The organism is Lysinibacillus sp. NPDC097214 (assembly GCF_050277945.1).
Taxonomy (GTDB): domain Bacteria; phylum Bacillota; class Bacilli; order Bacillales_A; family Planococcaceae; genus Lysinibacillus; species Lysinibacillus xylanilyticus_B.
Genome location: NZ_JBNNSS010000004.1, coordinates 199,708 through 257,378, shown reverse-complemented (window position 1 = coordinate 257,378; position 57,671 = coordinate 199,708). Strand labels below are relative to the sequence as shown.

The following is a 57,671-nucleotide window of genomic DNA, read 5'->3' as shown; positions in this document are numbered from 1 at the left end:
TCTACAACTCTTACTATTCGGTTCATAGCCTCTTTACTTGACTCTCCACCTTGAAATTTTAACTCCAAATCATTGAATGTTGCTTTTAGTTTTTCAAGCCAGTCAGGTAAATCCGTAGTACTTAGTGTACGTTCTGATAAACGTTCATCAATCTCTATTTTTATGTTTGTTTCCTCACTAATTGGTTCTACTGACTGAATTGCACGTAAAAAAGGACTCGATATAATTCGGTCAATTTTAGTATTTGAGAAAAATCCTGATAAATATTTTGCTTGTATCAATCCTTTTTCCGTAAGTTGTGACTCCGGAAGTTGCCCCTGTGCTTCACAATGTCTTACAATATATAACCTTTTTCTCAAACAAATCCCCCCATTTATGTATAACTACTTTACTTCTATTAAAAATTTAAAGCATTGATGACAACTGAATTTGAATCAACGCCTCCGCATGTTTAATACTTTCCTTTAAATATATTGGCGAATTGGGGTGGCTTAATATTTCTTCAGTAGTTAACCATAATACCGCTTCGACCTCATCGGTGCTTTTAGAAAATGCTTCCCCAGATTCATATTCACAAAGAAAAAAATATCCACTACATTTTCACCTTTAACTGTTAGAAATGATGTACTATGTAAATAATTTATCCTGTCTTTTACGTTCACACCGACTTCTTCTAATATTTCTCGCTTCACTGTTCTCTCTAATATGTCTGATGAATTCCCTTCTCTATCTACCTTACCTCCAACAAGTGAAAGCAGACCACTAGCATGTTCCTCTTTTTTGCTTCTTTCAATAATAAGCCACTTATCATTTTTCCTTATAGCACCTTCAACATTTACGATAAACATTTTAAAGTCCCCCTCCAAATAATAATACTTCCACAAGGCTATTGATGTTTCCTTCTTGTTCCGTTAAACTGCTTCGTAAGTTGAATAGCAACAAACTTTTCGAAAACAGTCAAATAAAAAAGAATCTATTTGAATAAAAGATTGATTCTAAATAGATTCCTTTTCAGTTATTTTCTTTTTATGTTTAATCATTTTTTCATTTGTTGTGGATCCATATCGCGCCCTTTAAATGGAATAACTATTCTACTTCTAAAGCGAAGGCATAGAAGGCGTCGCCGTGAGATACATTCGCTTCCTTTTCGTCCATCCACCATACGCCATAAGAGTAATAATAAACGCCACGTTGTGTAGGTGCAGTAAAACGATTGTCTTTAACAGCGACCTCATTTTCCTTGTTACCACTCATTTGTGCAACATGAAATTCATTAGGTTTTGGTTCATAGTCCATTACAAGCGTTATTTTTTCACCTGATTTAACTTTTATAGGCTTTTTGCCTTCTAAAAGTTCAACTGGTCCAACTTTATCAACGCATCCATTTTTCCAACAATAAGTACCGAGTGTAGTTTCAAATTTTTTATTTTCAATGTCTATAAAGACTTTAGGAGGCTTTTCTCCCGATAATTCATTTGTTATAGAGTCTTTAGGAGGCTTTTCTCTCGGCAATTCATTAGTATTTGAACATCCTGTTATGCAAAGTCCTAAAAGAGCTACTACATATAAAAAATATTTCTTCATGCAAATCCCTCCTTTCTATTCGACGAACTCGCTTAAACTAAGTTACAAAATAGTTTTCATATTATACCAAAACACTTCTTAATATTTCGTGTAAGCTTAAAGGTTCAATTTTTTCCCTAACTTCAACGCTACTATGTATGGTGGTGCAACACTTGGTGGAGTCTTTGGGTGGTGTTCCTTTTATTCGTAGAGATGTTTATGAAAATAAAAACGGCTGAAGTTCTTGTGTAACAAGAGTCTCAGCCGTTTGTTTTTCCAGGATGGATGTTTGTGTTTTGATCTTTATTTTAATAACTAGTTTGACCATTTACCCGCTTCAAGCCCTTATTTAGATTGGAGTTACATTCTAATCAAGAAAACTAATTCTCACAGCCTATGAAAAGTTCACTCATGAGAAATACTTAATTAATTGTACCTGTTGGGTATAATGTGGTTCCTCCAATTGAAACTTTTATTTCTTTTGATAATGGAACGTTGTATTCATCAATAATTGTTCTCCACCAATCCCATGCAAGACCTGTACATTCTCTTGCATAAATTCTTATATTTTTTGAATTAGCCGGAAGAGGTATTACTGTAGAGAAATGAGCCGTTTTGTCTTTCCAGTTTCCACCCCAAGTTTTATGGGATAGCACTTCTTTTCCGTTTTCATCATATGAAAATTCATCCCAGGCTACTTCAAATTGAGCAACATATGCACCATAATGATCAAGGGTTATGCTGCCTTTAGAGTATTCCGTAGATGTCGTCTCGATATAATCTGTATTGTTATGAACAGCTGCAATTGAATTGTCCTTTAAGAATACACTTGTATATGAAATTGGGTATGCTGGATTTTTAAGACTAAATTCTGCATTATCTTTTATTATTTTTCTAATATCATTAAAATCTTTTGAGACAACCTGGTTATGCTGTTGTGAATCTCCGCCTAATACTACAGCAGTAAACGAACTTTCTTCAAAAATATCTTTATACTGTCCACTAGTTTCTACATTCGTATTGACATTATTCAGTAAAGCTTTAAATGCAGCTTGTACATCCTTGCTCTTAGAGTTTGTTTCTAATTTTACATAAATTGTTCTGCCGTAAGCTACATTTGACACCATAACGGGAGGAGCCTCATTACTTACCCCTTTACGCGTTAACTCTTCAAAAGAAACACTATTATCAAAAAGGTCTGATGGATTGTTAGGTAGTTCTGCACTTACGGTATAAAATATTTGTTTATATGCCGCAACCATCACTTTTTTCTCTCCATTTGCAATCGCATTAAAATCAATTCCTAGTGAATTATCAAGAACTTTGGCGTTCACATTTAGCGTACTTGCTATTTGAGATTTGCTATATACCATAGCTTCTGAATATTGTAGTCTTGCTGGTAAAGTATGAGTTGTTGAATATTTTTCACTCCAAGTAGATACTAGCTCATCTACTGCACCAGATACATTACCATATGTAGGATTTTCCACGGTCGTTGTATTTTCTCTTTTCATACCAGGTAAATCTATGCTTATATTTAGCGGTTTTCTTTTAGCCACCAATAAACTAGGTTGATTGTCTACAAAAGCTTGATTTGCAAGTTGTAAAGCTCCTGGATAGGTACGATTCGCCATAGAATCGATAATTGAAATATCCACTGGTGAGGTTGTAAGTGATTTTTTGTTACGTTCAACTACTATAAATTTATCATTTGAATTTATACCTTCTCTTGGAACGAAACGATCAATCTTGTCTCCTTTCACTGCTAAAACTTCATTGCTATTGTAGTTCAAGTTTGCTATACCAGTATCAATGTCATTAGATTTGCTTTTTTCACTAGTTAAATGGGTATCAAGTGTTTCAGCAAAGGAAATAATCGGATAATTTATAATGCATAAAATAACAGATAAGCTTACTAGAAATTTTATTACTTTAAAATGATTTCGATTTCCCAAAAAATCCACTCCTTTTTAGGGATATTATACCACGAAAGTATTTATTGAAATACAGTAGTATGGTATTGTGTTTGGCTTCTCGCGAATAGCGAATATGGCATATTTGTATTGTTAATACTATAGTCATAATCGTGCTGTGTATCATCTAATTAAAGAGTATGGCAGCTAATCCTTCTTTTTAGAGACACTGATTAAATAATAAAAAAAAGAGCATGCACTGATTAAAGCATGCTCATTAATGTATGAAGCGTTTTATTTATACGTATAATTTTCAAAAGAAAAAGCCCTCTACAACTCACCATTTTGTAAAGGGCTTCAAACCGAAAGACATTTCGTTTCATTTAATATTTAGTACTATTCCACTTTAACTTGCCCCATCATACCATTCTCTTCATGCTCAAGAATATGACAGTGGAACATGTAAATGCCTTTGTTATTAAATTTCACAGCTAACCGTACTGTTTCTCCAGCATCTATTGCGACAGTATCTTTCCAACCATATTCGTTTGTCGGTGGTTCTTTCCCATCGATGGAGAGAATTTTAAATTGAGTACCATGTATATGGAATGGATGTGTCATGCCACCCATCATATCTGGTTTGTTATAAATTTCCCATATCTCAGTCTCTCCTTGTTTTTGCGTAAAGTCGATTCGATTCATATCAAATTGTTTATTATTAATAGTGACCATCTTCCCCATTCCGAAAAGTTCCAGCTTTTTAGAAACAGGCAATTTTCTTTCTTCATCGGTTACTACATAATTATTTAAGTTTTTTGGAGAATTACTAGATGTTGCTGATTTTTTATCGACGATATTAAATGACAGTAATTTAGTATCTTCTTCATTCATTAAAGCTATATCCGTTGACTCATTGTATATTGAAAAATCAACAATAATTTCTGCACGTTCGCCTGGCGTTAATGATAGTTCCGTCATCGAAATGGGTTTATTAACAAAACCACCATCAGTAGCTATTTGTTGAAATGAATCTCCTGTACTTAATTTAAATGTATAGTTACGGGCATTTGACCCGTTTAATAAACGTAAACGGACCTTTTCTTTGCCAACTGTTAGTTTAGGGTTAACTGTGCCATTTATTAATAATGTATCACCTATAGTACCATCCTCATTCATTGCAGCTTTAAAATTTAATTGTTTATTATCGTCAAATTTTCTATCTTGGAATACTAAAGGGAAATCATTCACACCATATTCACTCGGTAAGCCTAGTTTTTTAGAATGTTCATCTTCCACGTATATTAATCCTGCTAAACCTTTATATACTTGTTCCGCAGTCGCACCTACGGGATGGGGATGGAACCATAGGGTCGATGCACCTTGGTTTACAGTAAACTCCACATTCTTCGTATCTCCAGGCTGTAAAAGATGATGTGGTCCTCCATCTCCCTCTCCTGGTATATCTACACCATGCCAATGAAATGTCGTTGGTTCTGATAGTTGATTGTTTGTTTTAAATGTTACTTTTTGGCCTTCATTCACTTTAATGACAGGACCTAAATACGAGCCATTATAGCCATATGTTTCGGTGTTAATGCCTTTGAAAATTTCACTTGTTCCTTGTTGTGCAGTAATAGTAAAAATGCCATCTTTAGCTTCTAGTAAAGGTGGAAGAGCCAGTTCATTTTCTCCAGTCGAATGATTTAATGCTAATGGATTCGTATGGCTTTCATGTCCATTCATTGCTTCCATATCTTTTCCCGACATATTGGAATGATCCATCCCCTCCATATTCGACATTTCTTCTTTTGCCATCTTAGAATGGTCCATCGTTTCATCAGATTTTGAACTACTAGCACTACATCCTCCAATGATCACACTACTCACTAGTAGAGAAGTAATCAAAAATTTAGGCTTCATGATGCTTCCTCCTTGCATTTCAATACAAACTAACTGTAGCAAATAAATATGAAGAAATTATGGAGTTATAAGATCATACTTAAAAAACATCATGATACCCCTTTGGACAATAAAAAAAGATATCCATGTCAAAATTGACTAATGGACATCTAAATAACATTATTTTATAGATACTTTGCGCTTCTTTACCCCCATTTATATCCGATTCCCCAAACGGTATTAATAAAATTATCACTTGGAAAACCAGCATTCACTAATTTTTCTCTTAAATTTCGAATATGAGAGTCTATTGTTCGTGTATCGATATCAGTATCATATTCCCATGCAGAACGTAATAATTCTTCTCTAGTATACGTTTTAGATGGTCGGGAAATTAAAGTTTTTATTATATTAAATTCTTTTAATGTCAGCTGAACAGTTAAATCTTGATAGTGTAAGGAGTATGTTTCTTTATCCAACGTAAAATCATTGTAACTTATAATTTTATTCTCGTCAGGATAAGTTCGACGTAGTATCGCATTTACTCTTGCAACCAACTCTCGTTCGTCAAAAGGCTTCGAAATATAATCATCCGCTCCTGTATTTAGACCCTTGGCTAAATCTACTTTATCGGATCGTGCCGTTAGCATAATAATTGGAACATTTGAGAATTCGCGGATGGCTTCACAAACTTCCCAACCATTCATTTCGGGCATCATAACATCTAAGATGATAAGAGCTATGTCTTCTTTCTTTACGAGCTCAATTGCGTTAATGCCACTTGTTTCCTTTATGCAATTAAAACCATATGGCAATAGAAATAATTCTACTAAATCCAACATTCTTAGTTCATCATCAACTAATAAAATTGTTTTCATTTATATTCCTATCCCCTTCTATATTGTGATTGTAAATGTACTGCCTTCTCCAAAATTGCTTTCCACTTTAATTGTACCGCCATGGGCCTCGACTAGTTCTTTAACTACAGCAAGTCCTATTCCTGAACCCCCAAAAGTTCGCGAACGTGATTTTTCCACTCTGTATAATTTTTCGAAAATCAATTCCAGTTCGTCTGAAGGAATACCGATCCCTTCATCAATTACGTTTATTACTGTTCTTTCTTCTTGTTTTATTGCTTCTATTATTACTCTCGTGTTTTTATCTGAATACTTCATAGCATTATCTAATAAATTTAGCATGATTTGCTCCAGTCGTATAGAATCTGCGTATATTTTAAAATCCTCATCACAAACAAGAATTAACTTTATGTTATTCATGTCAAAAGAAGGAGCAACTCGTTTACAAATAGTATCTAAAAATGGATGTGCAGAAAAATATTCCTTTGACACGCTAAAAGAGTTTTGATCCATTTTTGCTAATTCTAATAAGTTTTTTACAAGTTCTTTCATTCGATTTGACTCTTCTGTAATAATTTCAAGATAGTGATTTCGATCATTTTCGTTCAAATTTTCTCTCATGGCTACTTTTGAATACCCAATTAAATATGTTAAGGGTGTGCTTAATTCGTGCGCTATTGATGCCAGAAATTCATTTCTTTCTTTTTGTAACCTTTCTAAATCATCGGCTAACTTCTGAATCGATCTTGCTAACTCACCGAGTTCGTCTTTTCCTACATCAGCTAGGCTTACATTAAAGTCGCCATGACTTAATTTTTCAGTAGCCGCTTTCATACGGATTAAAGGTCTCGTTAAGACTTTCGATAATAATGCATATATTGCAAGAAGTACGACAATGCTAGTAATACCAGATATGAAAAAGTGCTTATTCAAATTATGAACCATTTCTTTGATAGCACTTGTACTTTGAAACATGACCACATAACCAGATTGATCTATATTTATTTTATAAGGGTGCGCGCTGACTATATATGGAGAGTTTCGCCAATCTGCTACTAGTATTTGATCCTTTTTTTTACTTAGATTTTTTACTAAAGGCATGTATTCTTCTACTATTGTGTGATTTAAAGTGGAACGACCTATAATACGCCCATTTATATCTGTGATCATGACTTCTCGATCTTTATTCTTTTCCATTAACACGATATGCTTAATAGTCATATCTGAATAATTCTCCAGTAATACATCTCTATGATTTTCTCCATTTGCTAATAAACTGGCTAGTTCCTCTTCAACTTTCGACTTAATAATATTTCGATGTAGGTAAAACATAAGAAATAATTCCATGATTAGCACGACAACAAAAAAACTAGCTGCTAATTTAGTAGAGATTTTATTCACCTTATTGCATGCTCCTCCTTACCTCAACGTTTTATATCGTCTAAAATCCTGTAAATCCTCCTAAAATCGGTGTTAAAAACGCGATCACTTTTGTCATCATATCCAAATATAACATGATTCCCATAATAACCATGAACACACCCCCTACTTTCATAAAGAGAGCACTTCGTTTTTGAAACATTTTCATTTTCCCAATAAATAGAGACATAACTAAAAATGGAATAGAGAAGCCAAGTACATAAAATAGCATATATAAAATTCCTCTACTAGGATCGGATATGCCTAATGCAATAACTCCAGCTAGAATTGGACCAGTACACGGAGTCCATCCAGCAGCAAAGCCCACACCGATAAGAATAGAACCAAAATATCCTTTAGGTCTTTTCGTAAACTGTATTCTCTTATCTGAAAGTAAAAAATCGAACTTAAAAACACCTAAAATGATCAAACCAAATATCACGATAATAATAGCACCAATTTGTCTCAGCAAATCTTTATGCATAATAAAAAGAGAGCCGATAAAAGATGTAGACAGACCTAAAGCCAAAAATATAATAGAAAAACCAAATAGAAATAAAAGTGTATGTATCAATGCTTTACGATGAAATACTCCTTTGTCATCCTTTAGTTCATTAAAGGACATCCCCGTAACATACGAGAGAAATGCTGGGTAAAGTGGTAATGAACAAGGGGAAACAAACGATAATAACCCTGCTGCAAAGGAAAGAAACAAATTCAATTCTCCTACCAAAGCCATTCACCAATCCTTCCTTATCTAATTAAACACATCAATTATTTAGTATAAATAAAAAATATGAAAAATTTATGGAGAATGTCCAATTGTGTTTATGAAAATACAATTGGGATGAAAGATGCTATTTCGCCCTTTGTGAACTAGCTCGTAAAGAAAGTCTTCGTTTATAAGTATAAAAATCTAGCTAATAAACGAGGCGTTAAACTGGAATGGACAAACAGTGCCATAAAGCACTAAATAGGATTAGATGTGGGAAAACAATGCATCACGTAAAGTTTTTATATTGGATGAAACCACTAAATAAACCCTTTAAACCCTCTATAACCATTTATTTAAAATTTTTTTAGTAAAATTACCCATGATTATTGCAGAAGTTTTACACAGTTAAAATTAAGGTTTCAATTTTGCTGATTAACGGTAATCGGTAATATGATTGAAAAATAACTCATGGCTGTTTCATGCTATTCTTACTTTATTAAAAACTGAAAGCTTTTTGAAAGGAGTAAGTTTACATGAAGAAAAAATGGTTACTTCCCATTTTTGCATCGTTTATGTTTTTCACAGGCATGGGTGTTCATGATGCGAAAGCGGCAACAATAGCAGATATAACAAATACAGCAAAAGAATATATAGGTGTTCCTTATCAATATGGAGGGACAGACATTAAGACAGGTATAGATTGTTCAGCATATACACAAATTGTTTTTTCTAAGTTGGGGATTTCACTACAACGTACATCTACTGCTCAATATCAGCAAGGTACTTCGATTGCGAAAGCTCAGTTAAAAACTGGTGATCTTGTATTTTTTAATACTTCGGGAAGCGGTGTTTCCCATGTTGGCATTTACATAGGTGACAGCAATTTTATTTCAGCTACTACAAGTTCTGGGGTAAAAATCGATAAACTCAATGATCCATATTACTGGGGATCTCGTTACGTAGGGGCAAAACGCATAGCAAATTTCACTGAAGGGGAAGTAAAAGATGCTGAAATCGACTTTAGCGTTTATGCATCGCGTGGAGAGGTAGCTCTTAAACTGGCTAAGCAATTAAATTTAGATACTAGTAACACCAATTCAAGTTTTCCAGATGTAACACCATCGTCTAAATATGCGGGTGCTGCAGAAGCACTTAAAAAAATCGGCGTTTTTACTGGTGATGAAAATGGGAAATTTAATCCAGGTTCTCCTATGACACGTGGTCAATTATCAAAAGTTTTAGTGGAAGCATTCCATTTAAAACAACAAGGAACAGTAGAACAATTTGTTGATGTTCCAAGTACGCATTGGGCTTACAATTATGTATCCATTCTAGCTTCCAATAAAATTACGGTTGGTAAAGGTGACAATACTTTCGGGGTGAACGACAATGTCACACTAGTACAATTAGATGCCTTTATCCAACGAGTAGCTCAATAATTTCAAGAAAAGGTGTTTCATCTATGGATGAGATGCCTTTTTTCGTTCTTTTGCTTCTAGGCAATATTATTTCACACCCCTCCCTTCTTCCAATCACTATACGTATAAAAAAAGCCAGTACTAATTTGTACTGACTTAAAAACTATTCCATTTGGTATCAAAAATAATTCTATTGCTAAATGTGATATGTAGTTTAAATCCCCGCTTCATGATAATGAAAATATCAAATACTTTGCAAAACACCGTAGTTCTAATCCAATCGACTTTAGGCGCAACCTTCTGGTATTAAACGAATAACTGCCTCCCACAACTTTTTCGAGCTTCCCCCTTTTATAAAATCTCTGGATATTTAATTCTTGTCCAATGGAAGGTTTCAATATGGATAAAGTAACAGAAGTTCTTGAACATGAATTATTAGATAGTGGAAAATTTGGTGTATCAGTTATGGCAGCGTTCGGATACCGATCTAAAGAACCAGCCCATGAAAAATCAAGACAAAGTCGAGAAAAAGTTGTTCAATGGATTAACTAATTATCCATTTGTGTTTTGTAATAATTGTTAAATAAAATATGGATTATACAACATGAAAGAGCCTTGCTACAATAAAAAGTAGTAAGGCTCTTATATTTTTATACTATTTTATACTTCTGTGCCGCATCTAATCTCGCTATAAGGTTTTTAATACTTAAAATGATTCCTAATCTAGTTCCAAAGGCAAAAAGGCATATTCTCCGCTTCTAATAACATCACATTTACGAACTGGAATAGGTTGTTTGAAAATTGGCCCATCTAATACTGTAGTATGGAATTCTCCACCTTCTCCGCAAGGGTCAATATCGCGCGCTTCAAGCTCTTTTACGTATTCATGGGTTAACGTTCGACCTAAATCGTCCTCTCGCATACCTAATGATAAATTAACAGTGACAATGATGGTAACAAATCCTAGGTTTATGAATTCATCGACAGCTTCACGATGATTCATTTCCCATAAAGGCATGCCTAGTTTTAAACCAGCATTTTTCGTAACCCGGTCATGCCAGCAGCCATGTTCAGGCATATCTAAGTCACCTGTTACTAAAACTTCTGCACCTTGATTTTTAGCTTTTTCTAACAGGCTCATAAATATTTTTTCATAATCGGTCCAGCTTGCTGCTGCAGTATAAACAGGTAAACCTATAGAATTAGCTTGAGCGCGTATGAGTTCCGGAGGCATTCCATGAGATCTGGAACGTTTCCCTTCTTCCTCCATCATGACGATTAGTCCAACCGCCTCTCCAACTTGCATTGCTTTATATAAAGCTAAGACACTATCCTTTCCTCCGCTAAATGAAGCTATAAATGGATGCCCTTGAGCATTATTTTTCCAGTTCACTAATTCTGCCATTCTTATCTTTCCCCTTTTATTCTAATAACTTTTTATAAGCTCTTTCTCAGGATAACATAAAAACTCATTTGCATTTATTTTTGCAAATGAGTTTTTGAGGTAGCTTTCTTTTAAAATATGGCTTGTTGTAATTAATTATTTTCCACAAGGCATTGGTAAATCGCCATCATCTCTCGTTTATTTAACTCACGAATTCGATTGAAAATGGGAATATCGGCAACAGCCTCTGTTCGTAAGCTTTCAGCCACAACATTGCTTACTTTGCCAGTTAGCCATGTTTGCACGTCTACGCCATCGACAATTTCCTTACGCCCTTCATCATTGATACCACTTTCGTAGCAACGAACACATGGTACTGATAATTTATAAACGCCATCATGGAGATTATCTTCGGAAATGACTTTCTTTCCACTACAGAATGGACATTTATGACTTGCTTTAATTTTATTAATTTGTGTAACAATTTTTTTGTAGCCAAATGCTTCATAAACGTACGTTAATTTTTTGTATTTTCCATTCGTGAAATACTGATCAATAATCGCTTCTCTCGTTTCGTCAATATGTGCGAAATCACAGATTGTAACTAGGTTTTTGCTGCTTATGGCTTCGATATTATCTTGTATTTTATCCCAGAATGGTAAAACATTTTGTAGGACTATTTCATATCCAGCAAAACTTGCGAGTTCTAATTCAAGCATTTTTAACGACACTTGTGTCTCTCTAGGAAGTAAGGAGACATCCTCCGTAAGTGTCATATCGCCACCAACAATTGTTTTTAGTTTTTCAAGCTCTGGTAAGTTTCCGATCGTTTTTATGACCTCATCGATCGGTTGATGAATTAGCTCACGAATATCAGTGTCCCCAAATGTTAGTGTTTTCTTATGGTTTAGCACGGCTCCTTGACAGATTGGACAGGCAATCATCTCTTTTGATGCTTTCATTTGTTCTTTAATAATTGATTTCGAGATCACCATATAACGTCCAACAATAAAATTAAAACCTTCCCATTTTTTTGAAGACTTCGTTACTTTATCATAAAATGATTTTTCCCAATAACCATATAGGAATGTATGTCTTTCTTCTGCTGTCATGTCATTGTAACTTTTACTAATATCTTGACCCAGTTCATTCTTAATCTCATCAAACAGGAACTGTAATTTCGGATATTGATAATAGTTTAATACGTCCATCACGTCTGAATGTAATAGGCCATCCCAAAATGGCAATGTTTTGTCTTCTATGACCAAATCAAAATCAAATTTTTCAATTTGCAGTCGGCCAGAACAGCTTGGGCAATGATTTTCCTGACTAAAGAAGTCGAAGCTTCTTGTATCTTTATTCGTCGGATGGGCCGCCACAATATGGTTGATGAGGCCACCGATTTCATATAAAAAACTATATTGACTATATAAGTGTCTTTCTAAATCAATGGCGACGACAGGTGCAATAGTTGCGGATTCGTATTCACCATAAATTAATCGGGCCATCGATGACAAGCTTTTTAAAATACCGCCTTTGTAGATGTTTTCGGCATTTTTAAAATAGATAATATGATTCTCTTCTAAGTAATGAATGCCATTTTTTGAATCTAGTGTTGAAGGTATATGCAATGGAGCAACATTATTTGTATTGTGATGTTGACTAAAATAATCATCATGACTGACAACATCCAGATGTCGAACAGGTTCCTCCTGTCTTTTACCAAAATCTACGATGAAATCAGAGCTTTCCATCATATAAGCATTATGTTCAATCATCAATATAGAGACGGATTCATCTTGCAAAATGTCCCTAACACTATCAATAAATTGGTTTAAAATATTTTGTGATAGACCTTTAGAAGGTTCGTCAAAAATAAACAGAGTATGGGGGTTTCTTGCGTTCGAAAACAGCTCAGACACTAAATGAACACATTGGAATTCACCTGTTGATAAGGATTGTGTTTTTCTTTCCAACGTCAAATAACCGAGTCCTAGCTTGATCAGTAAGCTTAAACGTTTATGTGCGATGTCTTCATTTGGAAGCTCCTCGATAATGTCCTCAATAGAACGTTGGAAAATATCATCAATTTCGTCACTGTATTTCGTCATTTTCTTTTTAATATCAAGAAACGTTGCAACCGTTGATCGGCTAGTAATTGATTGGTTTCGGTCTTGTCCTACCATAACCAGTTTATCTTTTGGATATCGTTTTTGGAAATCCTTAGAGATACACTCATTGACAAGGGTCGATTTCCCGCAGCCAGACTCACCTGTAACGGTTACGAGTCTATTTTTAGGAATCTGAATGTCAGCCATTTCAATGTTACGACAGTAAAGTTCCTGGAATTGATAATAGTCTGTAGGTATTGCCTGATTTCGTTCCCCATATACTGGTTCTGGACGTGGTGATACTTCGACAATTTTACCGCCGTATTTCCCACTGCCAGGTCCAAAAAACAGCTGCTCATCCGCTGTATCTAGCACCGTATCAGAATGATCAATAAGCCAAATTTGGTTTTTATAGCCCAATTGTTTAATCTGCTCTAAAATTTTCAACAGCGTTTGATGATCAAGTCCAACAGAAATTTCATCAATAATAATGACCGTATTTTCACTAGCTGCCATAAATTCTGCTAAGTACAATCGTGTTAATTCCCCACCAGACAAAGTCCCCATGATTCGGTTTAACGTTAAGTAACCCATATTCATTTGGATAATATTCGTAAGAACCAGTTGTCTTTCTTCGCTAATCGCTAATTCCTCAGAAAGGGAATAAATCGCTTCTATACTTAAATTGTTAATATCGGAAATACTATATGGTTGATTCCATAATTCAAACTTATATTGCTCAACTTCCGGATTATAGCGCTTTCCCTCACACTTTTTACATTCGACATTTTTGGTCGTACCACGCCCTTTACATGCAGGACACCAACCTAATGCATTATTAAAGGAAAAAACTTCTGGCGAAAGATCAAACTTATCTGCCAGCTTTTCACGAATCTCTTTAAAAACACCTGTATGAGTACCGACCGTTGAACGTGGATTGGCAGAAATGGATGATTTCCCGAGAAAAAGGACTAAAGGCATTTCTTGCATCTTAATAGCACTAAAATTCGTTTCCATAATAGTAGGAAATAAATACTGATATTCAGCCTTTGGTAATAAAGAAACGAGACGCTTTTTGGATTCTTCACCAATTGCTTGGCAAAATGTAGTTTTTCCAGATCCGGACAATCCAGCAATTCCTAAAGATTGATCTTCCGGCAAGTCAACATCTAATCGGTTAATATTGTTAGCAATTAATTGATTTATTTTCATCGGATTTTCTCTCCATTCAAACTAGTACTGTCATGTTAGCATAACTTAAAGTGTATTTGTTGTGTTTTGACATGCCAATCAATTATGCCTCGGCATAATTGCGTTGGAGTCTTTAACTTCTTTCTGCTTTTTCTGAAAGAAGTTAAAAAATGACGCTTTCCGTGTTCGGAAAACGTCGAATTCTTGAAGAACGGTTTATTTATATAAACGATTCATATTGATTATAGTTCTGCTAACACTTTTTCGAGCTGTTTACCATTATTAATCCAAGCATATTTAGCTCCCTCGATTGCTCCTTGACGAGCTTTCGTTGCTTCACTAAATCCAGATTGATCAAAATGTAGGCTAGTAATACCATCTTCACCTTGTATCAACGTCCACGTAACAGTAGTAATTTCTCCAGCACTTGCCCATGTGTAAGATAATGTATGAGGTTCATCCACTATAAGCACCTCGCAATTGACAATTCCATCCCACCATTCATTTGGCTCTGCTCGGAATTGAAATTTATGCCCTACGATTGGCTTAAAGTCATTTTTCCAGATCCATTTTTCAAGAGTGTCTGAATCCGTTAATGCGTTCCAAACTTTCTCGATTGAACTTGTAAATTGATAATCTAAAGATACATCTGCTTTCATTTTTTTTCCTCCAATATAAGATTTAATTTAGCCATTCTTTCTTTCCAGAATTCTTCGTAATACGATACCCAATCTTGAATTTCTTTCAATGGATTGGCATTCAGCCGATACCTCGTTTCCCTACCTACCCTTCGAGCTATTACGAGATCAGCATCTTTCAGGATAGCCAAATGCTTAGAAACGGCCGTACGCCCCATTTGAAATTGAGCCGTTAATTCGTGAAGAGGTAATTCATCTGCGTCTGCCAACAAACGTATTAATTGACGTCTTGTTGGGTCAGCAATCGCAGCATACACATCACGCTCTAGATTTTTCTCGCTCAAAATCTCCTCTCCCTTATGAATATGACACTAAATGGTGTCTTAATTATATGACACCATTTAGTGTCCAGTCAAATATTATTTTTGACAAAATGGCATTCGTTTTATTCTTTTATTTATCAATTATATAGAAAGCATTTCACAACAATAAAAAAGAGTGCCAAATACCTTTCCAATTTGTCCCTCTTTTAATTGATATTATTATGTGGAATTGAATTTTTTAAATTGCTAGCTACAATTTCCCTTTAGGAATAGTAGCTAAAAATTGAACACCATTTTGAGTATTATTCATTAAATAGGTAATGGAAAGTGATTCAAATATTTGTTTTACAATATAAAGACCCAGTCCGCTGCCACCAGTATTTCTATTTCTCGATTTTTCGATTCTATAAAACGGCTCAAACAATTGTTGTATTTCCTCTTCTTTAATTATGACTCCTGTATTGATCACTTGGAGTTGAATTTGATTTTCTTTTGGAAGCTCAGTCACCTCTATAAGCACCGTTTCTCCTTGCGGTGAATACGTAATCGCATTATGAATGATGTTTTTGAAAGCTTTTTCTAATAAATCACGATCTGTGCGTACATTCATATTAGGAGAGATTTGTTTTATAATCTGAATGTCTTTTTGAGAAGCAAAAAAACCGAGATCTTTCGTTATTGAATCTAATAATTCTAAAAGGTTGACTTCTTCCAATTGTAGTTTAAAGGTCTCTTGTTCTAATTTAGACATGCTCAAAATCTCTCGAACTAATTGTTCCATTCCTTCGATAATTTTGTGGTTTTTTTCTAAGTAGAGGTCACGATTTTGATAAGGGCCGATATGATATATCATCCCTTCTAAATATCCTTTCATAACAGTAAGCGGAGTTTTTAATTCATGTGCAACTGTTGCGAAAAATTCTCGGCGTTTTGTTTCGATTTTTCTCTCTCTTTCAATATCATCTTTTAATTGCTCATTTGCTTTTTGTAAATCGAGCATAGTTCGTTGCAAATTATTCGACATCTCATTCAAGCTATTGGACAGTTCCTCTAATTCATCATTTGATCGAACTTCGATGTTTTCGGAAAAATCCAAGTTCGCCATCTTTTGCGCACCTTCATTCATATAGATGAGAGGTTTTGTAATGAACCTTGAATATAAAAAGGCACTTCCTAATCCGATACACACTACAATGATACTTATATAAGGGAGAAAACGGACTAAGACATGTGTCGCTTCATCAATAGGTTGTAATGTCGCAAAAACAGTAACCATTAAATTATCTTCATCTAGGAATTGAATGGGCAAAGTAATATTAAATGCATTATTAAGGCTTTCTGGATTCTGTATTGGTGCTGTTTTTGCAGTAAGTATTGGTCGTTGCGTATTCCCTTGAATAAAAAAAGAAGGCGAGTATATAATCGTTCCTTCTTTAGTTTGTAAGTAAATGATGGCATTGTTTTCTTTCGTGTACGCATCCAAAAGTGGTATCGCATTTTGTAATGTTACATTTTTAGATTCACCAATTATTTCCTCTATGCCAGATTGGAGTTGATTCGTTTTATATTGTTCATAAAATGTTGGAAGGAAGAAGTATAACGTTAAATAAATCAAGACTGCAAAAGATAACAATATGAGTGAAGTGATCATAAAGAGCTTATACGTTATTCGTTTCATCTTCATGATGTTTACAATCCTATTCATCGATTTTGTATCCAATACCCTTTACTGTTTTAATATAGGGTATATTTAATTTTTTTCTTAAATTTTTAATATGTGTATCAATCATCCGTGTTTCTCCTGCATATTCATATCCCCAAATTTTTTCTACAATAATTTCTCTAGTAAGCACCTTTTTTTCATTATGAAGTAGTAGTTGTAAAATTTCGAACTCTTTAGTTGTTAACGGGATTTCAACTTTATTTACATAAGCCTTATATCCGTCACAATCGACATTCAGTTCATAAAAATTTAAATGATTATCGCTATTTTGATTACAACTTCTTCTAAGAACTGCTTGTACTCGTCTAATCAACACATGAAATGAAAAGGGTTTTGTTATATAATCATCAATCCCTATATCAAAGCCTTTCATTTGATCTTGTTCTTCTTCTAAAGCCGTCAACATAATAATGGGTATGCTTGACTGACTTCGGATCATTTTGGCAACTTCAAATCCATTAAGGTTTGGCATCATGACATCAAGAAGAATTAAATCAAAGGATTGTGTATTAAATCGTTTCATTCCCTCTAGCCCATCAGAGGCAACCTCTATTGTATAATTTTGCGTCCTCAAAAACTGTTTAATTAATTCTTGAATTTCTAAGTCGTCTTCTACTACAAGAATATGAAAATTCATCGATATATCCCCCTCGAAGCCCATTATAACCGTTCAATCTGTAGTTTATGTGAAGATACCTCATATTCCCTTGAAAGATCTACTATCCTCTCATTCATAAAGCAAATATTCATGTTGACATGGAATCTATAAATGCTGCCAACGCTATTTTTTTCTTTTCTCTTAAAAGGTCGATAATCTCATTTGCGAAGATGGGTTCTTAACGACGTTATTTTGGTAACCTCATTGAGAGCATAATCGACTTGATGTTGCTTAGAAATAGAGTTTGATTTAAAACACCTCATATATCCGTATTTTATGGTAAATTAGATAAACCCATTTTGAAAGATCAAAATGGATTTTTATCTTGCCGTTTGAAATTAATGTTTTTTTTAAAAGTCTAAAGATATGTTACCTAATATTCAACAATCGCGCCCGTTAATTGAATCACCCAATATATAATACCAGGTCTGGTATCTCCTTATTCCGATAACACTGCTAATGTTAACTCTTTCCCTTATCAGTCCATAAAACTCTGTATAAAAATGCGAGCTCAGCTTCTGCAATTCTGGCAGGTAAATCGCCATTTTCGCTTCCTACAGCACTCAGCTTAAGAATTGTCCCCTTTAATTGAATTACTATTAACTGGTGGTGTTCAATAATTTAAAATAACCTTCATCGCTTTATCAATGCAGATAATTCGCCCTCAAAAACTTTTTCTTCCTTATCATTGAAAGTAGATAACAATACCGTTAGGATACCCATTTCATTCTTTGTTACTTTCTTATCAATAACCTTTACAATGATATGTAGTTCATCATCAGGATACACCGGCTTTATAAATCTAATATTATTCATTCTTGTTCCTGCAATAACATCCTCACCATATTTACCTTCTTCAACCCAAAGCTTAAATGAAATAGCTAGTGTATGTATCCCAGAAGCAATGATTCCATTAAATCTTCCCTGATTTGCTTTTTCCTCATCTAAATGCATATATTGGGGGTCGAACTCACCTGCAAACCTCATTATATCCTCTTTTGTTAATTTGTATGGTTTAGTTTCGAACACATCTCCAATTGTAAATTCATCTAACTTCATAAAAACACCTCTTAAATATTAATTAACACGATTACTTAATCTATTCTAACACCTACTATTAATAGTTAGTATTACTTTTTCCTTTCCGATACCCGTTCAATTTCATAGGTTTAAGATCATAATCTCTTTCGATTGCCTGAAATATTTTTCTTAAATAAAATGTGTAATGGGATGAGGAACAACAAGGCCAGTTTCATTATCCTTTACCACTATAGTAATCACTTTTCTAGGTTCTAATTGGTTGTTACCTAGTAAATGTTCTATTTCTGTTTGTATAGTAATCCATCTATATCTATCTAAACCCATATTTATTTACCTCTCTTATTTAATTTTTGAATATCAATATTAGTTTCAGAAAATTACAGAATTCATATCTCAATTAAAAGATATGAATGAAAATTACGAAAATATAAACAAGCTAATATATCCCGTAATAAACTATTTCGGGTAAAAAGAAAACACTTGAATATACTAGGTATATCAAGTGTTATACGTATCATCATTCGATATTATTCTTTTTCCACCAAAACTAAACACGCAATACATTTAAGAAATTCAATTAGGAGATGTAGAACCCGATGTAGAGCCTTGTATCATATCCTCTTCTGAATTAGATGAGTAAGGATCCCTCTGTTCTGGTGACTGTTCACCTGGTTTTGTTGTGAACTCCTCCCATTGTTCTGGTGTCATTTCTCCTCTGGGATTTGGAGATTCCCACTGACGCTGATCAGGTGTAACTTCTTCTGAATACGTGTTATTATTTTGGTCCATAATGATTTCACTTTGATCCAGGTTTCCACCTAAATTGATCAAATTCGCAAATAAACCAATTGCTATTCCGATAGAAACTAAACCAATAGATGGTGCTATTCTCGTCCACATTTTTTTCACTCCAATCTTATATTTGACTTCTATTCCAACTACATTTTTACAAACTAGATATTCTTCAAATTCTTACAAACCAAATTTCGTTTTTCAAGATAAACTACCTTATCAGATTGTTTAGCGACTTCTTGGGAATGAGTGACAACGATAATACATTTGTTTTCTTTATGAGCTAGTTCTTTAAACAATTTGACAATTTCATCCGAAGTATTCTCGTCTAGATTACCAGTCGGTTCATCCGCGATTAATAAATCTACTTCACAAGATAATGCACGAGCTATGGCTACACGCTGTTGTTGACCGCCGCTAAGCTGTAAAACCTTTCTTTTAGCTTCGATTTCCGATAAGCCAACCATTTCTAATAACTCAAGCGCTCTTCTCTTTTTATCATTTATGTTAACTCCTGTAATTTCCATTGCCGTGACAACATTTTGCAGAGCCGTCATATACGTAATGAGATTATATGATTGGAAGATGATCGAAACATATTTATTTCTATATTTATCTAAACCAATTTTCCGTATATCTTTTCCTTTGTAAAGTACATGTCCTTCTTTTGGGTTATCTAATCCACTTGCTAAACTAAGTGCGGTTGTTTTTCCTGAACCGGATGGACCTAAAATGCTATAGAAACATCCTGTTTCAAAGGTAAAATTTACATTCTCTAATAAAGTATTCTTCTTATTATTACTTTGATAATAGTAATATAGATTTTTAAATTGTAATATAGTGTCCATGTGACTCCTCCTACTCATCTTTTAATAGTATTTCTTTTGGATTTAAACGAAGAATTGATAATGCTGGTAAAAGTGTTGATAAAATCGCAATTAATAACCCTAATCCACCTAAATTCAACACATCTTGTGATGATATACTTACATCAATATTGTCGATAGGTTCAATATCTTTATCTTGTTTATTCATACTTCCAAACGAGAATCCTAAAGTATTTGATTCTTGTTGTTGATCTTCGGCAGCAATCACTTCTTGCTGTAATAAACTGTCGCCCATTTTTTGAGACACTGTTTTACCTGTAATGATAGAAATACCAAATGCTAGTACAGCTATACATAGTACTTCTACTAACAGTTGTCCTATTAATTTCCTCTTTTTTTCACCGATTGCCAATAAAATACCTAATTCCTTACGTCGCTCTTTTATGGTCAACATAATAATAAGACCTAATATAATGGATCCTGCAATGGATACTAAATAAACAATCATTTTGGACGTAGCGGCAATATTCTCGATAGGGCCTACCATTTTTTGATATAAAGCATCATGCGCATCTAGCTTAAATAAATCAAAATCAATATTTGTTTTCTTTGCCTCTGCTTTAAAATCTTGAATATTCTCTGGATCATTTAAGTAGTAAATTGCTTCGTTAATAGATACACCCTTTTTATCACTTTCTTCAGACATTTCTTTCGTCGCGTCATAAGTAGTGTATACTTTGTTAGATGGGTGCATCATAGATGGTAATTTTTCCTCGAAGTCAGTTATCCCGGAATTTTTGTATATCCCTATTATTTCCAACTCAACCCCTGATGTTTCATCAGTTGATTTAATCTTTAACTTATCACCAACTTGAAGCTCGTTTTCTTCGGCTAACCGTTTTTCAATCAGAGCTACTTTCTTATTCACATCCTCTGATTCAATTGAACGACCGTCAATAATTTCATTCGTTCCATCTGTAAATTCTTGCAATAAATCGGATCTTTTTACGCCTTGGATCAATGTATTAGGCATTTTCATATTTCCAGAGTGATTACCACCTACTGCTCCAACTACCCCTTCATCATCCGTTTCACTATTAATTGGTGCAAAATCATCTGCTACAAGCATGTCACTTTTAAGATAGTTGTAGTCTATTACATAAGGTGATTTAGCTAACAGGTCTGCTTCATCAGCAAAAAGTTCAGGGTGTTGTATTTTCCCATTTGGATTCTCTTGTCGCTGTTTCGCTACATTTTCCATAAGCTTCTCTTCGTCCATTCTAAGACTCACGTCAACACCTAATGTTTGTCTAGCGTGATCATTCGCCTTTTGTGAAACATTTTGAATAGCGAAACCCGCTAATACTAAATTGGAAACTACTAAAAATACAGTAAATAAAATTAGCGATTTCCCTTTCCTAGCTTTAACACTTAAAAATGCTCGTTTGATAAAATTCATTTTTATTACCTCCTTGATAGCTATACTATAAATGGGTAACCTGTAGTTTATATGGAGATACTGCGGAGTTTATCTAGAGATTTAAAGGAATGTATGTGTTTTCGGAAAAAGAATTATTCTATTAATAAAAAGACGCAATTTCCCCACCAAATTGATATTTTGGTGGGGAAATTGCGTGCTGTTATTATTTATTCAATTATTTTAGTATCCATAGGAATACTTTGCTCATCTACTCCCTATGCAGCAACGAAATCAGCATTCACACAATAACTAGATCGCTAGCTATCGCATTAACACCTAATATTAGATTGAATTGTATTGTTCCTGGTGCAATTGAAACGAGAAGGTGGTCTGGGTGGTTCAACTTGCAGGTAATTTACCACTGAAAAGAATTTCTACACCAGATGATAATGCAGAGGCTATTCTATTTCAATTGACGCAAAAATCTGTGACAGGACAAGTTTTCACAATTTATAATGGTCAAACACTTTGATTTAAAATAACCCACTTTTCTAAAGTGTTAAACACCCTCTTTTTTAATTGATAAGAGGGTGTTTGGACATTAGTATGCTTGAGCAAACCAAACCGTATGCTTTGCTGCATTGTCACAGCAAATACGAGTAGTTTTCGTAGTTGGTGGATGAAACGGAATGTTACGGGAAGTATATTTTGTCTCTTCTTTCACTTTTTCATTGTTTCTAAATTATTTTTCTCGTTTTAATCAAGGTACTCACCACTCACGCCAGTCATCTGTTAACTCATAACGTCCAAGATTCTGATTTTTAGTAAGGTCATCAATATCAAGTCCACAATGAATCAGCACTTGGTCAAAATAGTCGCAAAGCTCCTCTCGTTCCTCAGTTTCAATTAATCCGCCTCCACCTACCTCATTAATCTCATTAAGGGCAAGTACCGCCGTTTCAATAGATTTCATAATTGCAGGATAGCTATCTGGGTGATTTGGCAGTTTCGCAATGGATGCTGCATACTGCTCTAGCACCATTTCCGTCTGATGAATAAAACTATCTGGAAACAATTCCGCGTAAATACAGTCATCTTTCTCAATCAATCCAGCAGTAAATTCTTCCTCTTCTTTTCTTTTTGCATTGCGCCAGCGTGACGTTGGTCGAATATCTTGCATAGGCCATTCTCCTTTATCTTGAGTTCTAATAAAAAACCTCTTTGAAAACCCTTATAATATAGTGTATTGACTAGCACCGTAACTTTTATTTTAAACTTAACACACTACCATTCACGTTCTCTTAATGCGTCTTCAATATCAAGCTTCACGTTGTATACATCCAATATATCCATAACAGTTAATGCGATACTATCTCGTGCAACCGTTTCAATTTCACTGTCATGTTCTAAGAACTCGTCTTCTAAATCATTAATCGCACGTGTAATTTCATCAAATTTTACTTGTATATCTTCTAATGAATGGGGACCTTGCTCTAAATAGCGGACAATTTGCTCCAACAAAACTTTAATTTTATCAACTAAAAATTTAGGATAATAACTATCTTGATACATTCCCTTTAAAAAAATGATTTCTTTCATCTTATATTCCTCCATTAAATCTATTATTCTTCAATAATATCCAAATAAAACTAGTTACTTTTCCCCTCTATTAATCCAAAATCGCCCTAGAAAATAAATCATGTATCAGTTCATCATTTTCACATGCTTGTTTAAATCCAACAGCGAATCGCAGCAATGCGTCCTTTTCGCTGGCATATGCACAGAACATATCTGCTTCTGGGTCGAAACGCACAATGCCTTCTAGCTCTGGCAACTTCTCTTGTAAATACACATCCGCAAGCGAGCACCAATCGTAGCCGTTACCTTGGAATCCTTCGTCTTTCCGTGTTTCAAACAACTCCTGTTTATAAATGCCTACTTCTAACAGCAACGAAATATTTCCATTATCATGTTCTAGCCAACTATAAGGTTTAAGTTCTTCATTCACCATTTGAGTATGTAGACTAGCTATCTTATCCGCTGTAAAACTTAATATACCCTCTTGACTTACAATTTCCCCCTGCTCTATACGTTCATTTAACCAACTTGAAACAAAGTCTGGGGCATATCCTCCTGTACTGAAACCTTGTGCAAGTGCGATGATATTCTTGTAATCCGCTAAATATTGAGCTTGCGTCACCTTCGAATTAGCGCCAGTGTACAACCAAAACTGGATATCATACATCAGCATGGATGTCTCGTCTGCATGTAAAGCAAAATAGCCTTTGTCCTCTACAATTTGCGTACAAATACCTCGAATAACTGCTTCCAACCGATTAACCTCTCCAGCTTTTTCACATAACGACTGCAACAAAGGAGAGAATGGTACATGTTTCACCATATCCAAATCGTCAAGTTTATCTTGTTCTGATGTATCGAATACTTCCTCATTCACCAATCCGCCAATAAAAGTCGCAAAGTTCGGCGCAAGGAAAGTAATATAGTAATCAGCCTCTTGGTCTACATGTACAACAGCAGGTTCACCATCTGCACCACATGCACGATAATCAAGCATAATGACATCATGACCTGCTGACGGGCAATCGGCTATGACAACGCCAATATTTGGGTAGCCCCATTCTTCCAACATAAAACTACTTCCCAAACTGCCACACAAGCTATAAGCCTTTTCGCGACCAATGCCCATAATCCCTGTAATCGCCACATGATCTTCTGCCCATGAAGTCGGCATAACCGTTGGAAAACAAGTGTTTATTGGTATACCGCCATTCTGTTGTTGCATAAACCAAATATAATCTGCTGGCAATTTATAGCCAAGTTCCTCTTCTATTGAAGCAATCATTTCAGTAGTGGGGGATACTTCTACATAATTTTTATCCGCATAATCGCTTTTTTCCCAAAATTGACTGAAATCCCGCTCATGAAAAGGTACAAGCTTGATATCATCTAGCGCTTCCGCTGACTTTTTCATAATATTCCGACAGGCTACTATATACTCTTCAGTTCTAGTATCAAACTGTAATTCCTTCGCTTTTTCAAATGCAACCAGTGCTTCTTGCCATTCCTGGATATAGAAATAAGCATAGCCGACACGCCAATGCCAATCCGCATCTTGTTGTCCCTGTTTTTTAACTGTGCATAACTGGGACAACGCTTCATGATAACGCCCTAAATTATTAAGCGCACGACCATAATGACCTACTATTTCGTAATCTCGCTCTGGCTTAGACAATTGTTCAATCGCTTCTACAATTTTTTCATGTTGATTTTCCTCATACCATTTTTCTAACATATTCAATAATTTTTTTGGCATAATCCAACTCCCTCTCAATCATCTTGTAATTCAGCTAAACAAGTATCTTGTATCTCTTCTGATGTTTGGCTAACAATAATGCCTTCCTCATGAATCACTAAATCAATCAACTCTTTTGCTTCCTTTAAAGAACATCCTGATAAGTCTATCAATTCTTTCATAAAAGGCAGATAATAACGTTTTGCAAATTTTTCTCTATATTTATTAGAATCTATTGTTGTGTTGCCAATCGGATAAAACATACTTTCACTTCCTTTGATATTAAAAAAATTATAAAACAACAAACGATTGTTCTTGTCCGAACTATATATCTATAAATCTCTAAAGTGAACCGTTAGCTGTAAATGAGTTTAATTTTCATAAATAGAGGATATTATGTATTCGTAGTAATCATCTTTGCTATCTTCAACAAGAGTTAGATCAACATTGTATAATCTAACTCTTGTTCCTACCCAAATCTTTTCTTCATCTCAGATGTTAATTAAGTGAATCCATATAGATGTTTCCTTCGTGACACCTCTAGCCAGTAATTACTTTTACTAACACTTGAAATTTAGACCAAACGCATATGACCATCACATTAAAATCGGAGTCAGATGCCCCAGTGCTAAGGAGCATAAGCGTTGATCTTCTGAAATATTTTCATATAAAATATGCCCCCAGAAATAGTGATTGCCTTAGAACTTGCTTTCAAAGTTCAATCGCGTCAATGTGTATAACAGCTTGTAAAGTTGGTTCAATAATTGAACGATATTTCTCGAATTTTTGTGGGAAATGTAATGTCATAAAACGAGCTCCTCGATTCAAGTTAAGTCTATTATAGAACAAACGTTCTTGTTTGGGCTAGTCTAAAATACAAAAGGAGATGTCTGAAAAACTCTTCATCTGCAGGTACGGTTTTTTCATGAAATAGGACTTCCTTCAACATTGGGTAAATCGCCTCGTTCGTAACTTTCCTTCATTTCCAGAACAAAACTGTTAACTCGGCACGTCACAAGGAAGCCAACAATCAGCCTTGCATCATCGGATGCATAGGCGGCTAGGTCAGAGTGACTAGTCTGTCCAATGATTGTTTCGTAAATTTGCTTACTGGCGCGATCCTGAAGCATCTCTATCTTCTTTCGATCCGCCACCAACATACTGTCAATGATAGCTGTCAGGTCGCCATGTGCAGCCAGCCATTGTGAATCAAACGGGTCGGCATCCCGCTGATCCAGGTACTGATCAATGACATCAGGATTGCCATATTTCAGATTGACTTCAAATTTGGACAACAAATCGATCCAAGCAGTAGTCTGATTAATATCTAACAATAGAATCCTCCTCTTTCTTGATTGTTCTCCAACTCGATGGCGGTGATCATATCTGATTTTTTATCAAAAGCAACTGCGATTTTAACTATCTTGGAGCTCTTTTGCTCTCGATTTAAGCAATGCTTTAATTTCATCTATTTTCAACTGAAACATGACAGCTAATAAAAATGACATATTAGCTAGAATCTCCTCAACATTGCACTTCCTACTTTACAGAGTAGTCCTGTCTTTTAAAGAACTAAGGAAAGCTAACCAATTAGTAATCTTCCATCCAACCTACTAATTTTTCTAGCATTTCTTGGTTTGGCGCTGATTCTTTTTCAATGCGCTGTGCTAATTCCTCTACACTACCAAAAATTTGATATAACACATAGCTACGTTGGTAAACTTCTTTGTTCTCCAGTTGATGTATCAATTCAGCTAGCAATTCCAGTTTATCAATGTGAATTCCTTTTAACTGCTCGAGTTCCCCCTCATTTGCGCTAAGTAAAATGTCAATCAGTACAGGCATCCGTTCCACTGATAGATCGTGCGTGTTAAGAAAAGCTTCCGCATAGTTATTTTGTACAAGCTGGTGCTCTGAATCAACAAGTGACATATAGCTTTGCACAAGGGGAAAATAAGCATCGCTATAAAGCCCTAAACCAAATACAGCATATGTTCCAGGCATAGCGGATAGCTCGCTAGGCTCCACGTCCTCATACCATGCATATTCCTCCATTGCCACTTTTGCATAGTCGGCAATCAATGGGAACAGATTTGGATACGCAAGGCAATTTGCAAAAAATTGATGCAGCTCAGTTTTCGCAAGGCCTTGAATCGGTAAATAGTTTTCTTCCTGACTCTCTAACTGTAATCTATAGCCTTTGACAAAGCCCGCTTGTAACAAATCGATGATGTAATGCAACGCTTCACGATAGGCTTCTTCTTCCTCAACAATGATGTGAATTGAAATGAATTTTCGAATATCATTGGCTGCTCCTTGAAAGCGCACACTTTTCCTTCTATGTTCAAAATGATTACTGCCATTTTGTAAATAATCCTCCGCCTCTTGTGAGCCAAGTTGCTGCGCCAATTCAAGATATTGCTTACGTGTATCAGGTTCTTTAGATCCGATTTGTAAGGCAATATAGACGAAGAACTCTAGCTCCTTCTGCTTAGGTCTAGCCACTGAGTATAGTATCCATCTCGTTTCATATTCTCCTGTCTCCTCAAAATAAACCGATAAAATATACTCCTCTGCCCAATCTTTAAATGCCAATGTATAATCATATTTCCACTGGTTTAAGCGTTCTTCATTCCCGCTATACTTCACCAATAACCGTTGTATTAATGGTTCGATATCAGCTACGCGCTGATGGAAAAAATGTGGATTGACTAGGCAACGAGCAAAGAAAAATCCATCTTTCTTGGCAGGACATACAGGTAAATCAGCCATCACTTTTGTTTCAATAAAAGTAGTTAACGTTTGTTTCGCTAATGTGAATTTGTCGTTATTTAGTAGCTCTTTTTGATAGCAAATCTCACGCCCCTCGTGCTCAAATTCCAATATAAGTTGAAGACGATAATCAAAAAGCTTCGCATGATATTCATCGGATTGGAAAACCGTATCCATTTTGGCACATAAAGCGGAAAATAATTCTTCTATTTGGTTGATGTCTGTAATCTCTTGCATGTAATCGCCCGCTGCTACTTTATAAGCATCATCATGCCAACTAAATGGCTCATATGTATAAATCGAAATCGTTCCATAATGAGGGGTTCCCCATTGTAATTTATTCAATTTTTCTGATGTCCATTTCACCTTTACATAATGATTAACCCCTATATGGAGCCGGCTCCAGTCCTTCGTTTTGCTAATTCGGTCGTTTTCCTGCTGATAAAAGCGCTCTAACTGCTGCCATACATCCGCCAAAAACTGTTCTATATACTGTGACAAATTCATTTCCTCCCATTTGATTGTTTTGAAATAGAATTCCGTAAATATTGTTTTATCAGTAGTTGTCTTCGCGTCACATATAGGACAATCGTGATTTCTTAATTATCAAACTACAAGTAGCTAATTTTTGCACCAAAACCACGACTATCCTTATATTCGTATATTTCAATATCCATCAATTCATCACTAAACGGCAAAGTCAGTGCCCCTTGCATCGCTATGACTTCTTTTACAAATGCCGATGTTTCATCATTAAATATATTCTTTTCCTTCAATTACTTGTAACGTTGATGAACTAAATCAACGAGTGTTTCTTTCGTTCGAATGTATGATTTTTTCTTCTATTGTTATGACACGAGCTCCTTCAATATTTCCTCAAAACGTTCACGATATGGCGATAAAATTCGCAAAAATTTCGGGTTGGTGAAGTCATTCAAATGGACAATCTCAAAGCATGCATATAGTAATGATGCAACATCCATATCCTTGTATTCTTCCATACGTTCATTTTGTTCAGGTGAAATCACTGGACAAAGCTCGATAAAGGGCGTTGTCATATATTTTTCAAGCCATTGTAAATTTTCATCCGTATTCATCGCCTGTTCAAAGAAAGGTTCGTATGGAACAGTTGGCACGGTTGCGACAATGTAAGCAAAGATTGGCAATGTTTCAGGTGTTAACCCCCACCTTTCTACATAAGCTTTCGCAAAATATTCAGTTGGTGGTGAATGATCAGCATCGCATATTTCCATATAGTCGATAATGAGTTTGCTATAACTTTTATCGTATAAACCAAGGCCAAAAACGGCAAACGTGCTTGGCATTGCCGCTTCCTCATCCGCAACATCCCCGTAAAAATGATACTCAGCCATTGCTTTGTAGCTATATTCCACAAGCGCGGCATGTAGGTTAGGATAGCTCAACACCTTTGCAAAAAAATGATGGGATGGTGTGACAGGTAAACGCTCAATCTGCAGTAGTAAATCACTTTCCCCTTCATATAAAATGCTGTAGCTTTTCGGGAAATCCTCCTCCAATAAAGTATTTAAATAGAGCATGGCTTCACGATACGCTTCCTCTGTTTCTTCTTTAATATGAATCAAGATGGTAGCCAGCACATCATTTGCATAGCAATAAATAAGATCAGATTCAGCTCGTTGCTTATTGATTGGCAAATCGCCAGAACCAATTGTGAGTAAACTGTTATACGTTTCCGTATCTAATTCCTTAATCGTTCGCAATAATTCCTCAACCGTTAACGATTCAAAGCTTGCACCATATTTTCTTAAATTGATGGCATAATAGCGCAGCAATGGCAAATAAGCGAAAGATTTCTGTTTTTGCGTGAAGCGAGAAAGACAGTAGCGCTGTGTTTCAAAGTCAAGCTCCTGACGGAATACGTCTAATAATGCAAGCTGTTGGTAATGGCAAAGTACCTCTGTTAAGACGAAGGCATCAAGCGTAAAAGAGGTCGTGCGAATGCTAGCAGGATAATGGCCCTCTTTATCAATTGTATATTGCTTTTCAAGCAACTCTTGTGCTAGCTGTTGCCATAATGCTTCGTTTTCTATAAATTGTTCGGCTTTCATTCGCTTGTCCCCCTATAATTATATCTTGAAATACTTTTCAAATTCACTTCTACAATTTCTAGTAGTTTTCAATAACATTGTAAAATGGCCCATACTTTATCAAAGGCTTTATTTTTACAATCTTGCTCGCGAATCCAGAAATATAGTCTTCCACTGTCGCCCCACATATAGCCGAGATCATCTTCAGAATCAAGCTGTAATAGTAGTTGCCAATCTTTTACGTTAGGTTCTAGCACCTTGCGCAAAGGATGCTCGTAGCCTGTGGAATTGCCACAATACAAACCGTTCGTAACTAACTCGCATTGCAAGTACATATCCCCTTGAATCGTATTAGGATATCCGTCAATGCGATGTGCCGTAATGTCTGTTTCATCTCTCCATAAGAAGTCATCATAAGCATCTGCCTGTTCTTCTGTTAAAAGTGCAGTTAATTTTTGACCATCCGGCGATTCCCATGACGGCAGTGTCCATTCGTTTTTAAAGGATAGTACCGCGCTATTAATAGACTCCTTTAAAGTTGTGGGCTGTTCCGTTCTCTGAAAATTCGCTTGCGTGAAGTAGAAAACATGAAAGCTATCTTCATCATTTGGATCATAACCCCATGGCTGTTCCACAGCATCATAGAAAAAGGATAATAGCCCCTCTGTTGGAAGTAAATGATTCGAATCAAAAGGCTTTATCTCCGCTAAATTTAGCTGGCAAAGAAAATAGAGCGGTTGCCCACTCTTTGTTTGTGGCCACACAAAATCTGTCGGTGTATCAGGTGCTCCTCCAATTTTAGAATGACCCATTCGAATTTCTGCATCCGCAGTTGGTGTCGCTATAGCGCGAATTGAATTTTTAGCGAATTGTAATATTTGGTCCGCGGCTTCTTCAAGTTCAAAATCATGTAATACTGTGCGTAATTTTTCCATATTCGTAGCTCCTCCCTCTATTACCATTCACGCTCTCTTAATGCATCTTCTAAATCCAACTCAATATTGTATACTTGCAATATATCCATAGCCGTTTCAGCAATACTATCTCATGCGACCGTTTCAAGTTCATTATCGTGCTCATCGAATTCATCTTCTAAATCAGTAAAGACCAATCATGATTTCTTCGCTTGAATATCTTCTAATGCTTCAGTTCCTACGCTAAATTTTGCAGAGTTAAAGTAAGAAACACAAACTATCTCAGCTTCGTAACACAGTATTGTCATCCCTTTAGAAAGAGTGATACCTTTTTTAACAGCCCTAGCTTATCTATTAAATTTTCGCTGAAATCATAGTTCCTGCAGTTATTCATCACAAAAGGGGCGTCCGAAAACGGCTTCGGATAATCCTTTTGAATTATTGCTGCCAGTTAAGCAAAAAGGCAGGGAGCGATGGGTGATTCGGATTACAGCGTTTGGCAGATGTTATTTCCAACCTTTCCTCGTCAGCATCATCGGTTACCGAAATAAATGCAAAAATGCTTTCATCAAGAACACCTTCTTGTTTTAATTCATACATTGTATTGCTCATTGCCTCATGAATTTCCACTTTATGTGCTGCAAATTGCTCACCAGCATTTAATGCTCTATCTAATAGCTCACGGCTCACTTTTTGTAACAAGTCTGTATCATCTTCATGCAAAAATTCATCTTTCAAAAAGCGATAGTTTTCTGGGTTGTCCTCATAACTTTCTCCGATTTGAAGAAGTGATTTTTCCGTTCCCATTGTTAAATAGAGGCTACCACAATCACCGTCTGTCACCAGCACAACTGCATATATTTGTTCGTCCTCTAGAGTCTCATACATAGCTGTGTAGGCGTCATGTACGGCTAATTTGATTTTCTGTTTCATCTATACACCACTCTTTATCCACTCGTATTGTCAAAAAATATATAAATAATCATTGAAGTTTAAGTGTCTGAGCAAAAAAAGCTTGCCCTCCTCTTATATTTTGGTATTGGATGAAGTTACGACACTACAAATACCAATGAAAAAGAAATGACAAGCCTTGTACCTCTAAATACCTTCCGCACTAACTAGTGTAGTAGCTCTCGTACATTTTCTCTAGATCTATATGGTCAACTCCCCCATATTTCACCATTGTAACCTAGATTTAATCAAAGTCGGAGTACAGAATGTATTGCTGACATCCTAAGCATTGAAATAGATAACCTTGATGCGAGCCATTATTTCGCAAAGTAGCGGCTAGCTCTTCTTTAGTATGACCATTAAAATGTTCAAACTCCTCCGTAATGCCCATCTCCACTAGCTCTTGCCAGCCAACATAACCAATAAATGCGCAATAATCCGTGCAATGGGCTACCCAATCATTTCCTTGCCAACTAATATATCCGGGTGTTCGATGTAATACTTCATCTGTATAGTCATCATTCTTCACAAGCTCTGAATTTAATAAATCTTGTTGAAATTGACCATCAAATTTTTGCGCAGCCAGCCCACTATGGATACAGCTTGGACAAAGATATTCCACCTCTTCAATGGCATAAATGCCTTTTGTACAATAAATGTCCACTTCTTGCTCACAGCAGTCGCAAACAACTAATTCACCCGTTTTAAAAATGTTCGCTTGTATTGGATTCGGCATATATTTAAATGTTGGTAATGGTATTTTCATCTCCGCTTCCTCCTGAACGACACTTGGCAATAATGGCTTTACATTTTGTGGATTGTCAATCCAATATTTAATCGCGCCGTATTTTCTCTGATCTTTTTTATTGCGTAAATCCATGACGGATGTAAAAATTTTGTATGCCTCGTCATACATTTGCAACATGCAGAAAATTTCGACGAGCATGCGCAAATTCACCTCTGTTGGCTCCGCTTTTTGAACTTGCTCCCTTAGCTTATGCATGGCGTTAATTGCTTTGGCATTCTTTGCGTCAAACGACTTTCTTTGCTCTTGCCATTGCGCAATAAGATTTTCTGTCATTTCTTATCCACCTTTCTACAAAGAATTTAATGAATTAGAAAATCTCCCCCTCACCACTCACATCAAAAAAACCGACTCCATGCTTTTTTGCAAGCTCCTTCATCGTACTATATGCTTCATCAGCTACAGACCAGGCAAAAGCTGTGTATATCATGGCATAACCAATACTATATTCAGTCAAACGACTCACTAACTCGTCATCTTCATCCTCATCCAATAATTCCTCATCCACCAGATTCATATTGGGGAATTGTTCCAACATATCCTGATACCATTTTTGTAAAGCTAGTGTTGTAACTGTTATTGTCGCGTAATCATGTGGTTCAGCCCATTTTGTTTGTTCATCATACCATTGCAAAAATGTTTCTTTATTGTTTGGAGCTTGCTCTTTATCAAAGACCATTAAATCATAACTCATCGTTTTCACCCTCCACAAAAAAAGAATATATGTTCTGTTTTTTATTCTAGCATACTAGCATTTTTTTGAAAACACAGAAAAAAATCAAGATAAAAACACTGCATTTCCAGCTGGAGATGCAGTGGAAAACGAGTCGTAAACAAACAAAAACAGAATTGAAAGAATATACCTACTACGTTTGTTCTACTCACGTAGTCAAACATAGAGGGAAATGCACATGGCACAGTATGAGTATAGAGGACATTACAGAAATTGTATTACGAGCATTCAAGCGCAAATAGCACTTGTCGATAAAATGACCACCGTCTTCAAGGATTTGACAACTCAGTATGCTCGAGCAAACCAAACTGTATGCTTTGCTTCATTGCCACAGCAAATACAAGTAGTTTTCGTAGTTGGTGGATTAAACGGAATGTTACGAGAAGTATATTTTGTCTCTTCTTTCACTTTTTCCTCGCATGCTTCATCTCCACACCATCCGGCAAGAATCCAGCCCGGAATAGACCCATTTTCCTTGGAAGTGTTAATATGCTGCTGTAATTCCTGCAGTGTATCGATCGTTGTATGAGCGTTTTCATCACGGAATGTCCGTGCCTTTTCAAATAAGCGAGTTTGCATCGTTGTTAGTTCTACCTCAATGGCTGAGATAATATCATTCAGGTCAATGGATTGCTTCTCATCTTCATCTCGTGCTTTTAACAATGCCTGATTTTTCTCTAAATCACGAGGTCCTAATTCAATACGAATCGGTACACCTTTTAATTCCCATTCGTTAAATTTGAAGCCAGGTGATTGGTCCGAATCATCTAGACGAACTCGAATTCCCTTCTTCTTAAGGGCCGCGAAGATGTCATCTAGTTTCTCCATAATTTCAGGGTTCTTTTTCCATGGGCCTACAGGTATTAAAACAACTTGGGTTGGTGCAATTCGTGGCGGTAAAACAAGTCCCTGTTCATCACCGTGAACCATAATGACAGAACCGATTAGGCGTGTGGAAGTCCCCCAAGATGTTGTGTGTACATGTTCATGTTGATTGGCTTTGTTTAAATACTTAATATCAAAGGCTTCAGCGAACTTTGTCCCTAAATAGTGAGAAGTCCCAGCTTGTACAGCCTTTCCATTTTTCATCATTGCTTCGATAGAAAATGTATCAACTGCTCCAGCAAAACGTTCTGAAGGTGTTTTTTGTCCATCATAGACAGGAATTGCAAGTAAATCCTCGACTACCTCTTTATAGATCGTTAGCATTTGCATTGTTTCTTTACGCGCATCTTCTTCATCAACATGTGCTGTATGGCCCTCTTGCCACAAAAATTCAGATGTTCGAATGAACGGAAGTGTTTTCTTTTCCCAGCGAAAAACATTTGCCCATTGATTAATTAGAACCGGCAAATCACGATAACTTTTAATCCAATTTGAATATAGATGTCCAATCATTGTTTCAGAGGTTGGACGAAGTGCTAAACGTTCTTCTAATTTCTCGCCAGCTGCCTCCGTTACCCAAGGAAGCTCTGGTGAGAAACCTTCGATATGATCTTTTTCTTTTTGGAAGAAGGATTCAGGGATTAACATAGGGAAATAAGCGTTGCGATGGCCTGTTTCTTTAAAACGGCGGTCCATCTCTGCCTGAATGTGTTCCCAAATTTCATAGCCGTCTGGTTTAAATGCGATACAGCCACGCACCGGTGTATAATCCATTAAATCGGCCTTTTGAATTGTCTCAATGTACCATTTTGAAAAATCGTTTTGTTGTGTTGTCATGTTCTTTCCTCCATTTCTATCAGGTGTTTGCCACCCGGTGAATAAAAATAAAAAAGCACAAAGTTGTCCTAATATAAGGACGTCTTTGTGCTGAATAAACGTGGTACCACCTTGAATTTAGTTTTAAGAACATCTTAAAACCCTCAAACGTTTTGTAACGAAAACGACTCGGTTATGTTTGCATAACATCTCCGTGGTAGGTTTCGGATAGAAGCGGTGATATAGCTCTCAACAATTGCTATATTCTCTGTTTCACAATTCTACCTTACTTGGCCACATCATCAACTTATATTTTATATAACTTTAGCAAAACAGTTGAATAATTTCAAATACTAAAATTATTTTTCGGGAAATATCAGAAAATTAACTTTACTTGCCGGTGGGCCAAATTGCTTCTACTAGCTAAAAGATACTTTCAAAATACAAAAGATTTTTCACCAATTGATTTTGCAAATCGTTATTATTTCCGGTTAATTACGGTTAGGCTATCGGAGCAATAACATATGGCCAGCTATTCAAAAAGGAGAAAGAGCAGCACTCGCTACTCATTTGTTCTTTCTTCTTTTGTTGTAAAATTTCATTTCGTAATCATATAACTATAAACAATAGGGAGGATTTTGTCCTAAACTTAAGACAAGATCCTCCCTATTGTTTACATAGAACTATCAAGTATTAATTGCGTAAAATCATCTACCGATAGTGGCTTACTGAAATAATAACCCTGTACGTACTCGCAGCCATGCTCACGCAACACGTTTAATTCTGCTTCTTCCTCAACGCCTTCAGCTACTACTTGAAGATTTAGGGCATGCGCTAAAGAGATCATAGCTGAAATCATGGCAATGCCTGATTTTTCAGGCAAAATATCACGGACGAATGTACGATCTATTTTTAAAACATCTACGGGGAATGTTTTTAAATAATTGAGCGACGAGTAACCCGTTCCGAAATCATCTATTGAAATCGTAATACCAAGTGTTCTTAATTGGTTAATAGTATTGATCAAGTCTTCCGTATAATCCAACATACTCATCTCTGTAATTTCTATTTCTAATAAGTGCGGATCTATTTTTGCTTCTGTAATAATTTCGCGTACCATTTCGACAAAGCCTGATGTACTAATATGAATCGGAGAAATGTTTACGGCAACGCGTAAGTTTAAATTATGTACCTCGTTCCAAGTGCGTGCCTGGGCAGATGCTTTTCTTAACACCCATACCCCTATATCATTAATAAGCCCACATTCCTCAGCAAATGGAATAAAGTGATCCGGTGGTATATAACCAAGTACAGGATCATGCCAGCGAAGTAATGCCTCCATACCAATCACTGTATTCGTTTTTAAATCAATTTTTGGTTGATAATGTAATTCTAAAATATCTTTTTTTAACGCTTGATGTAATTTTGTTTCAAGTAATAGCCATTTATCATTGATTTCATCCATATTTGGACGATATAAGCGATATTGATTACCACGTGAAGATTTAGCAGCATACATAGCGATATCCGCATTTTTCAATAATTCCTCCGCAGAGTTTGCATGATCTGGAAAGATACTAATTCCAATACTAATACTTGCGTAAAATTCATACGTATTCACAATAAAACTCTCATTAAAGACGCTAATTATTTCCTCAGCCTTCTCCTCAATACGGTCAACATCGTTTAGTATAATCACAAATTCATCACTATTGTGGCGGTAGATAGAATTCGATGTGTAATCAATGTTGCGTAGTCGATGCGCCATTTCCACTAAGAACATATCCCCGATAATATGACCAAGTCCATCGTTAATGTTTTTAAAACGATTTACATCAATGAAAAATAACGCAAACTTCTCGCCTGTACGTCGAGATTGATGGAACTCGTTTTCTAAACGTTGCTCTAACTTACGACGATTCGGTAGCCCTGTTAATTCATCGTGATAAGCAATATGGGTAATCTTTTTTATATCCTTTTGTGCGGTAATATCGACTCGAATAGCAATATATTGATACGGTTTACCATCGTCATCAAGAAAAGGGAAAATCGTTGTCTTCACCCAGTATAGACTGCCATCCTTCGCGCGATTACACACCTCGCCATTCCACATATCACCTTTACCTATCGTTTTCCACATCTCTCTAAAGAAAGATCTTGGATGGTAACCTGAATTCAGTAAACGGTGATCTTGCCCTACTAATTCTTCACGAGTATATTTAGAAATTTTGCAAAAATGATCATTAACAAACGTAATTTTCCCAGTTCGGTCTGTAATTGCTACGATGATTGAACTATTCATTGCAGAAAAAATATCTTGTAATTCTTTCAGACTATAGTTAATTTGATTAATACTACTAGGCGTGATATTCATCATTTACATTCTCCGTTCATTAGAAGGGTTTGGTACTTTTGTTTTATAAAAAGTAGGGTATAAAGTTATGGGATATCGCCCTTTATTATGTAATTATATTATAGTATTAGAAAAGCAGTTAATTCAACCCAAATGTTAAAACATTCAAATCAATATTTGATGATTTTTAATAGAACAGACCCCGAAAACAAGGTCTTTTAACTTACTTAAAACGCTTGTTGTAGAATAACTTTAATTACCTTAGACTAATCATATGTTATATTTAGCCTATTTTTCTTTCGAATGTATGAATTTTCTGTAATTTTACAACGCTTGAATAATTCCAGTATTTTTGGTATATACCAAAAATACCTTACTGTCATAACTAGGCAGTAAGGTATTTTATAAGCTACGAGACTTCATATTCTATTGGACCTCCCAATGTTTTGGCTCGTTCATTGTAGGCATCTAGTTGCTCCTGAGATAAGTTCAACATATAATAGTGAATATTTATGGGCTCTAAGCCATGTTTCTCACATACTTGTCGATAAAAATCATAGCCTTCTCGATATTCTGTCATCCTAATAACTTCCTTTCGTTTGTGCAACCTTATTATAATTTTCTAATTGTTATTGTAATAATTGATTGACATAATAATAGAAATTGATCGGTTCTAAATCAAATTGTTCACACTTCCTTCAATCAATTTCGCCTTGGCGTAATTGTAGCTGTCGCTTTGCTTTCGCTACAGAAAACATTTGCCGCTGACGCTTCGCTTTCGCGCAGATAAACAATGCGTCCGGATTTTGAATTGTGCTCAGGCCTGCACGATGCAGGTCAGTTAGCCGTTTTCGCAGGATGCGAAGGTGTTAGGCTAACAACCTTTATTCATTCCTTTGAAAATCCGTGACATCCGCCGGAGGATTTATTTTTATTCAGTAAGTATTTGGATACTGACTGCAAAGAAGTGACAACCTCATACATCTCATACCTTCAAAGCTTGGAGTCTTTTACTGAATGAAGATAAAATTCATAGCCAGTTTTATAATGAGACATATGCATCCCTCTCCCGTTGTTATATAACAGTTTTGTTATTTCTTAATAATATATAACAGTTTAGTTACTGCGTCAACGAATTTTCTGATATTTCTTTCAAATAATCGAAAGCCCAGTCCATTTAAATTAGTATGGCTGGGCTTTTCATAAAATATTCACATCGGCGTCCGTTATAATCACATCCTTTAATGTTAAACCTTTTAAATGCCTAATTGTTTTGCTTGCATATTATAAGCTGAAAGTTGCTGCTGTGATAACTGTAACACATAATAGCGGAATGAAATTGGCTCTAAACCATAACGCTCACACATCTCACAATAAAATTCATAACCATCACGATACTTCGACATTTGAATTCCTCCTAAAATCAAACTGTTTTATAACAGTTGTTATTATTTTTTATTAATATATAACAGATGATTCATTTCGTCAAGCTTTCAATTTAAAAATAAGTATTACTTTAATGAAATAACAAAAGCCATTGTTTTGAAAAAGATTGATCAAAACAGGCTCTCTTTAAATCGAATATTTAATTCAGGGAAGTAACTCTACCTTTACTTTTAGTTTTATATCTACTGGAGGCTCTTCCTCTGTTACTCGGTAAGTTATGACATAAGCTCCTTTGGGAAATCCTTTAAATAACTTTTCAAAACTTTCGTTGCCGTTTAAAATACCATTTGCAATTATTGCTTCTTTATCTACATTTTGAATTTTGTAGTAAAACCTTTTTGTTCCAGTATTGGTTACGGATATTTTAAATGGAAAATCCCACTCATAAGTAAAATATGATTTACTTTCACCAAGTGGAGACGCTACTTCTTCATTAATTACAATAGCGCGAGAACTTCCTGTTGATATATCGTCAGTTTCCTTATTAGTGATATCTACGACAACAGGTTCATCTTCTTTCTCCTTATGTGTTGTGCTATCCGAGACAACAGGTTCATTTTTTACAGCCTCTGAAGTTGCATTTTTAGAGGGTACTTCTGTTTTAGATGAAAATGTATTACACCCTGTTAAGAGTATAATAGAAGTACATAGAATAACTAACTTATAAATTCTCATAACTTCTCCTAACTAAAAATAGTAAATAATGATAATTATACTATAAAACGAAAAAAAGAAGGGAAGTCTCTTTATCCTTTCCTTCTTCTATGTCGCTATATCTCGAGCGTCAGCAACACCACGATGCAGGTCAGTTAGCCTGCCTTATTAGTGATAAAGCGATTACACTGTGAATAGTGCATTGTTAGCTCAATATGAAATGCTTATGTAGTTAATAGTTGTAATAACAACTTTCTGGTTTGTTCAAAGGTTTTATATTCCTGAAAGAAATCTTTATAGGCTTCAAGTTTGTCTTCAAAAAACCGATATTGTTTATAGTAATCAAAGAAAGATTTATGTAACATCTCAATTTGATTTTCCGGGATGTTAGTTATGTCGTCTGCTAAAACATAGCTTAAAGTTCCAGCTATATTCATACAATAATCATTAAAATCAAACTTTAGTTCATTTTCGTCATCTGATAAAGTTAATAATTCTGCACGAAAATCTTGTTTTATTTTTTCCATATCTCTAGATGGAAACGGCTTTTCTAATTCGCTTTTAATTTCAGTAAGTTGTTTTAAAATACTTCCCATTTATTTCTCCCTTTTTAAGTATGGTATTTATCATGTTTTTACCTTTAACCAACCAGCCTGCACAAATAGTTCATTAAAACATTTAGTCTCATTGTATTATACTAAATGCTCATCTAAAGTTTTTTTAATTTTTGTTTTTTAATTCCAAAAAGCATACGGGGAGTCTGATTTTTCAAAAAAACGCATTAAAAAAAGCCCGATTTCTCAATATTTATATCGAGAAATTGGACCATTCACCATAAATTTTTCAATAAACGGAAGATCATTTTAGGGATAAATATTAAAATGTTCCAGATTATTTCTAAAGCGATTGAATTTTTAATCGCTATTATTAATTCTTTAATATAATATCGAGCTTCGCTTTTTTTCATTCTTTGTATTAATTCTTTAATATAATTTCGAGGTTTGCTTTTTTCATTCTTTGTATTTAGTCTCCAGGAAGTACATTAGTGCTCAACTTTTATGAATGCTTTGATTTCTTTTATTTGTTCAATATGTCGTTGTTCATGAATAGAAACTAGTTCTACCCATTGATCGAGAGGTAGATCGCCAAGAAAAGGATGTTTATAGGATTTTTCTGCTAATAAAGATGGATCGTCAATTGTATCGAGGAATGCTGTGAATTTTCCTCTCGATTCGTCAAGTAACTCAATAATTTGCTGAACTGTAAAAAAGTCTTCAGCTGGAACAACAAATTCTGGTGCTGGAACTTTCTTTGCTCTATCTGCGATAATAAGAATATTTTTACGTTCCGCTTGCTTACTATCTTCTTGTTTTAATGCCCACGCAATCAGTCTTTTAAAAGATGCCTCTGTTAAAGTTAAATGATGGCAAACCTGTGCTATACTCCAACTGTTTGCATCAGGCTTAGCGTTGAATTGAGTATCACTTAATAATTTGATCTCCTCTACTAAGTTATTTCTTGTTTCACATAGTTGGTCATTTATTAATTGACTCATAAGCTACTCCCCTTATCAAACGATTTTTGATTCCTATTCTGTATATGCTCCATACAATGTAAAGTATTCTATAGATGAAGCGATTTCCCTTTAATATTTTGAAAATTATCTTGCTCGAACAATATTGAACGGATTATTTTCGAGTACATGTTGTAGCTCTTCATTTTCAATATGTGTATAGATTTGTGTTGTTGCCACACTTGAGTGACCCAGTATGTGCTGAAGACTTCGAATATCCGCTCCTGATTTATACATCATTGTTGCGGATGTATGTCGTAACTTATGTGGCGTCAGTCGTTCTTTTTGGAGTCCAGATTGTTGATTAATACGTTTAACGATTTTTGCAACGGTTTGACGAGTAAATCGTGTTCCTTTTTGAGAGATGAATAGGGGCTCCTCTCCCTCACCTTTATATGTTGTCTTTCCGCTATTTTCATAGTCTGCAAGTGCCTGTACACAGCTATCATTCAAATAAACAGTCCGCTCTTTATTCCCTTTCCCAACAACTGTTAAGTAGCGCCCTTGTATGGATGACTTATTTAGCTGGCAAAGCTCTGTTACACGAATTCCTAAATTTAAGAAAAACATCATCATACAGTAGTTTCTCGGTGAAGCACGATTTGGCTGGATCCCGTCGATAAATTGCGTCGCTTCCTCGATATTCATATAGATAGGTCTTTTCCGTCCGATTTTTGGTGTTTCTAATTCATCTGCCGGATTTTCCTCTATAAGACGACGTTTCCCTTTCAGGTATTTAAAAAATGACTTCAACGTTGCTACTTTACGTGCTCTCGCTGATGCAGAATTTCCACGTTGCACCTCGCAATATTCCATAAATAAATAAAGATCTTCTAATGTCATTTCTCGAATTTCTTCTATTGAAAAAGTAGAAATATCTATCTTCGTTAAATCTGATAGTTCATGCTCATTCTGAATGGCTATGTAAAAACGGAAGAATAATGTCAAATCATATTCGTATTCTTTTCTAGTGCGTTGAGACTTCCCTTTAATCGTCGTTAAATAAACAAGGAAATCTCTCATTATTTTTGGCAGCTTAGGCTTTTCCATAAAATCACCTCTATTTGCTCTATTTTACCACGAAAAAACGTTCCCAAATATAAATTTGGGAACTTTATGATGAAAAAAGTGCTCTTTTTTATTAAAAGGAACGTACGTTCGTTGCATAAGTGACAAAAAAAGATGATTCTCTTTTAGCAAGAAAATCACCTTTTATAAAGTTTTTTTTGAAAATTTCACTTTTCAGGCATAAAGCGCAAAAAAAATGAATATTTAAATTTAGTGAACTAAATGAACTGTGTGCTGTGAGACGATTTGAAAAACGAAAAGGTGGGTAACCATACATGTCGATTCTTCTCACAACGCGCGTGGAATTATTTGGTTTTTGTCAATTTCGGACGCATTGTTTACCTGTGAGAAAGCGAAGCGTCAATTACGCCAGGACAAAATCCGTTTACGAAATAAAGATACTATACGTCCCATCTACTTGTTTTCCTAGAGACCAATTTGTTGATAGCATACGTTGAAGCTTCTCGATAGTTTCCTCATTGCAAGTTAAGTGTTGAATGCCTGTTTCTAATAATTGATAATCCTTACCCTCTTCTAATTGGAAACGAAGATATAGTAAACGTTGAATGCCTGGTAAAGTTACATATTTGATACGGTAGTTACCTTGCAAAGCGTCCAAGAATAATTGTTCCCCTTCTTGAAAAAGTGCCATTGTTTCGGAAAATTCATAGTTTGGTAATTTTTCTTGCCAAACTGATAAATCCCCTGTTCGCAATGTGCGCACAATATCCTCATTAGTAAAATCTAATTTCGAAAGCTTGTCTAGCTCATAAGCTTGCATTAAATTAATGATTGTCATTTTTCTAGCTCCTTTTATATGTATTCATATTTAGTGTAACACGTTTTCTCTACTACTTAAATTCGGAGGGCGATCCATATGATGAATTTCTATGAATCTGGTTTGTTTTTTGATGAAATGTTAGATGGCAATCAACCGAAGCCTCATTATCGGTCTTTCCACCATAAGCTCAATGTTTTCACAAAGGACCAATTAGAGGAAAAATATCAGCAAGCACAATCTAGATTCCTTAAACAAGGCATTACATTTACCGTATATGGAGCACAAGGTGGAACAGAACGGACAATGCCCTTTGATTTTATACCTATTATTATTCCACATGAACAGTGGCAAGAAATAGAATCTGGGATGAAGCAACGTGTGAAAGCCTTAAATTGCTTTCTACACGATGTCTACCATGAACAATCTATTATTGAGGATGGGCTTATTCCGAAACAGCTTATTGAAAATAATCCGTATTATTATAAAGAAATGCTTGGTGTAAAAGTACCTATCGATAATCATATTTTTTTAGCTGGTATCGATTTGATTCGTGATGAAAATGGTATTTACTACGTGTTAGAAGATAATTTACGCAATCCTTCAGGTATTTCCTATGTTTTTCAAAATCGATCTGTGATGAAGGAAGTGTATCCTGAATTTTTCTCTAAACATTCGATCCAGTCACTCGACAAACAAATGGCCTTTATGAAGAAGGCACTCCTTGCTCATCGGCCACCTTGTATGGAGCCAGATAGAGAACCTAAAGCTGTCCTCTTAACAGCTGGTATGTATAATTCGGCATATTACGATCATGTTTTTTTAGCACAGCAGCTCAATATTCAGCTTGTTGAAGGCCGTGATTTAGTGGTCCGAGACGAAAAGGTGTACATGAAGACTATCTACGGGCTAAAGCAAATCGATATTATATATCGTCGTATTGATGATGATTTCCTAGATCCTGTTGTTTTTCGTGAAGATTCTTTACTTGGAGTTCCTCATATTATCGATGCTTATAAAGCTGGAAATATTGCTATTTTAAATGCAGTTGGTAACGGTGTTGCTGATGATAAAGCGATGTATGCCTATGTACCAGATATGATTCGCTACTATCTAAATGAGGAACCTATTTTACGTAATGTGAAGACTTATCATCTAGCTGATGATCGGCAGCTAGATTGGGTTCTTGAGCATATGAGCGAGCTTGTCATTAAAAATGTTAGTGCCTCTGGTGGCTATGATATGCTAATTGGTCCGCATGCGAGTGATGAAGAAATCGCTATTTATAAGGAAAAAATTATGGAAAACCCGCATCAGTACATTGCACAGCCAACGATTAGTCTGTCTAGAGCACCGGCTTTCCAGGATGGGAGATTCTATCCCTGTCATGTCGATTTGCGTGTATATGTGATGAAGGGTGAGGATATTTATGTGCTTCCTGGTGGTTTATCGCGTGTAGCATTAAAAGAAGGATCTTTAGTCGTGAATTCTTCACAGGGTGGAGGAGCAAAAGATACGTGGATATTAAAGGAGGAATTGCAATATGCTAAGTCGAGTAGCCGATGCACTATACTGGATGGCACGATATAGTGAACGCTCACAATCGAATGCACATATATTACAAGTACAGCTGTTGAATATGTTGGAGCAATCTGGCAAAGAAAATGAATATATCGATCATTGGGAAGCGGTGTTAAATATTTGCGCCTCGAAGGAAGAGTACTTGAACTTATATGAGTCGATTCGAGTTAATCCACTTATCGAATATCTACTCTTTTCTACTAATAATGGAAACGCTCTTCATGCTACTTTACGTGCCGTTAGAGAAAATGCGCGTGTAACTCGAGATAGCATCCCCATTGAACTTTGGGAATTGCAAAACGCCTTTTATTTATCCTTACAGCAAGACATATTGGAACGTGAAAGACCGATTCCACTCATCGTTCTTAACACTTTTTTACAAAACGTTCGTAAGACTTCTTTGACGGTTACTGGGCTTATCGAAGGTTCAATGGATCGAGATGTACCCTTTTATTTCATGCAAGTTGGCAAATGGTTAGAGCGTGCAGAAAAAACGATTCGTATGGCTTTAATTATACTGGAGCAACATAAAGAAATAGCCATCTCCTTAGTAGAAGCGGACGGTTCGTTTTTACTCGATTTATCAGAGGCGACGGAGTCTTATTTACAAAAGCATCGCCAAACCAACTTACTGTGTGTACTTCAATATTTATTACAGGATAAGCATTTCCCACGTTCAGTAATGTTTTGCTTACAAAAATTAGAAGAAGTATTTATTTGTTTAGAAAACGATCCTCTTTCAGCAAGATTTTTAGAGCTTCATGCCCCATTAAAAAGTTTATTGTTTGCCATAATGAATGTAGATGTATGGAATAGTACTTTAGAAGAAACTATATTATTACTGGAGGAAAGATTGTGTCAATGTATTGATTTTGGCAATACATTTTCAACAATTTATCATTTATATGAACCCAGCGTACAACCTTGAAAGGAATCAACGACAGCTCCCTATCAACAAGCAAGTCAGTAATTCAAAGGAAGCGGACACAATGAAATTTGAAATTCAACATACTAATATTTTTCAATATGAGTCTGAAGTCGATCAAAGCTTAAATACAATCCGCTTAAAGCCAAGAGGCGATGAGCGTCAGCGCTTATTAACCTATCGCATTGCCATTACACCTTCATCTTTAACGCGTGAGCATACAGATATATGGGGCAATACGGTTGGCACTTTTTATATACCAGAGCAGCATCAAGAATTAGAAATTCAAACGACCTCTATTGTCAGCATTCAACGTGCACCATTTATTCATCGTATTCAATATTCACCAGAGATGCAGACCATTTTTCACTCGCAACTGTTTTACGAGCATTATTTACCCTATTTAAAGTTTACACAATTTACGTATATGACAGACAATCATTTAGAGGAAGTGTATCATGCCATTGGTCATGCTGAAAATCCTGTGCTATTTTCATTAAATTTAATGCAATATTTATACTCGACATTTGAATACGATCCGGGTGCAACCGATGTGACGACAACGGCAAGTGAAGCCTTCGCCCTTAAGCGAGGTGTTTGTCAGGATTTCACACATGTCATGCTTGCGGTGCTAAGGGCTAAAGGAATTCCAGCACGCTATGTGAGCGGTTATTTATATGTGGACGAAAACTCCGCATTAATCGGGGATATTGCCACCCATGCTTGGGTAGAAGTTATGATACCAGGAATCGGCTGGATCGGTCTCGATCCAACTAATAATGTAGAAGTATTAGAAAATCACATTATTTTATGTATTGGCCGTGATTATTCCGATATTAGTCCTGTTGAAGGTGTTTATTCAGGTGGTAAGCATGATTTAACAGTTAAAGTGAGTGTCAAAGCATTGAATCATTTGTAACAAAAATGGTCAATGGTTAAAATTAAATCCCCTGATTTTTCTACGCTAGGCAGAAGAATCAGGGGGTTTATTATGATCTATTGTTTTGAAAACTAAAGTTCTCAGTAATGCAACAACGATTATTTAGTCATTAAACATTATTTCACAATTATTAAGTTCTATTAGACTTTTTATACAATACCGATTTCTTTTCCTATTTTCTTTATTTTATTTATAACTGTATTGAGCTGATCCATTGTATGTGTAGCCATTACTGTAATCCGCAACCGGCTTGACCCTTTTGGCACAGTTGGTGGTCTAATTGCTGGAATAAAGACACCTTCATCCATAAGTTTCTCAGAAAATTGCACAGCTTTACGGGAATCACCAATAAGAAGAGATATAATTGGCGTTTCCCCCTCATTAACTACAAAACCGGATTCCTCCAATTTTAAACGTAAATACTTAGCATTATTCAGCAATTGTTCCCTTCGTTCAGGCTCATTTTGAATAATGGATATTCCTTCTCGCGCGGCTTCAATCGCACTTGGAGATAAACCTGTTTGGAAGATAAAGGATCTAGCGTTATTTAGTAAATAGTTCTTTGCAATTGACGACGTCGCCACAAAACCACCCTCTGCACCAATCGCTTTACTCATCGTGCCCACTGTAAAATCAATCTCATTTTTCAATCCAAAATAGTCAGCAGTACCACGACCATCATTTCCTAAGACACCTGTCGCATGCGCATCATCAATCATTATGTAAGCATTATATTCCTTTGCAAGCGTAACTATTTCGGGAAGCGGAGCAATATCACCATCCATACTAAAGACGCCATCCGTCACAATTAACTTCTTTCCATCTCCATGTGATTGCCTCAATTTCTGCTCTAAATCCACCATATCCGCATGTTCATAAACAATTGTTTTTGCTTGACTAAGGCGACAACCATCTATAATACTCGCATGATTCCAGGCATCAGAAAATATTATATCACCTGCCTTCATCACACTCGAAATTACGCCAATGTTCGCTAAATAACCACTACTGAAAACAATGGCAGCTTCAGTTTTTTTCAAATCCGCAATTTCTGATTCAAGCTGTTCATGAATATCGAAATTTCCAGTTGTTAATCTCGAACCACCAGCTCCTGTACCGTATTTACTAATACCTTCAGATGCTTTCTTTCTCAACCGAAAATCTGTTGCAAGACCTAAATAGTTATTAGATGAAAAAAGCAAGAATTTCTTACCATTCATGATTACCTCGGTCTCATTTCCATTTGAAAACGAACGTAACTTCCTTGTCAATCCTTTCTCTTCTATTAATTGTAGTTCTTGTTGGAACCATTGATCCATTTTTTAATCCCTCCTAATGAGAACCGGTACGCTCTCTAAATAGTCAATAAAAGATTCTAGTTCAACTTCATCTGACACAAAATAAATACGCCCTCCGCTCTCACAGCCTTCCCTTTTTAACGGTGTAATTCTGACATAACCAATGTCACGATTACTCACATATCCAGTCACGTAATCTGGATCATCAGACCAACATAATTCTGCAATTGTAAACGGAGAATTTGCCACTTTCGACGCTAGAGCCAACGCTTCACGGACGCGCTCATTAAGGTCCCCATTAGCGTCTTGCCAATCGATTCGTGATACACGAACACCCTTTTGCCCCCGATCGTCAAGCCGTAAGCCGGTTTTACTATTTAAGATGATTGCCCCACGGAGATTTTGATTACTACTAAGTTGATGAAAAGCAACATTCAGTGCATATTCCGAAATACCTAAGGAGGTTAGTATCTTTCTTGCTTCACTATGAGCATTTTCGATTGAAGCCGCCTCAACAGTCGTAATTTCTAAGGGGGGTATATACTGTATCTGATCACGTGCAATTTTTTCAACGGTAAATTGAATAAAGTCAGCATCTCCACGTGAATGATTACTTGCTTTGTTCAATAACTGTTTTACAATTGGCTCTATCTGAGATTTACTGCCTATCCGTTCACCACCAGATATATGCTTTTCCCCTAGTTCAGGACTTCTTTCAGCCGCACGCATTCGAATGCTATAACACGCTTTTAACATGATTATTACCAGCTACTTTCCTATTAATTGTATGTAACATTTTCGTTATGGGATAAACACTAATAGCTGTGATTACCATGCCTGGAATAGCCAAAACTATTAACGGTAAAAATGGAGACCCTAACGTAAAAGCCAAACCAAATCTAGCAATCGTTGTTCCAATTGGGCCTGCCAAAACAAGTACCGGAATTGAAGTCCCAAATAAAACAATGAGTAGGCCTACAGTCAATCGAAAAATTAATGCGATCTCCACATTTAGGATCGAGTGTATACCTAGTAAAAATGAGATTAAACTTGCAATGATCCCCGCTAGAAAATATCGCTTAAATCCAAACACTGCTGCAATCGCAACTGCTATGGGTGCTGATAATTGAAACTCAGACCCAGGAATGCCTGTTGGAATTTTAAACATACCTGTAACGATAATAAGACATGCTAGCAATGAAATCTGGGCAAGATCATAAGTAGAAAACTTTCGTATCATTTTACTCCTCCATCTTACTTTTTAAATTAACATGTAAAAACAACTTTATTTATTTCCTCCTATTCTTAATTTGTGTTAACTTATATTTATATTAAGTTAACACAAATTAAGGTTGAAAAGTAGATAAAATGGTAGGATTTTTTATTATTTGTGAAAATACGATTTTGTTCCTTATTATTTAAAGCGAGCGTTAAAGCATTGAATCATTTGTAATAAATATGTGCAATGGTTTAAATTAAAACCCCTGATTTTTCTACGTATAGAAGAAGAATCAGGGGTTTTATTAGGATCTATTGCTTAGAATAATAATTTAAATAATGTAATCTTAAGCTAGGGGTACCGTCAGGAAAATGCGGATTTACAACGTTAAGGAATTTTCAATACTAAAAAGCCCAATTTCACCGTTAATTAATAGAGAAATTGGGCTTTTTCATTACTCCATAAGCATTTTTAAGTTATATTCAAAAACCATGCTTTGACATTGTCTAAAGCATGGTAATTATTTAAACTAATATAAATCTGCTAAGTTGATTTTTTTAGCTCATCTATTTATTGAATTCATTAACTGGAAGAAGTATTCAGGTTTATGAGTCTTATTTAGGTTATACCATGAATGTAATGCATCTGGTGTAAATACATCTATTTTTTTCAGTACCTCCATTGCAAATTCCAGAGGAGCTATTCCTGATGCAGTAACTAAATTCGCATCAGATACCGCAGATCCCAACTCATAGAACTTTTCTCCTTTATAGTTAGGACATACCATTTTGGTATATTCTAAGTTATTACTTGTATGCTTTCTAGTATCTAAGTATCCCATATTCGCGAGGGCATCAGTTGCACCACAAATTGCAGCAACAATAGTGCCAAGCTTTAAAGCTTGGCCAATTCTTTCCAAGATAGGTTGATGAATTTCTTCACTCCAAGTAGTCCCTCCTGGTAAAATTAAAAGATCTTTACTCTCAAGAGTACATTCATCAAGGGAAATATCTGGTTTTATGTTCAGTCCTCCCATAGTAGTAATCATTTCTTTATTAGCTCCTACTGTAATTACTTTTAAAGGTGCTAAATCTTTTTTGAAATATCTTCCTGAGTTTAGTTCAGCAATTAAATATCCATATTCCCAGTCCGACATTGTATTAAATACATATAGAAAAACTTTTTTTGTTTGCATCCAATAACACTCCAATCACAATTGATATAGCTATTATAAGATAACTTCCCTGACAGTTAACGTCAGGGAAGTTATCAAACTTGATGAAATTTTATTAATTCCGACAGAACTTCAATAAGTCTTTTCTTAAGACTTATTGGCTCAATAACTTTAATAGATTTATTGTACGGTAAAAGTAAATAAGGTACATATGTATGTATCATATCTTTTTCAAGAAGAAAAACTGCTTGATTTGAAGTCCGTTCTTGTAAATAATGTCCTAAAAACCAATGTTGGCAAATATCAGCCAATACACTTTTATCCCCATTAATAACCAAAGAAATAATACCTTCCTTATCTTCTATAGTTGGAAGAAGATTTTTTATAAAAAAGTCACGTGCTGAAAAATTTTCTGGCCGGTTAAACTTATTTTCGGTTAGCATTAGACTTTCAATTCGATCTACTCTAAAACTACGGATATCATTCCGAAGATGACAAAATCCAATCACATACCACTTATTATTCCAATAGATAATTCTGTACGGATCGACCAATCTATAATTTAATTGCTTTTCGCCACTTTTATGGTAAAGAATTTTTACTGAGTACCCGTCAGCTACGGCCTGCTCCAACTCCTTCAAAAAAGGTTCAATAGAGAGTGAACTTAATCGACTGATTACTTCAAGACTAGATAAATGTTGGTTTATCTTTGTTTCCTGCTCTTGATTTGAGTATTTACTTAGTTTTGAAATGGCCCTATTCAGTGCTTCACCTCCATAATATCCGGCTTCTTCTGCAAAAACAGCAGCGTGAAAAAGTGAAGTTTGCTCCTCAAAATCAAAAAAAAGAGGAGCCTCAATAAAATTGTTCAATAAAGTGTATCCACCGTTATGTCCTGGTTCTGAAATTATAGGTACGCCACTTGTTGAAATTGTATCAATATAACGATACACAGTCCTTATATTCATCTCTAACTTTTCTGAAATTTGTTTTGCAGTAATTTTTTCACCTGAACGAAGCATCCATAGAATTGCTAACATATTGTCAATTTTAGGCATATAATTCCACCTCTATATGAAATTTACTTTCTATTATATATTTCTGATTTTTGGTATAACTCTTCAACTGTTCCTTTCCGATAGCTTTCTATATAATGAGGCCCTAGACACATTTGTAATTTCACAAATTTGATTTACAGTCATATCTCCCTCTTTATAAAGCTTTACTGCATAATTCATTCCTGCATGATTTTTATGGTACTTCTTTAACCGACCTTTAAACTTTCCTTCTTTCTTAGCCAGTTCAATCCCTTCACGCTGCCGCATACGGATAAGATCACGTTCTAATTGGTTTACACCCGCCATAACCGTAATTAAGAATTGGCTGTAGGGATTATCTTCTGATAAATCTAGCCATGTATCTTTTAAGGATTTTAAATTTGCCTTTTTACCCCGTATGTTATCGATTAATTCAAATAAATCTTGTGTACTACGAGTAATCCGAGTTAAGTCCGTAACATAAATGATGTCACCTTCACTTCTTGTTTTTCGAATTAAACCTTTTAATCCGAATTTTTTATAATCTCGAATCCAGTATTGTAGGGTTCTTTTGGCAATGCCATTTTCTTCTGTAATGGCCGTTAATCTTTTTTAGTTGATAAGATAAGGCGCAATAATTTTATACTTTACTACTGCTGCTTGCCGCTGTTCTTCTGAAAAAGCTGTTAATGGAGGTTATTCATTTTGCATAGATATCAACCTTTCAGATTTATTGTTTTTCTAAATAGCGATAAATCGTAGTGCGAGACACACCCCACTTTTCCGCAACATCTTTAATCGGTGTGCCACTTTCAATTAAAGCTTTCATCATTTCAATTTCTTTTGAACCATACTTTTCTGGGCGACCACCTAGACGCCCACGTGCTTTTGCTGCTGCTCGTCCAGCAGCAGATCGCTCCTGAATCAAATTACGTTCAAATTCCGCAAACGCTGCAAACAAGTGAAACATTAATTGCCCTGTTGCATTGCTTTTGTCCATTGTTAAGTTTTCTTGCAGGCTATGAAAGCCAATACCTCTCTCATTTAAGTTGTTCACTATTTGAATTAAATCTTGCATATTGCGCCCTAGTCGATCCAATCGCCAAACGACAATTGTATCGCCTTTACGTGCATACTTAAGTGCTTCTTCTAAACCAGGACGTTGTTTTTTTGTTCCACTCATTTTATCGTAAAAAATTTTTGTACAACCATGTTGCGTTAAAGCATCTGATTGCAAATCCAAATTTTGTAATCCAGTTGACACTCGTGCATATCCAATTAACACCAAAATCACTCTTTCCTCATTTTACCTTTGATTGCATTGTAACATAAGATGTTAAAAATATGGTTAATGAACATAGATTAATGAACGGAGTTTTGTTACATTCCGAACGGTAAAAAACGCCCCTTATAAATTAAAAAGGAGCGTGTTCAGAAAAGGGAGGTTTTGGAACATTTTATAGCTTGGTAAATATTAACGTGTTATCATTTGATTAAAAGGAAGTTATTTAATTTTGTTCGTCAATCGGGCCATTTTATCGAATAGCTTGCATATATAGGAGTACATCATTATGAGGTTAAATATTATTAATAAAGATTTCTCGTCAATGTGGTTATCTAATTTACTATCCATTTTGAATGGAAGATTCAGAGAACTAGTTATACCATTAATGGTGTTGGGTTTAACTAATTCCCCTTTAGTAACAGGACTGGTTGCACTTTCGCAACAACTTGGAACAGTATTACTTGCGATTCCTATAGGCACATGGGTAGAGAAGAAAAACAAAGTCCGAGTAGCTAGAATTTGTCATCTTATCTATGGCATCGGTATTTTCACACTTGCTTATTTGATAACATTAGAACAATTAAACGTTGCAGTAATCCCCTTTGTTTTATTCTTTATGGGTATAGTATCTTTAATTAGTGGTACTGCTTTTTCGACAATGATCCCTAGTGTTGCAGGAAGAAAAAAGTTATTAGAAGCCCATACGAGTTTAGAAGCTGCCGATGCGATTGTCACTTTAATTGGACCAGCAATTGGTGGTTTTTTATTAGCTAAAACAGGATCATTCATAACATTAAGTATCTGTGCTACGTTTTCCTTATTATCAGCACTCTTTATTTCGTTAGTTCGAAATAGAGAAATACAACCCCAACAAAGTATTGAAATGGCAACTAAAGAGAAAAAAGCAAACTTTTTCAGGCAAACGGTAGATGGACTGAAATACCTTATTGTTAATACGCAACAATTAATTAATACTATTGTTTTAAGTACGTTAGGCTTTTCTACAGTATTTATTGTTCTAACTGTTCTACTCCATGCAAGGATATCTTTAAATTTTTCTGAAGAACTCATAGGTATTTTATTATCAAGTGCCGGTATTGGAAATATCATAGGTGTTTTAATAATGAAATGGTTTAAAAATAGGAATTGGCTATTACTACTTTGTTCATTACTGATTATCTCTTCTTTTGGCGTTTTTGTTATTTTTTCAACAGAAAACTTTATATTAATGTGTTTAGGAATGATAATATTTGATGGTGCACTATCAATGGCATTTGTGGTCCAAGTATCTGTGCATCAAGGGATTACACCAAATAACTATTTGGCGAGGGTAAAAAGCGCTACATATGTTATAGGTGGTTTATCTACAATGTTGGGAACGTTTTTAGCTGGTGCTATTCCAGAATTTTCATCATCAAGAATTGCACTTGGAATTGGAGTATTCGTACTAGCAATACCGGCATTGTATTTGCTTAAGTTTCGAAAACTTGGTGTGAAACTCAGTAAAATAAAAACGATTAGTATGAATAGTAATGTAGAATGATTTCACTAATTTAAAGTAATGAGCTCATTTCTAGAAGAATCAAAACAACGATTGGACAAGTGTCCAATCGTTTTTAGCATATTATTCAGTTGTAACGATAAAATCGCGACGGCGAATTAATGCAAATAGAGTGCCAAGTCCTAACAAAGTTGCTGCAAGGATAAATGTTACCCTGACATCCCAAAGCTCTGCAATTGCTCCGAAACTTAATGATGAAATACCGAATAAGAGTGATATCATAGCACTTTGAACGGCGTAAATTTTAGGAAGCTCGTCAGTAGTTGCAGATTTTTGAAGCATTGTCTCACTTACAATGCCTTTTAATTGTTGAACAACTCCGTTCAGAATAACAATTAGAATTGAAATCCACGGAATGGTTGTTACTCCGAAAAGAAGAGTGACACCGCTAATGCCAAATGATAACAGAATATAACTTAAAAATGCTTATGGAGTAATGAAAAAGCCCAATTTCTCTATTAATTAACGGTGAAGTTGGGCTTTTTAGTATTGAAAATTCCTTAACGTTGTAAATCCGCATTTTCCTGACGGTACCCCTAAATAAAGTAATCTTAAACTAGTGATAAAAAAATTATATTAAATTTCCTAATATTCGTTGAAATACTTTTTGTCTACTTGATAAACTTACTTTGCGTTTATAAAGTAAATTAGATGATCAGTCCATTTGTCGTCCTCGTATATGAATCCTTTCCTCGTGCATTCATAAACCATTCCAACACTTTCTGCTAACTTTATAGATGCTATATTATCAAGGTTTATGTGAGCTTCTATTCGATGGAAATTTAATTTTTCAAACGCTAGATCAATGGCTGCTTTTACAGCCTCTTTCCCATAACCTTTTCTCCAAAAGTGGTTATGAATTGTATATCCGAACCTGGCCCATTGAAATTCTTCCCTCATAATTGTCGAAAAGTCTATAAAGCCAATATGGGTATTATCTACTTTTCTAAACACTCCAAATACATAGACCTTATCATCCTCTGCCATTTGATGATGTTTAGTAACTAAATCACGAAACCATTCTTTCGTACAGATGCTCATATCTAATTTACCTTCATCGTATTTATGTTGAGAAGGTAAACGATTTTCATATTCGGTAAGCCAAGAAGAATAATCCCTTTCTTCAAGAAATCGAATAACTAATCTTTCTGTTTCAGTTCTTATTTTATTCAATCGAACACCTCATCTAGAAATACTTCCTATTATTATATAGTATATTCGACATAAGGAAATTATCCCCTCCTATTAAAATAGTATTTTCTAATTCGAATAGCAGATGTCCTTTTTATTTAAATTGATTAATAAGCATCCTTGCACTTGGCTAGTCACTACTTCTGTCTGCATGGTTCAGATATATATTCTTTAGATTACATTCATGCTGGCGCACTAAAAAAGTATAGGCCAAATTAGCCTATACTTTCACACCGCCTCAAGTTAATCATAATCCTCTTCTTGAACTTGTATTAATGACATTTTTGTAATAGCACTATACACCTCTTTTATTCCCCCAAACAAGGGCATGCAACTGTGGCAGTACTTTGACATCTTTTAATTCTTCATCTTTAATCACTCTATCAATCAGCGCTTGATATTTATCTAATAAATGTTTAATTAACCGTGAATTGTCAGTCGTCGTGAGATCATCATTACCGACTTGCAGATAAAAAGGAATCATTGGATATCGATGGTGAATTTGTTTAGCATACTCGTAATCCTCTTGATTAAAAACGACTATTTTGAGGGATACATGGTGATTACTGTTTCGATTTTTAAGTTTTTCGAAGATATCAGAGAGCACCGAATAGTCTGTGGTCATTCCAGAACTAGGTGGCTTTGGAGAAATTGTCAGTTCATCAATCTCATACATCCATTTTTGCCACCTACTTCCCTGTGTTTCCACACCGACCTTTATGTCGTTTTCTTTTAAAATGGCAATGAGCTTCTCCAAATTTTGGATGAGTGCAGGATTGCCGCCTGAAATCGTGACAAATGAAAAGCCGCTGCCTCCAAGACGTTTCAACTCAGACCAAATCTCTTCCGCTGTCATTTGGACAATAAGATGCTTTCCACTGCCATCCCACGTAAACGATGAATCACACCAAGAACAGGAATAATCACAGCCGGCAGTTCTCACAAACATTGTCTTTTGGCCAACTACCATTCCCTCACCTTGAATCGTCGGTCCAAAAATCTCGATAACAGGTATCTTACTCAACTTCCATCCACTCCCGTCTCGCTTCTGCATAGCTTGTCGGAGTTTCATATAGCCGGATAAACTCTACACGCGCACCGTTATATCTTTGTTCTTCAAGCAAGGCCGCAGCCAACTTTTCGTAAATCCAAACAACAATGTTTTCTGCCGTCGTATTCATAGGTGGAAGCGTTTCATTTAAATAACGATGATCCAAATGAATCTCTATTTTTTCTTTCCATATTTCTTTTATATCACCAAAATCAATCATCAAACCGCGTTCATCTGTGTATCCACTTACTCCTAATATTACGCGATACGTATGACCGTGCAGGTTTTTACATTTCCCCTCGTAATTATGTAAATGATGAGCAGCATCGAAGGTAAATTCTTTGCTTACGAGAACACGCTTTGCATGATAGTTCAATTGATTTCTTTGAATATCTTCATCTAATTTTTGGAGCTTATCGACGATTCTAAAATCTGACATGATTTAAGACTCCTTCTTTGTAACTCAAATACTCATCAAGGCCTTTTTTTCGCAGTTGGCATGCCGGGCATTCACCACAGCCATCTGCTATTACACCGTTATAGCAAGTCAACGTTCTTTCTTGAACAAAATCGAGTGCCCCAAACTGGTCAGCAAGCTCCCATGTCTGTGCCTTATTCAACCACATCAACGGTGTATCAATTACAAAGGTATCATCCATCGATAAATTTAACGTTACATTCAAGGATTTAATAAAAACATCTCGGCAATCCGGATATCCGCTAAAATCCGTTTCACAAACGCCAGTTACAATATGCTTAGCGCCTACTTGGCTCGCTAAAACGCCTGCAAATGAAAGAAAGAGAAGATTTCGGCCAGGTACAAAAGTCGATGGAAGCTCACCATTTTCTCCGTCTTCTACCTTTATGTCTTGACGTGTCAATGCATTCGGAGCAAGCTGATTCAGGAGTGACATATCAAGAATGTGGTGCCTAACACCGAGCTCCGCAGCTATCATCTTCGCACATTCAATTTCAAGACGATGTCTTTGACCATAATCAAAAGTTACTGCCTCAACCTCTTTAAAACGTTCTTTTGCCCAGAACAAACAAGTTGTACTGTCCTGACCTCCACTAAATACAACAATTGCTTTTTCCTGCTTCATCTATAAAAACTCCCTTATATCGAAAAAACAGCACTCTAAGAGAAAGTGCTGCTTTCTTCTTAGTTTTTTTTAGAGGGTAGCTAAATACCTCTTTCTTGATTGAACTATTCAATTCCTCATTTATCGATAATCAAATTTTTCTGGATTAAGATCGTGGTTCATTAAACGACATATAAAAATTGTGTACTTTGGTTACCTAATAATGTTATATCCTTCAATCCTTCTTCGTAGCTTCGGCCAGACATAAAAAAACCTCCTTGTAAAATGTTTCCCAACACTTTTCA

The 57,671-nt window shown here is 35.5% G+C and carries 58 protein-coding genes, 3 pseudogenes and 1 other annotated feature (1 of these 62 running past the window's edge); of the genes and pseudogenes, 8 read left to right on the top strand and 53 right to left on the bottom strand.

Annotated features, from left to right (window positions below; translation table 11 throughout):
• From ACQKMI_RS11300 to ACQKMI_RS11265, 8 genes and pseudogenes are all read right to left on the bottom strand, one after another.
• Positions 1–359, bottom strand: the 5' portion of a protein-coding gene (locus ACQKMI_RS11300) for a histidine phosphatase family protein (RefSeq protein WP_427488904.1). The gene continues 202 nt to the left of window position 1, outside the view; 359 of the gene's 561 nt are visible here — the first part of the coding sequence; the start codon lies at positions 357–359; its stop codon lies beyond the left edge, outside the window.
• Between the two features lie 46 nt (positions 360–405).
• Positions 406–848: pseudogene (locus ACQKMI_RS11295) on the bottom strand (NUDIX hydrolase).
• A gap of 238 nt (positions 849–1,086) precedes the next feature.
• Positions 1,087–1,584, bottom strand: a complete 498-nt coding sequence (locus tag ACQKMI_RS11290) for a hypothetical protein (RefSeq protein WP_427488903.1) — start codon at positions 1,582–1,584, stop codon at positions 1,087–1,089.
• Positions 1,585–1,985: 401 nt separating this feature from the next.
• The gene (locus tag ACQKMI_RS11285; protein WP_427488901.1) at positions 1,986–3,518 is read right to left on the bottom strand and encodes a thiol-activated cytolysin family protein; all 1,533 of its coding nucleotides are present in this window, start codon (positions 3,516–3,518) and stop codon (positions 1,986–1,988) included.
• Positions 3,519–3,872: 354 nt separating this feature from the next.
• Entirely contained in the window at positions 3,873–5,396 is a 1,524-nt protein-coding gene (locus ACQKMI_RS11280) for a multicopper oxidase family protein (RefSeq protein ID WP_427488900.1), read from the bottom strand.
• Between the two features lie 185 nt (positions 5,397–5,581).
• Positions 5,582–6,253: a response regulator transcription factor gene (locus ACQKMI_RS11275; protein WP_427488898.1), complete on the bottom strand. Its 672-nt coding sequence runs from the start codon at positions 6,251–6,253 to the stop codon at positions 5,582–5,584.
• A gap of 18 nt (positions 6,254–6,271) precedes the next feature.
• The gene (locus tag ACQKMI_RS11270; RefSeq protein ID WP_427488896.1) at positions 6,272–7,633 is read right to left on the bottom strand and encodes a sensor histidine kinase; all 1,362 of its coding nucleotides are present in this window, start codon (positions 7,631–7,633) and stop codon (positions 6,272–6,274) included.
• 40 nt (positions 7,634–7,673) lie between these two features.
• Positions 7,674–8,390 (bottom strand): cytochrome c biogenesis CcdA family protein, encoded by a 717-nt coding sequence (locus tag ACQKMI_RS11265; RefSeq protein WP_427488895.1) that lies wholly within the window; start codon positions 8,388–8,390, stop codon positions 7,674–7,676.
• A gap of 509 nt (positions 8,391–8,899) precedes the next feature.
• Here ACQKMI_RS11265 and ACQKMI_RS11260 point away from each other — a divergent pair.
• Together ACQKMI_RS11260 and ACQKMI_RS11255 are read left to right on the top strand one after the other, a co-directional pair.
• Complete coding sequence (locus tag ACQKMI_RS11260) at positions 8,900–9,805, top strand: NlpC/P60 family protein (RefSeq protein WP_427488893.1); 906 nt, start codon at positions 8,900–8,902, stop codon at positions 9,803–9,805.
• A 378-nt stretch (positions 9,806–10,183) separates the two neighbouring features.
• A complete protein-coding gene (locus ACQKMI_RS11255; protein ID WP_427488891.1) occupies positions 10,184–10,336 on the top strand; it encodes a hypothetical protein in 153 nt (50 codons plus the stop codon).
• A 166-nt stretch (positions 10,337–10,502) separates the two neighbouring features.
• Here the strand turns inward: ACQKMI_RS11255 and ACQKMI_RS11250 are convergent, their stop codons facing one another.
• From ACQKMI_RS11250 to ACQKMI_RS11200, 11 genes are all read right to left on the bottom strand, one after another.
• A complete protein-coding gene (locus ACQKMI_RS11250) occupies positions 10,503–11,189 on the bottom strand; it encodes a diphthine--ammonia ligase (RefSeq protein ID WP_427488889.1) in 687 nt (228 codons plus the stop codon).
• Between the two features lie 131 nt (positions 11,190–11,320).
• Entirely contained in the window at positions 11,321–14,491 is a 3,171-nt protein-coding gene (locus ACQKMI_RS11245; protein ID WP_427488888.1) for an ATP-binding cassette domain-containing protein, read from the bottom strand.
• 221 nt (positions 14,492–14,712) lie between these two features.
• Positions 14,713–15,129, bottom strand: coding sequence for an SRPBCC family protein (locus tag ACQKMI_RS11240; RefSeq protein WP_427488886.1), 417 nt, complete (start codon positions 15,127–15,129; stop codon positions 14,713–14,715).
• Positions 15,126–15,452, bottom strand: coding sequence for an ArsR/SmtB family transcription factor (locus ACQKMI_RS11235; protein ID WP_427413999.1), 327 nt, complete (start codon positions 15,450–15,452; stop codon positions 15,126–15,128). The genes ACQKMI_RS11240 and ACQKMI_RS11235 overlap by 4 nt, the downstream gene beginning before the upstream one ends.
• A 229-nt stretch (positions 15,453–15,681) precedes the next feature.
• On the bottom strand, positions 15,682–17,136 hold the full coding sequence (locus tag ACQKMI_RS11230) for an ATP-binding protein (protein ID WP_427488884.1): 1,455 nt from the start codon (positions 17,134–17,136) through the stop codon (positions 15,682–15,684).
• A complete protein-coding gene (locus ACQKMI_RS11225; protein ID WP_427488882.1) occupies positions 17,129–17,815 on the bottom strand; it encodes a response regulator transcription factor in 687 nt (228 codons plus the stop codon). Before ACQKMI_RS11225 ends, ACQKMI_RS11230 begins: the two co-directional genes overlap by 8 nt.
• Before the next feature lie 630 nt (positions 17,816–18,445).
• Positions 18,446–18,871, bottom strand: coding sequence for a MaoC family dehydratase (locus tag ACQKMI_RS11220; protein ID WP_427488880.1), 426 nt, complete (start codon positions 18,869–18,871; stop codon positions 18,446–18,448).
• 150 nt (positions 18,872–19,021) lie between these two features.
• On the bottom strand, positions 19,022–19,177 hold the full coding sequence (locus tag ACQKMI_RS11215; protein WP_427488878.1) for a hypothetical protein: 156 nt from the start codon (positions 19,175–19,177) through the stop codon (positions 19,022–19,024).
• A gap of 249 nt (positions 19,178–19,426) precedes the next feature.
• Complete coding sequence (locus ACQKMI_RS11210) at positions 19,427–19,753, bottom strand: hypothetical protein (protein ID WP_427488876.1); 327 nt, start codon at positions 19,751–19,753, stop codon at positions 19,427–19,429.
• 53 nt (positions 19,754–19,806) lie between these two features.
• A complete protein-coding gene (locus ACQKMI_RS11205) occupies positions 19,807–20,493 on the bottom strand; it encodes an ABC transporter ATP-binding protein (RefSeq protein WP_427488874.1) in 687 nt (228 codons plus the stop codon).
• Between the two features lie 10 nt (positions 20,494–20,503).
• The gene (locus ACQKMI_RS11200; protein WP_427488872.1) at positions 20,504–21,931 is read right to left on the bottom strand and encodes an ABC transporter permease; all 1,428 of its coding nucleotides are present in this window, start codon (positions 21,929–21,931) and stop codon (positions 20,504–20,506) included.
• Between the two features lie 216 nt (positions 21,932–22,147).
• Here ACQKMI_RS11200 and ACQKMI_RS11195 point away from each other — a divergent pair.
• A pseudogene (locus tag ACQKMI_RS11195) lies at positions 22,148–22,424 on the top strand (SDR family oxidoreductase); the annotation flags it as partial.
• 69 nt (positions 22,425–22,493) lie between these two features.
• Here the strand turns inward: ACQKMI_RS11195 and ACQKMI_RS11190 are convergent.
• From ACQKMI_RS11190 to ACQKMI_RS11130, 13 genes and pseudogenes are all read right to left on the bottom strand, one after another.
• Positions 22,494–22,619 (bottom strand): annotated as a pseudogene (locus ACQKMI_RS11190) (hypothetical protein); the annotation flags it as partial.
• A 42-nt stretch (positions 22,620–22,661) separates the two neighbouring features.
• The gene (locus ACQKMI_RS11185) at positions 22,662–23,072 is read right to left on the bottom strand and encodes a hypothetical protein (protein WP_427488870.1); all 411 of its coding nucleotides are present in this window, start codon (positions 23,070–23,072) and stop codon (positions 22,662–22,664) included.
• Between the two features lie 104 nt (positions 23,073–23,176).
• Positions 23,177–23,491, bottom strand: a complete 315-nt coding sequence (locus ACQKMI_RS11180; protein ID WP_427488868.1) for a DUF5713 family protein — start codon at positions 23,489–23,491, stop codon at positions 23,177–23,179.
• Positions 23,492–23,561: 70 nt separating this feature from the next.
• A complete protein-coding gene (locus tag ACQKMI_RS11175) occupies positions 23,562–25,226 on the bottom strand; it encodes an Imm51 family immunity protein (protein WP_427488866.1) in 1,665 nt (554 codons plus the stop codon).
• Positions 25,227–25,240: 14 nt separating this feature from the next.
• Positions 25,241–25,468, bottom strand: a complete 228-nt coding sequence (locus ACQKMI_RS11170) for a hypothetical protein (protein ID WP_427488864.1) — start codon at positions 25,466–25,468, stop codon at positions 25,241–25,243.
• Between the two features lie 660 nt (positions 25,469–26,128).
• Positions 26,129–26,539, bottom strand: coding sequence for a hypothetical protein (locus tag ACQKMI_RS11165; protein WP_427488862.1), 411 nt, complete (start codon positions 26,537–26,539; stop codon positions 26,129–26,131).
• Positions 26,540–26,795: 256 nt separating this feature from the next.
• Positions 26,796–28,478, bottom strand: a complete 1,683-nt coding sequence (locus ACQKMI_RS11160) for a DUF6138 family protein (RefSeq protein WP_427488861.1) — start codon at positions 28,476–28,478, stop codon at positions 26,796–26,798.
• A gap of 110 nt (positions 28,479–28,588) precedes the next feature.
• Positions 28,589–28,753, bottom strand: a complete 165-nt coding sequence (locus ACQKMI_RS11155) for a hypothetical protein (RefSeq protein WP_427488859.1) — start codon at positions 28,751–28,753, stop codon at positions 28,589–28,591.
• 72 nt (positions 28,754–28,825) lie between these two features.
• Positions 28,826–30,067, bottom strand: coding sequence for a DUF6138 family protein (locus ACQKMI_RS11150; protein WP_427488857.1), 1,242 nt, complete (start codon positions 30,065–30,067; stop codon positions 28,826–28,828).
• Positions 30,068–30,135: 68 nt separating this feature from the next.
• Positions 30,136–30,981 carry a YwqG family protein gene (locus tag ACQKMI_RS11145; RefSeq protein ID WP_427488855.1) on the bottom strand — a complete coding sequence of 282 codons (846 nt, stop codon included), beginning with the start codon at positions 30,979–30,981 and terminating at the stop codon, positions 30,136–30,138.
• A gap of 417 nt (positions 30,982–31,398) precedes the next feature.
• Complete coding sequence (locus tag ACQKMI_RS11140; RefSeq protein WP_427488853.1) at positions 31,399–31,893, bottom strand: DUF4303 domain-containing protein; 495 nt, start codon at positions 31,891–31,893, stop codon at positions 31,399–31,401.
• 262 nt (positions 31,894–32,155) lie between these two features.
• A complete protein-coding gene (locus ACQKMI_RS11135) occupies positions 32,156–32,992 on the bottom strand; it encodes a CbrC family protein (protein ID WP_427488852.1) in 837 nt (278 codons plus the stop codon).
• Between the two features lie 34 nt (positions 32,993–33,026).
• Positions 33,027–33,410 carry a hypothetical protein gene (locus ACQKMI_RS11130; RefSeq protein WP_427488850.1) on the bottom strand — a complete coding sequence of 128 codons (384 nt, stop codon included), beginning with the start codon at positions 33,408–33,410 and terminating at the stop codon, positions 33,027–33,029.
• Positions 33,411–33,526: 116 nt separating this feature from the next.
• Between ACQKMI_RS11130 and ACQKMI_RS11125 the strand changes: the two genes are divergently transcribed.
• Positions 33,527–33,691, top strand: coding sequence for a zinc ribbon domain-containing protein (locus tag ACQKMI_RS11125; RefSeq protein ID WP_427488848.1), 165 nt, complete (start codon positions 33,527–33,529; stop codon positions 33,689–33,691).
• 43 nt (positions 33,692–33,734) lie between these two features.
• Here the strand turns inward: ACQKMI_RS11125 and proS are convergent, their stop codons facing one another.
• From proS to ACQKMI_RS11080, 9 genes are all read right to left on the bottom strand, one after another.
• Positions 33,735–35,171 (bottom strand): proline--tRNA ligase, encoded by a 1,437-nt coding sequence (gene proS / locus ACQKMI_RS11120; RefSeq protein WP_427488846.1) that lies wholly within the window; start codon positions 35,169–35,171, stop codon positions 33,735–33,737.
• Between the two features lie 72 nt (positions 35,172–35,243).
• Positions 35,244–35,462 (bottom strand) — a binding site (T-box leader).
• A 361-nt stretch (positions 35,463–35,823) separates the two neighbouring features.
• Positions 35,824–37,527 (bottom strand): putative bifunctional diguanylate cyclase/phosphodiesterase, encoded by a 1,704-nt coding sequence (locus ACQKMI_RS11115; RefSeq protein WP_427488844.1) that lies wholly within the window; start codon positions 37,525–37,527, stop codon positions 35,824–35,826.
• A gap of 385 nt (positions 37,528–37,912) precedes the next feature.
• Entirely contained in the window at positions 37,913–38,083 is a 171-nt protein-coding gene (locus ACQKMI_RS11110; RefSeq protein WP_427488843.1) for a transcriptional regulator, read from the bottom strand.
• Positions 38,084–38,759: 676 nt separating this feature from the next.
• A complete protein-coding gene (locus ACQKMI_RS11105) occupies positions 38,760–38,909 on the bottom strand; it encodes a hypothetical protein (RefSeq protein WP_004230023.1) in 150 nt (49 codons plus the stop codon).
• A 184-nt stretch (positions 38,910–39,093) separates the two neighbouring features.
• Positions 39,094–39,624, bottom strand: a complete 531-nt coding sequence (locus ACQKMI_RS11100) for a hypothetical protein (protein ID WP_427488841.1) — start codon at positions 39,622–39,624, stop codon at positions 39,094–39,096.
• Between the two features lie 203 nt (positions 39,625–39,827).
• A complete protein-coding gene (locus tag ACQKMI_RS11095; protein ID WP_427488839.1) occupies positions 39,828–40,199 on the bottom strand; it encodes a YxiJ family protein in 372 nt (123 codons plus the stop codon).
• A 446-nt stretch (positions 40,200–40,645) separates the two neighbouring features.
• Entirely contained in the window at positions 40,646–41,158 is a 513-nt protein-coding gene (locus tag ACQKMI_RS11090; protein ID WP_427488837.1) for a DinB family protein, read from the bottom strand.
• A 105-nt stretch (positions 41,159–41,263) separates the two neighbouring features.
• Positions 41,264–42,226: a tyrosine recombinase XerC gene (locus ACQKMI_RS11085; RefSeq protein WP_427488836.1), complete on the bottom strand. Its 963-nt coding sequence runs from the start codon at positions 42,224–42,226 to the stop codon at positions 41,264–41,266.
• Positions 42,227–42,629: 403 nt separating this feature from the next.
• Positions 42,630–43,043 (bottom strand): hypothetical protein, encoded by a 414-nt coding sequence (locus tag ACQKMI_RS11080; RefSeq protein ID WP_427488834.1) that lies wholly within the window; start codon positions 43,041–43,043, stop codon positions 42,630–42,632.
• Positions 43,044–43,121: 78 nt separating this feature from the next.
• On the opposite strand from ACQKMI_RS11080, the gene ACQKMI_RS11075 reads away from it, so the two are divergent.
• The 3 genes from ACQKMI_RS11075 (at position 43,122) to ACQKMI_RS11065 (ending at position 46,447) form a co-directional block, all read left to right on the top strand.
• Positions 43,122–44,612: a circularly permuted type 2 ATP-grasp protein gene (locus tag ACQKMI_RS11075; RefSeq protein WP_427488832.1), complete on the top strand. Its 1,491-nt coding sequence runs from the start codon at positions 43,122–43,124 to the stop codon at positions 44,610–44,612.
• Positions 44,566–45,531 carry an alpha-E domain-containing protein gene (locus ACQKMI_RS11070; RefSeq protein ID WP_427488830.1) on the top strand — a complete coding sequence of 322 codons (966 nt, stop codon included), beginning with the start codon at positions 44,566–44,568 and terminating at the stop codon, positions 45,529–45,531. The genes ACQKMI_RS11075 and ACQKMI_RS11070 overlap by 47 nt, the downstream gene beginning before the upstream one ends.
• Positions 45,532–45,592: 61 nt before the next feature.
• Entirely contained in the window at positions 45,593–46,447 is an 855-nt protein-coding gene (locus ACQKMI_RS11065; protein WP_427488828.1) for a transglutaminase family protein, read from the top strand.
• Positions 46,448–46,617: 170 nt separating this feature from the next.
• On the opposite strand, the gene bioF is transcribed toward ACQKMI_RS11065, so the two are convergent.
• The 7 genes from bioF to ACQKMI_RS11030 all read right to left on the bottom strand — a co-directional run bounded on the left by bioF (position 46,618) and on the right by ACQKMI_RS11030 (position 52,481).
• Positions 46,618–47,787 carry an 8-amino-7-oxononanoate synthase gene (bioF, locus tag ACQKMI_RS11060; RefSeq protein ID WP_427488826.1) on the bottom strand — a complete coding sequence of 390 codons (1,170 nt, stop codon included), beginning with the start codon at positions 47,785–47,787 and terminating at the stop codon, positions 46,618–46,620.
• 3 nt (positions 47,788–47,790) lie between these two features.
• Positions 47,791–48,522, bottom strand: coding sequence for a 6-carboxyhexanoate--CoA ligase (bioW, locus tag ACQKMI_RS11055; RefSeq protein ID WP_427488824.1), 732 nt, complete (start codon positions 48,520–48,522; stop codon positions 47,791–47,793).
• A complete protein-coding gene (locus ACQKMI_RS11050; protein WP_427488822.1) occupies positions 48,503–49,006 on the bottom strand; it encodes a hypothetical protein in 504 nt (167 codons plus the stop codon). The genes bioW and ACQKMI_RS11050 overlap by 20 nt, the downstream gene beginning before the upstream one ends.
• A gap of 541 nt (positions 49,007–49,547) precedes the next feature.
• On the bottom strand, positions 49,548–50,180 hold the full coding sequence (locus ACQKMI_RS11045; RefSeq protein WP_427488820.1) for a type 1 glutamine amidotransferase family protein: 633 nt from the start codon (positions 50,178–50,180) through the stop codon (positions 49,548–49,550).
• A gap of 74 nt (positions 50,181–50,254) precedes the next feature.
• Entirely contained in the window at positions 50,255–51,217 is a 963-nt protein-coding gene (locus ACQKMI_RS11040) for a helix-turn-helix transcriptional regulator (RefSeq protein WP_427488818.1), read from the bottom strand.
• Between the two features lie 63 nt (positions 51,218–51,280).
• Positions 51,281–51,748, bottom strand: a complete 468-nt coding sequence (locus ACQKMI_RS11035) for a recombinase family protein (RefSeq protein ID WP_427489326.1) — start codon at positions 51,746–51,748, stop codon at positions 51,281–51,283.
• A 178-nt stretch (positions 51,749–51,926) separates the two neighbouring features.
• The gene (locus tag ACQKMI_RS11030) at positions 51,927–52,481 is read right to left on the bottom strand and encodes a recombinase family protein (protein WP_427489324.1); all 555 of its coding nucleotides are present in this window, start codon (positions 52,479–52,481) and stop codon (positions 51,927–51,929) included.
• 286 nt (positions 52,482–52,767) lie between these two features.
• Here ACQKMI_RS11030 and ACQKMI_RS11025 point away from each other — a divergent pair, with 286 nt between their 5' ends.
• Positions 52,768–54,024 (top strand): MFS transporter, encoded by a 1,257-nt coding sequence (locus ACQKMI_RS11025; RefSeq protein WP_427488816.1) that lies wholly within the window; start codon positions 52,768–52,770, stop codon positions 54,022–54,024.
• Between the two features lie 81 nt (positions 54,025–54,105).
• Here ACQKMI_RS11025 and ACQKMI_RS11020 read toward each other — a convergent pair whose 3' ends face one another.
• From ACQKMI_RS11020 to queC, 5 genes are all read right to left on the bottom strand, one after another.
• Complete coding sequence (locus tag ACQKMI_RS11020) at positions 54,106–54,324, bottom strand: hypothetical protein (protein WP_427488814.1); 219 nt, start codon at positions 54,322–54,324, stop codon at positions 54,106–54,108.
• Between the two features lie 342 nt (positions 54,325–54,666).
• Positions 54,667–55,215 carry a GNAT family N-acetyltransferase gene (locus ACQKMI_RS11015; RefSeq protein ID WP_427488810.1) on the bottom strand — a complete coding sequence of 183 codons (549 nt, stop codon included), beginning with the start codon at positions 55,213–55,215 and terminating at the stop codon, positions 54,667–54,669.
• A gap of 313 nt (positions 55,216–55,528) precedes the next feature.
• Positions 55,529–56,257: a 7-carboxy-7-deazaguanine synthase QueE gene (gene queE / locus ACQKMI_RS11010; protein WP_427488808.1), complete on the bottom strand. Its 729-nt coding sequence runs from the start codon at positions 56,255–56,257 to the stop codon at positions 55,529–55,531.
• On the bottom strand, positions 56,250–56,723 hold the full coding sequence (gene queD, locus ACQKMI_RS11005) for a 6-carboxytetrahydropterin synthase QueD (RefSeq protein ID WP_427488806.1): 474 nt from the start codon (positions 56,721–56,723) through the stop codon (positions 56,250–56,252). Before queD ends, queE begins: the two co-directional genes overlap by 8 nt.
• Positions 56,710–57,387, bottom strand: coding sequence for a 7-cyano-7-deazaguanine synthase QueC (queC, locus tag ACQKMI_RS11000; protein WP_427488804.1), 678 nt, complete (start codon positions 57,385–57,387; stop codon positions 56,710–56,712). The genes queD and queC overlap by 14 nt, the downstream gene beginning before the upstream one ends.
• Positions 57,388–57,671 lie beyond the last annotated feature (284 nt).

Bases quoted from the DNA above. Each gene is read 5' to 3' on its own strand.
- ACQKMI_RS11050 (WP_427488822.1), bottom strand. From the start codon at position 49,006: ATGATACGAAAGTTTTCTACTTATGATCTTGCCCAGATTTCATTGCTA.
- ACQKMI_RS11240 (WP_427488886.1), bottom strand. From the start codon at position 15,129: ATGAAAGCAGATGTATCTTTAGATTATCAATTTACAAGTTCAATCGAG.
- ACQKMI_RS11045 (WP_427488820.1), bottom strand. From the start codon at position 50,180: ATGCAAACAAAAAAAGTTTTTCTATATGTATTTAATACAATGTCGGAC.
- queC (WP_427488804.1), bottom strand. From the start codon at position 57,387: ATGAAGCAGGAAAAAGCAATTGTTGTATTTAGTGGAGGTCAGGACAGT.
- ACQKMI_RS11200 (WP_427488872.1), bottom strand. From the start codon at position 21,931: ATGAATTTTATCAAACGAGCATTTTTAAGTGTTAAAGCTAGGAAAGGG.
- ACQKMI_RS11085 (WP_427488836.1), bottom strand. From the start codon at position 42,226: ATGGAAAAGCCTAAGCTGCCAAAAATAATGAGAGATTTCCTTGTTTAT.
- ACQKMI_RS11275 (WP_427488898.1), bottom strand. From the start codon at position 6,253: ATGAAAACAATTTTATTAGTTGATGATGAACTAAGAATGTTGGATTTA.
- ACQKMI_RS11065 (WP_427488828.1), top strand. From the start codon at position 45,593: ATGAAATTTGAAATTCAACATACTAATATTTTTCAATATGAGTCTGAA.
- ACQKMI_RS11290 (WP_427488903.1), bottom strand. From the start codon at position 1,584: ATGAAGAAATATTTTTTATATGTAGTAGCTCTTTTAGGACTTTGCATA.
- ACQKMI_RS11130 (WP_427488850.1), bottom strand. From the start codon at position 33,410: ATGAGTTATGATTTAATGGTCTTTGATAAAGAGCAAGCTCCAAACAAT.
- ACQKMI_RS11115 (WP_427488844.1), bottom strand. From the start codon at position 37,527: ATGATGAATATCACGCCTAGTAGTATTAATCAAATTAACTATAGTCTG.
- ACQKMI_RS11230 (WP_427488884.1), bottom strand. From the start codon at position 17,136: ATGAATAGGATTGTAAACATCATGAAGATGAAACGAATAACGTATAAG.
- ACQKMI_RS11140 (WP_427488853.1), bottom strand. From the start codon at position 31,893: ATGAAACAGAAAATCAAATTAGCCGTACATGACGCCTACACAGCTATG.
- ACQKMI_RS11105 (WP_004230023.1), bottom strand. From the start codon at position 38,909: ATGTCGAAGTATCGTGATGGTTATGAATTTTATTGTGAGATGTGTGAG.
- ACQKMI_RS11255 (WP_427488891.1), top strand. From the start codon at position 10,184: ATGGATAAAGTAACAGAAGTTCTTGAACATGAATTATTAGATAGTGGA.
- ACQKMI_RS11250 (WP_427488889.1), bottom strand. From the start codon at position 11,189: ATGGCAGAATTAGTGAACTGGAAAAATAATGCTCAAGGGCATCCATTT.
- ACQKMI_RS11175 (WP_427488866.1), bottom strand. From the start codon at position 25,226: ATGCCAAAAAAATTATTGAATATGTTAGAAAAATGGTATGAGGAAAAT.
- ACQKMI_RS11220 (WP_427488880.1), bottom strand. From the start codon at position 18,871: ATGAAGTTAGATGAATTTACAATTGGAGATGTGTTCGAAACTAAACCA.
- ACQKMI_RS11150 (WP_427488857.1), bottom strand. From the start codon at position 30,067: ATGAAAGCCGAACAATTTATAGAAAACGAAGCATTATGGCAACAGCTA.
- ACQKMI_RS11170 (WP_427488864.1), bottom strand. From the start codon at position 25,468: ATGTTTTATCCGATTGGCAACACAACAATAGATTCTAATAAATATAGA.
- ACQKMI_RS11095 (WP_427488839.1), bottom strand. From the start codon at position 40,199: ATGGGAAGTATTTTAAAACAACTTACTGAAATTAAAAGCGAATTAGAA.
- ACQKMI_RS11225 (WP_427488882.1), bottom strand. From the start codon at position 17,815: ATGGGCTTCGAGGGGGATATATCGATGAATTTTCATATTCTTGTAGTA.
- ACQKMI_RS11090 (WP_427488837.1), bottom strand. From the start codon at position 41,158: ATGAGTCAATTAATAAATGACCAACTATGTGAAACAAGAAATAACTTA.
- ACQKMI_RS11260 (WP_427488893.1), top strand. From the start codon at position 8,900: ATGAAGAAAAAATGGTTACTTCCCATTTTTGCATCGTTTATGTTTTTC.
- ACQKMI_RS11210 (WP_427488876.1), bottom strand. From the start codon at position 19,753: ATGTGGACGAGAATAGCACCATCTATTGGTTTAGTTTCTATCGGAATA.
- bioW (WP_427488824.1), bottom strand. From the start codon at position 48,522: ATGTTAAAAGCGTGTTATAGCATTCGAATGCGTGCGGCTGAAAGAAGT.
- ACQKMI_RS11020 (WP_427488814.1), bottom strand. From the start codon at position 54,324: ATGCTTCAAAAATCTGCAACTACTGACGAGCTTCCTAAAATTTACGCC.
- ACQKMI_RS11245 (WP_427488888.1), bottom strand. From the start codon at position 14,491: ATGAAAATAAATCAATTAATTGCTAACAATATTAACCGATTAGATGTT.
- ACQKMI_RS11025 (WP_427488816.1), top strand. From the start codon at position 52,768: ATGAGGTTAAATATTATTAATAAAGATTTCTCGTCAATGTGGTTATCT.
- ACQKMI_RS11185 (WP_427488870.1), bottom strand. From the start codon at position 23,072: ATGCAAGATATTCGACCAACGTCACGCTGGCGCAATGCAAAAAGAAAA.
- ACQKMI_RS11125 (WP_427488848.1), top strand. From the start codon at position 33,527: ATGCAGTGGAAAACGAGTCGTAAACAAACAAAAACAGAATTGAAAGAA.
- ACQKMI_RS11080 (WP_427488834.1), bottom strand. From the start codon at position 43,043: ATGACAATCATTAATTTAATGCAAGCTTATGAGCTAGACAAGCTTTCG.
- ACQKMI_RS11075 (WP_427488832.1), top strand. From the start codon at position 43,122: ATGATGAATTTCTATGAATCTGGTTTGTTTTTTGATGAAATGTTAGAT.
- ACQKMI_RS11100 (WP_427488841.1), bottom strand. From the start codon at position 39,624: ATGAGAATTTATAAGTTAGTTATTCTATGTACTTCTATTATACTCTTA.
- ACQKMI_RS11040 (WP_427488818.1), bottom strand. From the start codon at position 51,217: ATGCCTAAAATTGACAATATGTTAGCAATTCTATGGATGCTTCGTTCA.
- ACQKMI_RS11135 (WP_427488852.1), bottom strand. From the start codon at position 32,992: ATGACAGAAAATCTTATTGCGCAATGGCAAGAGCAAAGAAAGTCGTTT.
- ACQKMI_RS11215 (WP_427488878.1), bottom strand. From the start codon at position 19,177: ATGGGTTTAGATAGATATAGATGGATTACTATACAAACAGAAATAGAA.
- bioF (WP_427488826.1), bottom strand. From the start codon at position 47,787: ATGGATCAATGGTTCCAACAAGAACTACAATTAATAGAAGAGAAAGGA.
- ACQKMI_RS11180 (WP_427488868.1), bottom strand. From the start codon at position 23,491: ATGAAAGAAATCATTTTTTTAAAGGGAATGTATCAAGATAGTTATTAT.
- proS (WP_427488846.1), bottom strand. From the start codon at position 35,171: ATGACAACACAACAAAACGATTTTTCAAAATGGTACATTGAGACAATT.
- ACQKMI_RS11070 (WP_427488830.1), top strand. From the start codon at position 44,566: ATGCTAAGTCGAGTAGCCGATGCACTATACTGGATGGCACGATATAGT.
- queD (WP_427488806.1), bottom strand. From the start codon at position 56,723: ATGTCAGATTTTAGAATCGTCGATAAGCTCCAAAAATTAGATGAAGAT.
- ACQKMI_RS11205 (WP_427488874.1), bottom strand. From the start codon at position 20,493: ATGGACACTATATTACAATTTAAAAATCTATATTACTATTATCAAAGT.
- ACQKMI_RS11145 (WP_427488855.1), bottom strand. From the start codon at position 30,981: ATGGAAAAATTACGCACAGTATTACATGATTTTGAACTTGAAGAAGCC.
- ACQKMI_RS11110 (WP_427488843.1), bottom strand. From the start codon at position 38,083: ATGACAGAATATCGAGAAGGCTATGATTTTTATCGACAAGTATGTGAG.
- ACQKMI_RS11265 (WP_427488895.1), bottom strand. From the start codon at position 8,390: ATGGCTTTGGTAGGAGAATTGAATTTGTTTCTTTCCTTTGCAGCAGGG.
- ACQKMI_RS11280 (WP_427488900.1), bottom strand. From the start codon at position 5,396: ATGAAGCCTAAATTTTTGATTACTTCTCTACTAGTGAGTAGTGTGATC.